The organism is Campylobacter sp. RM12647 (genome assembly GCF_020138135.1).
Taxonomy (GTDB): Bacteria; Campylobacterota; Campylobacteria; order Campylobacterales; family Campylobacteraceae; genus Campylobacter_E.
The window spans coordinates 1-57671 of sequence record NZ_JACGAS010000010.1 but is presented as its reverse complement, the minus strand read 5'-3'; the positions used below and the strand labels follow the sequence as shown (position 1 = coordinate 57671).

Sequence of the window (57671 nt, the reverse complement as noted above, 5' to 3'; positions counted from 1 at the left end):
AATTGTATTGTTTAATAATTCAGGTTGTAAGCCAAGTTTTAAGTCATTTTCCCAGAAAAACAACGCATCGCTAAGCCTTGCTCTTAACACCTTTTCATTACCTTTTTTTATAGTTTCTAAATCAGGATTGAATGAATTTGTAATTGTTATAAAATTATTGCTTAAAGAATTATCCTTATATACTGCAAAATAGCGTTGATTTTCTTTCATTGAAGTAATTATTACTTCAGGTGCAACCTGTAAAAATTCTTTATCAAAACTACCTAAAAGCGCTGATGGATATTCAGTAATTGCTACAACTTCTGCTAATAATTCTTCATCAATTTCAGCTTTTAAATTCCATAATTTTTCAATATTTCTTATCTCACTTAAAATGATTTCTAATCTATCTTTAGGATTTAAGATAACTTTGCCTTCTTTTAAAGTCTTAAAATACTCATCTTGGGTATTAAAAGAGATTTTATCCATACTAATATTTCTATGAACGAAAGTACTTTTACTTGAGTTTATATTAAACAAACTTGCATTAATTAATTCATCATCCATCATAACGCATAGTCCAGTAATTGGGCGAATAAAACTAAAAGTATTTGCACCCCAACGCATACTTTTACCAAAATTAAGACTTGTAATAAAGCTTTCTAAAATATCATTTATTAATTCGCTAAATAATTTACCTTTTTCTATTTTTTCTACATATAAACAAACTTTTCCTTTAATTTCTTTAAAGCTAAGTTCGTTTTCGCTAATATCTGCTTTTGCTAAAAAACTCTCACCAGCTTTACTTAATTTCCCATCTTTATAGGCTACTTCTTTAGGAGCTCCGATTAATTCTATAACGCTATCGTTTGCTCTTTCGTTTGCTTTAAATGTAAAAACAAATCTTCTAGGAGTGTATAAAAACTCTAAATTACTAAATTCAATATTATTTGCTTTTAAAACCACTTCTAATTTATCTTTTATATTTGGTTCTTCTTTTAAAAAAGGAATTGCAGGTAATTCTTCTGTAGTTATTTCTATTAAAAACTTTCTCATTTTATCTCCTTAAATGTAAAACCTTGCTCTTTAAGAATTTTTCCAACTTCTTCTTGATGAGCTTTGCCTTTAGTCTCAAGTGTGATTGTAATATTTGCATCACCAAAATCAGTGCCTAATCTATCATAATCAACTTTTATTATGTTTGCTTGTGCGTCTTTTAAAGCCTTAGTTAAATCAAGTAATGCCCCTGCTTTATCAATTAAAGTTACGCATATTTGCATTTTTCTATAACTTTTAATAAGACCTTTTTCAATAATATTATTTAGCATTGTAATATCTATATTTCCACCACTTAAAATACAAACTACATTGCCGCTTAGATTAGGAATTTTGCCGTGCATTACAGCAGCTACACTTGCTGCTCCTGCACCTTCAACTACTTGTTTATGTTGCTCTAATAAAAATAAAACCGCATTAGCTATTTCTTCATCGCTAACCATAACCATATCATCTACATTATTTTTAATTATATTAAAGCTATCTTCATTAACATCTCTTACAGCTATACCATCAGCTATTGTTTTTACCTTGTTTGAGTTTATGATTTTACCTTCATTAAAGCTATTTAGCATAGCACTAGCACCCTTGCTTTGCACTCCTATTACTTTAATATTTGGATTAATTTGTTTTGCTGCACTAACAATACCGCTAATTAAACCGCCACCGCCTACTGGAACGATGATATAAGAAATATTGTTTAATTCTTCAATTAGTTCTAAAAATATAGTCCCTTGTCCTGCCATTACAAACGGGTCAGCAAATGGGTGAATAAAGGTTAGATTTTTAGTCTTTTCTAACTCTTTTGCGTAAGCATAAGCTTCATCAAAATTATCGCCTTTAAGTATTACATTAGCACCTAAATTAGCTGTGCTGCTTACTTTATTTACTGGTGTTGATTCTGGCATTACGATATGAGCTGTTATACCAAACTTTGAAGCAGAAAAAGCTACTCCTTGAGCGTGATTTCCTGCACTTGCTGCAACTACTCCTAGTTTTTTTTGCTCTTCATTTAAACTTGCAATCTTATTATAAGCGCCCCTTATCTTATAAGCTCCAATTGTTTGAAGATTTTCACATTTTAAATATATATTATATTTATCATTTGATAAAAATCTTGAATAATTAAAAGGCGTTTTAATTGCCACATCATATACTTTTTCTTTAGCCGCATATATTTTGCTAAGCTCTATCATCTTTCTTCCTTTCTAGGTAAAATCCACACTCTAAATGCTCTGAATTTATAAATTGGTCAAACAAAACAAATCTTTTTAACTCGTGAGTTTTGCATAATTTTTCTAAATCTATTTTAGCCGTTAATGGATTGCATGAAATATAAATTATATTATCATAGTTTTTTACTAAATTAACACATTCGCCTAAACCGCATCTTGGAGGGTCTATTAAAATATGTGAAAAACAAAAATCATCTAAATTTAAATCTTTTAGCCTATTAAAAGCTCTTACCTTATTAAAAGCGTCTTTTACTTCACTATCTTTTAGCCTTGCTGTAAAAATATTATTTACATTATTTAATTTGCAATTTTTATTTAAAAATGCCACATTTTTTTTACTAAGTTCTGTTGCAAAAACTTTTTTAAAAAATGGTGCAAGTGCTAAGGTAAAATTACCATATCCACAATAAAGCTCTAATAAATCATCGCATTTTTTATCTTTAAGACAAGATTTTGCAAACTCAAGCATATTTTCATTCATACTTAAGCTAGGTTGGATAAAACACTCATCATTAAACTCATACTTAATACCATTGCTAAAATGCTCTAAAATATCGCTTGGATATGATATTCTTTGTTTTCTTGATTGCATTATTAAATTAAGCTTTAAATTGGTTAATTTGCTTAATTTTTCGTAATAATTTTCTATTTTAAATTCTTTTATGTCTTTATGATATAAAAGCAAAACATTTAAAGTATAAAAGCTCTTAAAAAATCTAATCTCAAATAATTTATCTTTTAAAACTTCATCTAAAGCCTTAAGTAATTTAGGCATAAATTCTCTTATCTCATCACATATAAAAGAAGTATCAAAATCAGTTATTTTTACCTTATCTTTAAACATAGCATAAGATATTTCGCCGTTATTTTTGTATAAAGCAAAATTAACCCTAGTTCTTAAGCCATCTTTATAAATCTTCTCGCAAGGAATTTGAAATTCCTTGCAAACTAAGTCAAATTTATTCAACTTTTTTTCCTATTAAGCGAAGTGCTAAGCTCATCATAACAACACCTAAAATAATTGTTAAATACACATTTAAGCCAAGACTTACAGGAATATATCCAAAAATTACGCTAATAGCACACACTAAAAGAGCATAAGGCATTTGAGTTTTAACATGCGCACTTAATTCGCATTTTGCACTCATTGCACTTAAAATTACGGTATCAGCTATCGGAGAACAATGGTTTCCAAAAATAGCACCTGTTAAAACACAAGAAATATTTATAACCATATATTCATGAAGTTCATTTCCACTCATACCTGCTTCAAGACCAACTGCGTGTGCAAGTGGGATTGCTAAAGGCATTAAAATACCCATAGTTCCATAACTTGTGCCTATTGCAAAACTCATAGCCGAGCCGATTAAGAAAATTAAACTAGGAAGTAATACATGCGGAGTTGAGCCTGATAGTAATTGAACTATGTATTTATGAGTGCCTAATTCTTTTACAATTGCAGCTAAGCTCCAAGCAAAAAGTAGCATTGCAATAGTAAATATCATACTCTTCCAGCCATGTAGCCAAGTCTCTACTGCTTCTTTGTGATTGATTTTTTTGCGAACTAGACCTAAAATAACTGCTACAACACTAGCAAATAATGCAGCTTGAAATAATGCTAAGCTTGAGTTTGCTTCACCTAAAGTAGTTCTTATCGCATAAAAACTTAAATAATTTTCTTCAATCTTGCTTAAAATGTCTGCTTTATCAGGGTCATCTATAATTGCATTTAAACCACTAAAATAAAAACTTGCTAAAGCTGTAATAATAAGAGTTAAAATAGGAATTAAAGCATCACTAATTTTATGCTCTACTCCATCATTTGGTTTTAATTCACGCTCAAGTTCAGCTCCAACATCAAGTGCAGCTTCACTTACTATTCCTGCACGAGCATTTTTTTCAGCTATATACATTGAGCCAAATTCTCTTTGCTGAATAGCTGTTAAAACAACGAAAATTAGCATAAAGATATTATAAAATCTATAAGGAATTGTTTGCATAAATACTCCAAAAGCATTTACATCGCTAATTCCTACTAAAGAATAAGCAGTTTTAATAAGTCCAACTTCAATACCTATCCAAGTAGAAATTATCGCAATTCCTGCAACAGGTGCAGCGGTGCTATCAAGTATGAAGCTTAATTTCTCACGAGAGATTTTAAACTTATCAGCAATTGGTCTCATAATAGGACCAACGGTTAAACTATTTGCATAATCATCAAAGAAAATACAAAGCCCTATAAGCCAAGTGCTAACTTGAGCTGAAACAGGACCTTTTACAAAGCGAGTAAGCGCAAGTGCAACTGCGTTTATTCCACCCATTTTAGTAATTAATGCAACCACACCACCTATACAAAATACTTGCAAGATTACTCCTGCATCATCGCTATCTATCATAGCATCTAGCAAATGTTTTACTATATTTGAAAATGACGCTAAAAATAAATTTACCCAATCCATAAAAGATGGATTATTATAAGTAAATGTATAAGTATCATTTACAATATTTGCTGTGTAAAAATTAGCAAAAGCTAGAAGAAAAGTCCCCGTAAAAACACCTATAAATAAAGATAAAATTACTTCACGAGTAATAAAAGCTAAAATAATAGCCATTAAAGGCGGTAAAAGTGTTAAAACGCCATACAATTGCATATTGCTAACGCTTGTATCAGCTGCGTTTGCAAATATACTAAAAAACATTAAAAACAAAAATCTCATTTTAAATTCCTATTTTAAATTCTACATTCTTTTTGATACTAAACAAGCCGTAATAAAGGCAACAAATGCTACTAAAACTATATAAGCTCCACCACCGATTTGATATAAAAATGGTGGATTTTCACCAATTGCAACTTTGTTTAAAAACGGCAATAATATAGGAGTTATAAATCCTGCTATTGCGTAAGCTAGGTTGTAGCTAAAGCTAATTCCACTATAACGAATTTTTGCAGGGAAAATCTCAACCATAATTAAAGGCGTAAAGTTCATAAGTCCTGCACTAAGAGTTGCTAATAAATAAAAACTCACAAGTAAATTAATATCCTTGCCTATATACAACTCATAAAAATACAACGCACCAAAAACACCCCAAAGAATGGCAAAAATCTTATAAATCCTACTAATTCCAAATTTATCACTTAAAAATCCTGTTAAAACACAACCAATCATCATAGCAAGTATTCCATACATTTGAAAAAGGGTATTATCAACAGGGTCTAATTTCATAACAGCTTTTACGAAATTTGGAGCAATTAATAAAAATACAACCACACAAGCAGTTAAAACCCAAGTAACTAAAATAGAAATAAATATCCCAAATCTATGATTTTCTATAACATCTTTTATAGGAAGTTTTACTAAAGAATCGCTTTCTTTCATCTTTTTAAATACAGGAGTTTCATTTAAATAGCGTCTAAGATATAAAGAGATTATTCCAAAAACACCGCCTAAAGCAAATGGAATTCTCCAACCCCAATCCTTTAGCTCTTCAGTCGTAAAATTAAGCTGCATAATAAGTGCAACCAAACAACCAAGTAAAATTCCACCAACAACGCTTGAAGTTAATAAGCCTATAAATAGACCTTTTTTGTTATCTTCACTATGTTCTCTTACAAATACCCAAGCACCAGGTAGCTCTCCACCTATTGCCATACCTTGAAAAATACGAACAAATAAAAGTGCAATAGGGGCTGCATATCCAATTGTCTCATAAGTTGGAATAATAGCAAGTGCAAAAGTAGGAATTACCATAAGTAAAATACTTAGCATAAACATATTTTTTCTACCAAATTTATCTCCAAAATGTGCCATCACAACGCCGCCTAAAGGACGAGCTAGATAAGCTGCTGCAAATGCTCCATAAGTATTTAGCTCTTGCCAAAACGGACTAAGCGTATTTGGGAAAAAATGATGTGCAAAATAAGATGAAAAAAATACAAATATAATAAAGTCATAAAACTCAAGAGTTCCACCAAGTGAGCTTAAGGCTAGAGTTTTTACTTCTTCTTTGTTTAATTTTTTTGTCATATATCTCCTTTTTCGTAATTTAATTTATCTCTATTAATAGCCAATTCTTCATAAGCTTCGCTAATAAATTTATTTATTTGATAATCAAATGATGAAGTATGAGATAAACCTACAATTACTTGAACTTTAGCACCTTTTACTCCAAAACGATTTTTCATAGCTTCTTGCCTAACTTCATCTATATAACTCTTAACTACAACCTCATCTTCATTAATAATAAAAACTAAAAACTCATTTCCACTCCAACGAGATATGTATTTTTCATAGTTTTCACTATTTTTTCTTAATATATATGCAAATTCTTTTAAGACTTCGTTGCCTAATTCTGTTGTGTATTCTTCGTTAATTTTTCTTAAGTTATTAATCTCTATTACTATTACACTAGCTTGAGTAATTACATCTTCATCAGCATTATGCTCAAGTTTTGCATTCATAATTTCTAAGAAAGAATATTTATGATAAGTTTCAGTTAAGGTGTCAAAACTAGTAAGTCTTTTTAAATGGCTCTTTCTGTTTTCATCATTAACAAATCTAATAACCTGACCTAATTCCATAATAATTTGGGTAAAAAATATAGCACTAACTACGCAAATTATATTGATAATATATATAAATACTTGTCCTGGCTCTTGATACGCCTTGTCGCAATAGAAAAATAAAAATAAATATAACAAGAAATAAACAAAAGGAAATATAAAAATTAAAGCAGAATATTTTCTTAAATTAAGATAATAATAAGATGTAAGCATAATTAAATATAAATCAAATCCATATCCCCAACCAATACTTAAAGAAAAATAAGTAGCTGTAAAAATTGATTCTAATTGAAATAAATACCAAGCATAATGCCTAACGCTTATAAAATTTACTCTTATAATTTTTTTAAACAATGATGATTTAAAAGATTTTTTACCATTTAAAATCTTTCTATATCTATTATAAAAATAATTTTTTTCTCCAAAACTCTTATAAAGTTTTCTACCAACAAACAATAAGAATAAAAAAGCTAAATAATATAAAGATGTTGCAAAAATTTCATAAGAAGTAATTATAAAACCATTGTAATAAAAAATCAAACCAGTAAAAAATCTAGCAAAAAATAAAAATAGACTATTTACTAATATCAAAACTTCATATTTAACCACTTTAAACCTTTTAATTTATATCGTCATATCCACTTTTATACAATATATACTCACGACCCATTGTTTTTGTTTCATATTTTAATTTTACGGTTTCATTTATTTTTTCTAATAAAACTTTAGGTCTTTTTTGAGTATCTATATGCTTGTGGTATTTTGCAACAATTTTTAAATAAATATCAAAATTATCTTTTTTCTTTCTAATCATCTTATCAAAATCTTTGCTTATTGATTCAAGTAAGAAATAAAACTTAGAGCTTTCTTCTTCTAAAATTAATACAAAAGTATTTAAATCCCATTTAATTATAATTTCATCATTAGGATAATAAACTCTTAAAAGACTTAAGAATTCATTCATTACTTTATTTTGGTAGTAGTAATCTATCTTAAAATATGAATCTTGGTCTTTTTGAACAAAAGCTATCTCAAATATACAAACATTAAGATTATTGTATTGATTTTGTTGTCTTTGTAAAAGCAATTGTGTGAAATCTTTTTTATCAATTAGATTGAATTTAGTATGTATTTTTTTAGTTATTTTTATATGACTTTTATTTACAGATAATTTTTCTATATCTTCTATTGATTTTAGACCTACTACATGGTTGCTAAATACTATGCTAGAAAAAACTACAAAAACAGAAATTATAAATAATAAATTAGAAAAAAAACTCTCCTTATAATAAGGATGCCAAAAATAATAATCAATTAAAAATAAAGATATAAATATAGTTAATAGCACTAAATAAGTAATATTTGCTATCAATAATCTTTTTTTAGAATCATTTATAAACATTATATAAATCAAAGTGGCTAGCAAAATAATATATAAATGAGCCCCACCTGCCATAGAATATAAATATATATTACAACAAATAGCAATGATTATACATGCCCCACCACCCATAAAGCTAAACCAGTCAAGATACCTTGCTACTGATTTTTTCTTTCTATTTAAAAGTAAGGCATAAAATAAACAAGCACAAACAATATATAAACTTGATATAAAAAATTCTTTAGCAAAAAGCATAGTAATACCTAAAAAACCAAATGTAATAATTATGGTTAATATTAAAATTACATAAATTCTTTTTAAGGTAATATTATGATTTCTTATATCTTCATAGGTATCATAAAGCTCTTGTATAAATTCTACTCTTTGACTATCGTATTCTCGCATTATGCCTCGTCATAACTATAATCATCGTCATCATACATATCTTCATCATATATGTTATATTCATCAAGACTGCTTAATTCATCATCAAAATCTTGCTCAAATTCGTCATCAAACTCATCTAACTCATCGTCAAATTCGTCTAATTCATCATCAAAGTCATCATATTCACTAAAGCCATCTAACTCGTCATCTTCATAATCTAAAAACTCATCATCATCGTAAGCCATATAATTTTCCTTAATAAAATTAAAAATGCTAATATACCATTTTATTTATATTATTTGTTAAAATCTAAGCAAAAATAAAGGAAAAAAATGCAACTTACACACATAAACGAGCAAAATAATCCTACTATGGTTGATGTTAGTGATAAACAAATTACTAAAAGAAGAGCTTTAGCAAGTGGCAAAATCACAATGAACGAAGAAGCTTTTAAAGCAGTTTTAAACGGAAATGCTAAAAAAGGAGCGGTAATAAATACAGCTATTGTTGCAGCTGTTATGGGAGCTAAACAAACATCAAATCTAATCCCAATGTGCCATCCACTACCAATTAGTAAAGTTGAAGTAGATATTGAGCCAATTGAGAATGAATTTGCTTTTAGACTAAATGCAGTGGTAATCACCGAAGGAAAAACAGGTGTAGAAATGGAAGCTTTAAATGCTGTTAGTGTAGGCTTATTAACGATTTATGATATGGTTAAAGCAATTGATAAAACAATGGTTATTGATGATATAAAATTATTAGAAAAAGACGGAGGCAAAAGTGGTCAATTTAGAAGAAATTAAAGCTGATTTAAAGATAGAATATCCTTGCAACTGGAGCTATAAAGTAATACTTGATAAAGATGATGATATAAATGAATTAGTAAAAAAGCTAGATATTAAAAATGCAAAAATTGAAAGTTCAAAATCTACAAGTAATTATAAAAGCTATAACCTAAGCCTAGAAGTGCCAAATGAAGCTTATAGATTAGAATTATTTTCTACTCTTAAAAAACATTCTAAATTTGTTTTATAAGGAAAAACTATGAAGAATATATTATTTAATGAAATACAAGAAAAAGCAAAAAAAGAATTTATTAATTCAAACGATGATGGATTAATCGCTAGATTATATACCAAGTATTGTGAAGAGCTAGAGAATTTAGAAGCGCTTACAAATGAGAATAAAAATATAGTTTTAAAAGCCCTTTTAAGAGCAAAAATGTCTATAAAAGAGCAAGAGATTTATACTCTTACAAATGAGCTTGAGATGATTAGAAAAGAGATAAAGTCAAAAGAATTAGAGCTTTATAATATTACAAAATCAAGTTTTAATGAGCTAAGTAAGGTAGTTCAAAATGATATTCAAAAAGAATACCTTGAAGAACTTATGTTAAATGAAGCAAACTCATTACAAATTCTTTACGAAACTTCTCAAAATGCTTTTATAAATGTTCTTGAAACAAATGCGATGATAGAAGAAAGATGCTTTTTAATAAGTAATTTTATGCTAATTAACGCACTTGAATATGCTAAGTTTAATAAGGATAAAATAATTAATGCAGCTGAACTTATCTTAAAAGCAGCACTTGAACTAGCAAATGAATGGCAAAGCTATGCTGAAGAGCTTTTGACTGGAGTATTAAATGGACTTTTAGAAGGTATATTTGCTATCTTAGAAAGGCTTAAAAAGGATTTAGAAGTTAGCTTAAGTGATAATGAACTTGATAATATGAAACTATCTCTTCTAAGTCTTGAGCGTGATTTTATAGCTATGATTAAGACAAATCTAAATAACGATGCTTCAGGTAAGGCACTTGAAAATATTTTAAATAATAAACTTGATAATAATTTTGCTAAATTTGCAAGATTAGTAAGAGAAAACAAGCAACTACTAAATATAAAATTAATCAAATTTCAAAATAGCGAACTAAATGAAAAAATCAAAAAAGAATTAAATACTTTAGAAAAAGCTTATAATGAATTTGATGTAAAAAAATTAGCTTCAAATATTTTCACAAAATTTAAGAAGAACTAAAAAAAGAATTTGAAACTCTCGTTTCAAATTCTAAAAATTATTTAACTTTTATATTACTAAAAATTGCTGGAGTATAATTTACACCCATATTAAATACTTTTTCATCAACCTTTTTAGCATATTCATTTTTTCTATCTTGGTCAATTTTTTTGTATTCAACACCATCTTGATAATATTTTCTTAATATTGCGATTTTTTCTTCATCAGTTTTAGCTGTTTTGATTTCATCAAAAATATTAAGCGATTTATCTAAAGCATTCTCGTGCATTGGAAGTGGAGTTAAAACAAATTTAATATTAGTTTTTTTCAAATCTTCTTCTATATTTTTTAAATGTTCTCTACAATAAGGACAATCAGGGTCGCTAAATACTACCATTGCAGTATTGCTATTTTGCTTTCCTAGATTAATAATCATATCAGGATTTTCTTTAACAAAATCTGTTAATAATAAGCTTAATTTCTCTTGTTTTTCTTTTTCTTTTTTAGCCATAAAACTAGCTTTTAAATCTATACTTTCTTTCATATTAAGCATAGTTGGTGTTCCATAAACTCCATCACTAAAGAAAACATCAGAGCCAACTACAACTCCATCTTTTAATAAATTAAACTCTACCATTTCAAATTTTGAATCAGGAACTTTATCAACTTTTACTAATTCTACTTGAATATTTTCTGGTGTAATTGTTTTTACAAATTCTATAACTTTATCACTAATTTTACTAGCACTTAAAGCGCTTACAACCGACATTGCTAATATTATTTTTTTCATACTAATCTCCTTAAAAAAATAAAAGTTTAATTTTGCATTAAATAGCGTTTATTGTCAATATTTTTTACACCCTTTAAAGTGTCTAAATACTCAAGTAAAGCAATGGCATATTTTCTACTTAAGTCATATTCATTTTTAAGTTCTTGCACTCCTACACCTATTTTTAAAATAGGGCTTATGTTTTTTACAAATTCTTCAAGTGCTTGTGTGCTAATAAAATAATTATGTGCTAATCTTTTTACCTTATTTTGAGAACATAATTTCTTCATAATATCATCGCCACTTTTTCTATCTAAATTAAGCTCATCATAGATATTATAAGGAGCTTTTGGGGTTAGGCAATTTAATTCATCATATATTTTTTCTTCATTATTTTCTAATAATTTTTCTAATTTTTCGCCTTTTTTATAAAAAAGACCATTATTAAATTCTAAAAAATCTAAATCTTTTAAAGCCAAATCACACAAAAACTCATCAATTCCTAATGATTTTTCTAAGCTTTTTGCACTTTGTAATGAATAAGGGTTTTTAGTAAAAAGCTCTTTTATATTATTTTTTGTATCTTCTAGGGCTTTTTTTGCATATACACAAGCACCATTTAAATCTACTATCTCGCCTACTTCTTGAGCATATTCTAAGGCTTTTTGAGTGCTTAGATTAAATCTTTGCGGCGCACAAAAAAGCCCAAAACCTGAACTATGATTTTGATTTAATAAAGCAAAAGCACTTTTAAAATCTTTTTGCTCTAAAGCGTTTAATAATTCAATCATTTTTGATTTTTTAAGCGGCTCTGTAAGTGGATTTAACACCACTCCACCAGCAACAGCACGAGCATTTTTTAAGATTATAAAAGGCTCATTAAAACTTAGAGCAATTGGTTTTTTTAATACAAATTTTGCAAATCTATCGTATTGTAAAAATTTCGCTTCAATTTGCTTATTAGCAGCACAAAACAATACATTTTCATCATGCTTTAATTCACCTTCTAAAGTAGTATAAATCTCATTTGCACTTCTTAAATAACCCTTAGAATAAATGATATTTCCTACTTTTAAATTCCCTTTAAAGACAAAAGCAACCCTAGCAGGTGCTACTACGCTTTCTACATTTTTATGCTGAACTTCAATTGATTTTATTTGAATATTTTCTAATTCATCGCTTAAATAAGTTTTGCATTCTAATTTGCCACTTTTTAAAATACCCGTTGCTACAAGACCAATGCCTTTTACATTAAATACTCTATCAACATTGATTTTTAAAGCAAAATCTTCATAATTTGGAACTTTTAAACTCAATAAATATTTTTTAAGCTCATCTATGCCTAATTTGTTTTTAGCACTTACTAAAAATACTCTAATAGGCGTAAAATCAAGTTGCTTTAAAATCTCTTGCTTTTTAGCATCAATATCTTGGCATAAATCAATTTTATTTAAAACTAAAATTATATTTTTTACACCCATAATTTTTAAGATAAAAATATGCTCTAAGGTCTGTGCTTTTAGCCCTTCGTTAATATCTACAACAAGCATTGCGTATTCACTTTGAATACCACCTATCATTGTCTTAACCAAGCTTTCATGACCTGGCACATCAACAAATGAGATATGCTCTAAATGTGAAAAGCTCAAATCAATAGTAATCCCACGCTTTTGCTCTTCAGGTGTATTATCTCCATCAAAATCATTTAAAGCTTTAATTAATGAAGTTTTGCCGTGGTCAATATGACCTGCGGTTGAAATTATTAACATTTATAAAGTCCTTCCTTTCTCCATAGTGCGAAATTTTTTTCATATCCTATGCCGTAATCTTCGTAAAATTTAGGGCAATTAATAGCCATTTCTTGAGTTTTGTTTGGCTCATCGTGTGGATAAATATAGTATTTTTCTTTATCAGGATGATTATTATCTAAATATGTTGGTATTTGCAAGGCTTCATTGTTATTTACAAATTCTAAGGCTTTATTGATTGCTTTATAAGATGAATTTGATTTTTTAGAATTAGCTAGAAAAACTACACATTGAGAAAGTGTAATCCTTGCTTCAGGTAAGCCAATGTCCTTACATATTTGCAAACACGAATTAGCCATTACTAAAGCATTTGGATTTGCATTGCCTACATCTTCACTAGCAAATATACAAAGCCTTCTAGCAATGTATAAAATATCAATACCTGCATTTATCATTCTAGCAAGATATAAGATTGCTGCATTTACTTCACTTGCTCTTAAGCTTTTAATAAGAGCTGAAGTTAGTAAAAACTCATCTTCTTTATTGCTAATATAATTTGGTCTTAGTGTCTTTAGCTTTTCTAGGCTAATATTTTTAAAAACATTTGCGTATCTTAAAAGATTTAGCATTGCTCTTGCATCGTTTGAGCTTGATTTGATTAAATAATCTTTTATTTCTGTGCTTAAATTAGGTTGAGCTTGTTCTAAAATCTCTTTTAATTCATCATAACTTAATGGCATAAACTCAAAAAACAATAACCTAGAGCATAAAGCCTTATTTAGTGAATACAAAGGATTATGAGTGCTTGCAGCTAAAAAATAAAAATTATTTTCTTCTAAAGGTTTTAATAACACATCTTGAACGCCTTTATTTAAGCGATGAATTTCATCAATAAATACAACAGGCTTAAAAAGGCTATCTTTTTTAATAACTTTTCTAAGTTCTTCAACGCTAAAACTAGCACCATCAAACTCATAAAAATTAGTTTTTAATTCTTTTGCTATAAATCTTGCAAAAGTGGTCTTACCTACCCCGCTTGGACCATAGAAAACACTATGCGGAATTTCTTTTGCTTTTATAAACTCATCAAAAATTTCTCTTACTTTATCCTGCCCTACCATTACTATCCTTTAAGGGCATTGTAATGATTTATTTTAAAAACTTAGCAAAGCTTAAAGCAAAATTAATATATTTTCCAAATCCAAATTCTTTTAAAATAAACAATGATATTTCTTTTAAAATATCAGGTTTTACTTCTTTAACTTCTACTTCTTTTTTAGGCATAAATTTATTCACTAATTCACTTGCCTTGCTTACAATTACTTGAGTTTTTGTAGCTTTTCTAGGTTTTTTAAAAAGTGCAAAAATTGATTTTGCAAGTTTTTTAATAAACGAAAACATTTTCCAACCTTTATTGATAATAATTTTACAAATTATAATTATTTTTGATTAATAAAGTGATATTATTTTTCATAATCTTTATTGAAATTATTTTTAAATTCATTTTTAACTTTAATTTACTAAAATAAGCGTTTTTTTAATTAAGGAAAGTATATGCAAAATAAACTAAAAGAATATGCAAAATTAGTTGGCAACACGCCTTTAGTTGAAGTTGAATATTTATATAAAAATAAAAAATCAAAAAGCTATTTTAAACTAGAATATTTTAATCCAAGTGGCTCTATTAAAGATAGAATGGCATTAGAAATTATGCAAAATGCTGTTAAAAATAATGAATTTAAAGCTGGTATGAGTATAGCCGAAGCAACTAGTGGAAATACAGGTATAGCTTTTTCTGCTTTAGGTGCTTTTATAGGTGCTAGTGTTGAGATTTTTATGCCTTGCTGGATGAGTGAAGAGCGTAAGAAAATAATTAGAAGTTACGGAGCAAAATTAAGAGAAGTTAGTGCTTGTGAGGGTGGATTTAGTGGTAGTGTAAGACTTGCTGATGAGAGTGCAAAAAATGGCAATGTATTTTTACCTCATCAATTTGAAAACGAAAGCAATGTAAAAGCCCATGAAAAAACTGCAAATGAAATTCTAAACACTCTAAAAAAACACAACCTAAAGCCAGATTGCTTTGTAGCAGGAGTTGGAACAGGTGGGACTATAATGGGAATTGGCAAGGTATTAAGACCACTTGGAGTAAAAATATGCCCATTAGAGCCTGAAGGTTGCGCTAGTATGAGTAATCCTGGAGAAAATTCAGAGCATAGAATTCAAGGCATAGGAGATGGTTTTGTGCCTGATATTGTAAAGCTAAATGAATTAGATGATATCATCATAGTAAATGATATAGATAGCGTTATAATGGCACAAAAACTAGCTAAAATCGGACTTGGAGTTGGAATTTCTAGTGGAGCTAATTTCTTAGGTTGTATTAAGGCTAAGGAGCTTTTTGGAGATTGCGTAAGCGTTAGTGTATTTGCTGATGATAATAAAAAATATCTAAGCACTGATTTAATGCTAAATATGCAAGATGAAGAAAGATTTTTAAGCAATAAAATTGAATTAATCGGATTTAAAGTATTATAAGGAGAAGATATGAAAAAATTAATTTTACTAAGCATAATTTCAAGTATTGCAATGGCAGATTGCTCTTATAAAATCAATAAATTAGAGCGTGAATTAAGCTATGCAAAACAATATGGCAATTTTAATAGAGTTAGAGGTCTAGAAAACGCTTTAGCAAATGTAAGAGCACATTGTGGTGGCGGTAGTGTTTATAATAATGATTATTACACTAGAAAAAATGAGATTAAAGACACTATTGAAAGATTAGAAGATGAAGCTGAACGTAAGATTGATAGGATTGAAGACAAGCTTGATGAATTAAATGATATGAAAAATAGTATGAGTAAAGACGAATACAAAAGAAGAAAAGCAGAATTAAAAGCTGAAAAAAATCGTATAAAAGACGAATATAAAAGACAAAAACAAGCTTTAAAAAACTCTTATAAATATTAAAAAAGCCTAATTTTTTAGGCTTTAATTCTTCAATAATTGCTTAATCGCTAAAGATGATAATAAAAGCCCCATAGAAGCAGTCATTCCCATAAAAGACCCTAGCCCAACACACATTGGCTCTTCTTCACTATAAGCCATTTTAAATTTACCCTTAAATCTGCGTTTTTTAAGCTCAAGTCTAACGGCTTTTGCTAAAGCACACATTTTGGTCTTATCCCAATTTGCAACCTTTAATTTTAAAGGGTCAATTCTTTTTGCAGCCCCACCACTGCTAATAAAACTAATGCCTTTTTCATAAGCAATTTCAGCTATATCGCATTTAGCTTTAACATCATCAATACAATCAATTATTAAATCAAATTCTTTATCTTTTAAAAACTCTAAAAAGCTTTCTTTAGTGATTAATAACTCATAGCAATTTGCCTTATAAAATTCAGCAAAAACGCTAGCCTTACTAAGTCCAATATTTTCAGAATGTAATTGTCTATTTTGATTACTAGCTTCAAAATAATCCTTATCAATTCCACTTACATTAATACCAACTCTAGCAAGTGAGCTAAAGCACATACCACCAACTCCGCCAAGCCCACAAATTAGCACTTTTTTTGAACTCAATTTATCATAATTATCTTGAAATAATAATCTAGCTCTTGCAAATCTCTCACTCATTTTCTAACCATTTCTTTACTTTTTTTAATTCTTTTTTAGCCGTTAGATTTAGCTTAATTGGAGTAATACTTGCATAACCTTGTCTTACATAATCAATATCATCATCTTTTGCTTTTACCTTGCTTAAATCATACAAGCTATCTAGCCAATAATACTCTAATCCTCTAGGGTTTTTACATATTTTACTTGAGAATTCATATCTCATTTTACCCATCTTACAAACTTTATAACCTTTATAATCACTCTCACAACTTGGATAATTTACATTTAAAAATCTTCTTTTTTTAAGTGGATTAAGCTTAAGTAATTTTAAGATTAATTTAACAGCAAGTTTACTTGAACGCTTAAAATCTATATCTTTTTCATAAAGTTGAGAAAAAGCAATCGCATTCACTCCACAAAGCACACTCTCCATACAAGCAGCCGCCGTGCCTGAATAGGTTATATCTTCAGCTAAGTTTGCTCCATTATTAATCCCACTTACTACCAAATCAGGTAATTTATCCTTAAAAATAGTGCAAAATGCAAGATTTACGCAATCACTTGGTGTGCCATCTTTTAAGGCATAATAATTTTTCTTAATTTTTACAAAACTTAGTGGATGATTTAGTGTAAGCGAATGCGCACAAGCACTCTTATTGCTCCAAGGAGCAACTACAAAAACCTCTAAATCTTTAATCTTTTTAAGTCTTTTTCTAAGTGCTAGAAGACCTGGTGCATCATATCCATCATCATTGGTTAATAATATTCTCATTTTTACCTTTTCATATCAAAATCTATAAATAATTTTATTTTTTTATCATTATTAAATAATTCTAATCTATATCTCATAGTGCTTAATAAACAAGTGCTTACTACAAACTCACTTACATAATCTCCGTTATCAAGTCTAATAAGCTCGGCATTTATAACACCCATATCCATATTAAGCCCATATAATTTAAGATTTAGATTATCGTATTTAGGTAAGCCTTTAATTATTAATTTAGTTTCTTCCATAAATCTTATCGGACGATTAATAATTTCAAAACTAATTTTTCTACCTTCGAAATCTTTTTCGCATATATCTTTATTAATAGAGCATTTAAGTGGAGTGTTTAAATAATTTTCATCAATTTTTTCATCATCACAAGCTATGAAAAATAAAGCTAAAAATATTAACACAACTCTCATTTTAAATTCCTTCTAATAGCAACTAAACTAAAAATTATTAGGATAATTACGCTAATTATTAGCCATAATGGACTTTCAAAATTGCTCTTTTCTCCTGCGTAAGAATGCTTACCTACTAAATAATAATTCACTCCAAAATAAGTCATCAAAATAACGCCAAATCCCCACATACTAAGCAGTGCATATAATAGTTTTGATTTTAATTTTAAATGCACTAAAATTGCATATATTAATATACTTATTAAAGACCAAGTCTCTTTGCTATCCCAGCCCCAGTATCTTCCCCAAGACTCATTAGCCCAAATTCCGCCTAAGAAATTCCCACAAATTAATAATAATAAGCCTAAATGATTTGCTAAATATATTTGAATATTTGCCTTATCGTAAGGTTTTTTAAATATTACGCACGATAAATAAGAAAAGCTAATTAAAGCACTTAAGCCAAAAAATCCATAAGAAGCAGCAATTAAGCTTACATGAATACTAAGATAAGGAGAATTTAAAACAGGCATTAGATTTGTAATTTGTGGATTAATATCATTAAGATGTGCTGTAAATAATGTAGCAACGCTAAACAATAAACACAAGCTAAGTAATAGATTTTTTCTAAAAACAAGTCCAGCAAAAACGGAGCTTAAAGCAATATAAATTAAACTCTCATAAGTATTAGTAAGCGGAGTAAATCCTGCTACAAAACCCCTTAATCCAATGAGAATTAAATGGATTAAAAATAGTATTAAAGTAAGATAAAAAATAATTTTAGTATTTTTATTTATCACAAATAAAGAAAGTATAAAAAGCACTAAATAAGCAAAACACAAACTATAAAAAGCATCATATTTGCTTAAAAATATTTGAGTTTTAATCTGTGCTTGGCTAGGTAAAAAATCAAACTGATTTTGCAAGTTTTTAATCTTAGATAAAATCTCATTAGCCTTGCTATAATCATTAGTTTTTTTAGCAATTACTAAAGAGCTTAAATATTCATTAATTAGCTTTTGATTATCCAAGCTTATATTATTTGCAAATGGGCTTTGCAAGTGGTTTTCATCAGGAATTATCTTAAATAATTCTGCTGTAAAAATTAAATATAAAATATTCACACTCTCATCAACTCTAATCAAATCCTTATCATAATCATTAAAATTCGCTTCTCCTTTAGCATAGGTTTTTTTAATTTCATCTTTTAATTTATAACTTGAACCATCGTAAAAATCACTAAATTTTGCTTGTTTTTCACAATTTAAAAATTCTCTTAATTTAGGATTTTTGACCCTAATTAATCTAGCTTCATTTACATAAGTTACATCAGTAATTAATCTAAATATTTCTTCACTTGCAGCGTTTTTATTAGGACAACCAATTTTATTGCATAGCTCTAGTGAAAAAGTATAAAATGGCAAAAATCTATCATTTAAATCTTGAATAATTAAAGAATTTAATTCATTTATATGAGAGTTAAAATCATTTGCTTTTAAATTTGGACTAAGAATTATTATAAAAACAACACTTAAAGCCTTAAAATATTTTCTAGTTTTTAGACTAAATAAATTTAAAAAACACCCAATAAATAATAAAGCATAGCCAATATAAGTAGGAGTTTTGCCTAAATCTTTATTAGCACTTAAAATCGTGCCTTTTAAATCTTCATCGTAAGAATGCTGAAAATACCTAATACCTTTATAATCAAGCACTTTATTCATAGCTATTTTTACATCTATTTTTTGATTATTATCTAAGATTAATAACTCACTTTCATAATCTTTTGCACTCTTGCTACCTGCATAAGTTATTAAATTAAATCGTTTTAGATAAATATCAAAATCAAGCTTTAAGCTCTCTTGCTTCCAAGAAATATCATAATCATTTATCTTAATATTATCGTTTAATGCAAGGATTAGTTTTTCTTTTGAAATTCCTGATTTAAATTCCACTCTAATCGCTTGTAAATTACCCCCACTCATACTAAGTGCGTCTTTTGAATGAACTAAATAATTTAAAGCCGAAAAAGAAAACTCATCTAGCAAATATATACCATCTTTTAATTTAAAATCACTGCTTAGAATTTGATTTAAGAATTTCATTTCTTGATTAGTATTTATATAAAACTCATTATCTTTTATATAAAAATTAACATAATTAGTGCTTGTTTTGTTAAAGCAAAAATCAATATTAGCAACACTAACGCATTCATTATAATTAATCTCAACATCACTATATCCACTATCAAAATTAAATCTTAATTTTAAATAACTAGGGTCGTTTAAATCATCACTTTTTACCTTAGTAATCCCTGCTTCATTGCTAAAATCAACAAACCTTAAACTTGCATTATCAAGTTTTATAATCTCATTTAAATTACTAGTTTTACTGATTTTATCATTGTGTTTTAAGACTAATTCAGTTTTTGTGCTTTTTATCTCATTTGCTTTATTATCAACCCTTAAATGAATAATGCCTTCAAAACCAAAAAAATGAGTTAAAACAGCACCAATAAATATAAAAATAAAAGAAATGTGAATTAAAAATAATGAAATATTTTTATAAAGTTTGTATTTAAAAATCGCATAAATCACACTTAAAAACAATAAAACCATAATCAAGTGAAAATACCAAGCATTATAAACTAAACTCATAGCATAACTTGTGCCTTTTGCACTCTCAATAAATGTAGCAACCCCACAAAAAATAGCAAAAATTAGCATATAAACTAAAGAAATCTTTAAATTTAAAAATTTATTTAAAAACATTATTATTAAAACTACTTTCTTTTAAAATCATTCTTAATTGATAAAATTTATTATCTAAACTTAAAGCTATATTTTATAATAAAAGCCTTAAAAAATAAGAAAATTAATTAAAATTATTTAATACATTTTTTCTCCTTTTTGAATTATTTAAATTATATTTTATTTTTTATATTTTTTTAAGAAAGCTTTAAATGAAATTGGATTACACTTCATTGTTGTAATTTTAATTTTAAGGAGAAAGCTATGAAACGCTTGTTAGCACTAGGTAGTGCCTGTATTATGTTATATGCTAATAATATAACACCTCAAGCTGATGGTATCGAGCCTAGAACTCTACACGATTATGTAAATCAAGAAACTGATTTTATAGAGTTCTTAAAAGACCGCCATCCTATGTTTAAATACGAAAAGGAAGGAAGATTAGTAGGAAAATATTCTATTTCTAATCGCCAAGAAGAATTCGTAGAATTCGGTGGGCATGGAAATTATGAAAAAGACACAGGTCGTTCTGCGTCAATTACATATCGTCTAGGTATGGAAAGTATTTTAGATTATCCAAATAAATTCGTAGGACCTAAAAAATGTGGTGAATGTCACCCTGCTCAATATGAAGCTTGGAATCGCTCACGCCACTCAAAAGTTATTCGTTTTCCTGATGAATTAGAAGAAGCTGGAGGAGACCCTAAAAAGCCTATGTATGGAAGCAGCGAAGCTACAATTTTACCAAAAGGTGTTGAAGCTGATGATGTATTTGTAATCGTAGGAACTCCTAGAACAAAATATGGTTTTATTGATAAATGGTTAGTTCGTGGAACTTATCACATTGAAGATGGAAAATTAGCTGATGGAACAGGTAAAATGGTTGCTGGAGGTAATCAATTCTCACGCCTTTGGGTTGAATCACTTACACCTGAAGTTGCGAAAAAAATCGCTGAATTCTCACCTGGCTTTCCTACAAAATTAGAAGATTTTGGCAAACAAACTTCAAGCGTTTGGGGAATAAACTCTTATGGTTCTACTTATAAAGAAAAAATGATGTTTCAACCTGCATCTGCATATTGTGAAGTATGCCATAGCTTTAAATTTGACTTTAAATCTAAAGAAGAATTCTTAGCAGCAATTGGAAATAAAGACGAGCTTAGAAAACACGCAATTTCTAAAGGAATTAGCTGTGAAGAATGTCACGGAGCTGGAGCTCACCTTTATGGAGCAAGGGGTGCTGGTATGCCAAGTAATTGCGAAAGATGTCATCAAAGATTTGCTTATGATAGCGAAGATGCGAAGATTGACCCAAGAAAGCCATTTAATAGTTACTTTAAATCAGCGTGTCCATCTTGTGGAACTGAAGGCTCACAAATGTATAATACTATGCACTATGATAAAGGTATGAGATGTTCAACTTGCCACGACCCACACGAAGTTACTGCAAATGATTGGAAAGACCCTTATACAAAAGTAGGACTTAAAAAAACTTGTAGTGATTGTCACGAAACTCAAGCTGAAATGTTTAAATACGGCGGAGCACACGCTAAAGATAATTGCACAGGCTGTCATATGCCAAATATGATGAGTTGTGAAAACTTTGCGAGCGTTCAAAACCCTGATAAAGGTGGATTTGACAATGTTCGTGCAAGTCATATATGGAAAATCTATGTAGATAAAGACGCAAAAACTCTAAACCCACCAGAAGGAAAACCAAGAGACCCACAAACAACTAAAGGTTGGACAATTGCTAGAAAAGATGGCAAATTCTTTGTGGATTTAATGTGGAGTTGCGGAAGAACTAGCTGGAGTGATGTAAATCTAGTAGGACCTGGGGCAAGTGGATGCCATAGTGCTGTGCAATCAACTTTACCAAAAGAATTACACTTCACAGACCAAGAGCAAATCTATGATAAAGTTATGGAATGGCAATTACCTGTTAAAGAAGGCTTTAAAAAACTAGAACTTGCAATTCGCAAAATTGATAGAGAACAAGCAAAAATGGATAATCTAAGCACAAAAACTAAATCAGAAATTATCCTACTTACAAAAGAAGCAAGAGCAATTTATGAAAAAATTGAAAAAGATGGAAGCTGGGGCGTTCATGGTCCAAAATATGCTCTAAAACTAATAAATGAAGCATTAGTTTATGTAGCACAAGCTCAAGATTTATTAGATGGTAAGAAATAATAAAAGGTTAGGAAAAATCCTAACCTTAGTGAAAGGATAAAATATGTTGCTAAGACTTATTTTTGCCATCTTTTTAAGCTTTAACCTTTTTGCATCGGAAGGCGATTTTGCAGTAGTTGAAGGAGTAATTCCTATATCTATGGCTGATGTAGAAAAAGAATTAGGTAAAAAAGATGTATATATATTTGACGCAAATACAAAAGAAGAAAGAATAAAATACGGCTATTTAAAAGGCTCTATTTTTATTAATACACCTGAATGGGTAAGTTTATTACCTAGCAATAAAGACGCTAAGATTATTTTTTATTGCTTAAATAGAATGTGCTATGCAAGCTCTGATGCTGCATTAAAAGCACAAAAACTAGGATATACAAATGTTCGTGTAATGCTAGATGGAATTGAAAGCTGGATTCTTAGTGCAAGACCTATTGAAAAAGGCGGCATAAAACCACTTGTAAAAAGCCATGATATTAATAGTTGGCACGAAGGAAATGAAGTAAGTAGTTTTAAAGATGAATTACATAAGAATTTAAGATTTGGTAATCTTCCTGCTTGTAGAGATTGTCATGGTGCTAGCGGAATTATCAATGATTTAGCAAACGATAAAGACAATGTAAATGCAAACTGCACTAGTTGTCATAAAGAAGTTAAGGCTGAATTTAGCGGAAGTGTGCATGATAAATTCACAAATCCAAGAGAAAAATCTCCATCATGTTCGGATTGCCATAATGTGCATGATAAACAACAATTAACCTCTTTAGCTGTTAAAAAACTAAGCGATGTAAAATGTGGAAGTTGCCATGAAAAAGAGCAAAAACACTATCACGAAACTTTCCACGGAAAGGCTATGGTTTTAGCAAAAGATGGTGAAAGCAAAAAAATAGCTGCTTGTTTTGATTGTCACGGGGCTCATAACATTCATAAACCAAAAGATGAAAAATCAACTTTATATGGTGAAACTAGAATAAAAACTTGTGAAAAATGCCACGAAGGAGCTAATGATAACTTTAGTGATTTTATAGCTCATGCTGACCATACTGATAAAGAGAATTTCCCTTTACTTTATTGGGCTTATGTGTTTATGACAGGACTTGTAATATCAGTATTTGCATTCTTTGGCTTACACACATTCTTGTGGAGTATAAAACTAATTTATATGAGTATTAAATATAAAGATGAGTGGCGTGCAGCAAAAGAAAAAATGCATAATGACAAGGTAAATATTAAACGCTTTAGCACCTTGCATAGAATTCAGCATTTCTTTGTAGCTTCAAGCTTTTTAGGATTAAGTTTTTCTGGCTTACCGCAAAAATTCTATACCGCTCCTTGGGCTCAAACTATGATTGATTTAATGGGCGGAATTGTAATGGCTACTAAAATACACCATTTTAGTGCGTTTATTATGATTGCAGTATTCTTAAGCCACATTGCTGAAGTAGTTTATAATTCTTGGACTAAGCGTGATGCTATTCGTGATAATAATGGAAAGCTAAGCTTTAAATTATTCTTAGCAAAATTATTTGGACCTGATAGTTTAATGCCTAGAATGCAAGATTTAAGAGATGTTGTAGCTCATTTTAAATGGTTTATTGGAAAAGGCGAAAGACCTAAGTTTGATAGATTTACTTACTGGGAAAAATTTGATTATATAGCAGTATTTTGGGGTATGTTTATCATTGGCTTTAGTGGTTTAGTATTATGGTTTCCGGTTGAATTTACGAAGATTTTACCTGGCTTTATGCTAAATCTTGCAACGCTTGTGCATTCTGATGAAGCACTTTTAGCTACAGGATTTATTTTTGCGGTGCATTTTTTCAATACTCACTTTAGAGCTGATAGATTCCCTATGGATATGGTTATCTTTAGTGGAGAACTAACTGAAGAAGAATTAAAGCACGATAGACCTGAATGGTATGCAAGGCTTAAAGCTAGTGGAAAATTAGACGAACTTAAAAATGAGAGCAATTCTTTTGCTAAGTATTTTTATTTTGCAAGAGTTGTTGGATTTTTAATGCTATTTACTGGACTAATTTTTCTGTTCTTAATAATTTATGCCTTTGCTGATATGTTGATAGGATAAGAGTATGAAAAATAAAGATGCTAATATGATTTTAAGTTTTACGGCATCAAGTTTAATTGCTGCAGCACTAATTCTTAGTGCTTGCGGCAATGAAGCTAAAGAGCCTGAAGCTGTGGTTAAAGACTTTGTGCTTTTATGTGAAGCTGGGAAAATGAGTGATGCTGCTAAATTACTTGCTAGTAAAAATAATGTGGATTATTTTAAGAAGTTTCAAGATAAAGGTAAGGATATGATTTTTATAGATTATGATTATAAAGGTAATGATGATACTATAGAAATGAACTTTACTAAAAAGAACAAAAGTAGCGAAATAGCAATAGTTCAAGTAGATACAAACTACAAAATCCAGCAACATAAATTCAGTAAAGATGTGATTTTACACAACGAAAATGGCGAGTGGAAAATCTATGAATACCCAAGCTTATATCCTGTAAAGGTCAAATAAGTCTAGTTAACTAGACTTATTTAAATTCTTTTTAATTGCTTTTAAAATTACTTGAAAAAATGAAAATATCAAAATAAAAATATCAAAAAAACAATCATTTATATTATCAATGCCTAAGATAAAAGATATTGCTAAAGATAGCAAAAATAAAATTGATAGAATTTGATTTAGCAAATACGAAATTATAAAAATTACAAAAATTATTAAATAATTTAAAAAACCATTTTCATAATAAATATCAAAAGCAATAATATTTAAAAATGATAGAAAAAATAAAAGATTGATAACAAAAATATAAACATAAGCCCTAAAATCAAGCAATTTGCCTTGATTAAAAATTATTAATAGCAAAATTAAAACACTAAAAATACTAAGATTAGAAAATATACTATAAGTATAATCATTCAAACTCAAACCATTAAATATAGATATATTTGTCAAAAAAATTATCGCTAAATATATAAAAATTTTCTTCTTAATTGTAAGTTTTTGAAAAATACTTGCAAAAATTGATAAATAAAGTAAAGTATAAATAAAGTGCATTTTTAATCCTTTTTGTTAAATAAAAATTGTTTGTATTGAATAAAATCACGATTATGTGTGTATGTAATATGAGCTTTATTATCGCTAATAAATAAACTTGCGTAGCTCATTTCTTTACCTTTATCAATATCTAAAATCCTATGAAAATCATTATAATCTTTCATAATAGCAAGGCTTAAAGTATTTCTTGAGCCATCTTTATCACTATTAAAAAGCAAGAAAATATCATTATTTACTTTGAATAAATTAATAGAATTATCATAATTTTTTAGATTTGTTTTTGTTAAATCATTGCAATTTAAAAGATTATCACAAGTCATAGTATAAAAATCATAATTAGCACTTTTGCTAGACCTAAAAGCAAATAAAGCTAGTTTATCATTAATAGCAACGACACTTGGCTGAAATAAATCTTTAGCATTAGTGAGTTTTTTGATTTTTAAAAGTTCGCCTGAATTATTAAATACTAAAGCTAAAGGATATTTATTGGCTAATTCGTGATAAATCGGGAGTAAAAAGCCAAATTCTTTACCTAAATTAATATAAATAGCATTAGCTCTTACAAGATTACTAATATTTGCAAAAGGGCTTAAATGAAGGACTTTTTGGAATTTAAAATCAATAGTATCAATACTGCTAATATAATGATATATTTTGCTATTTGCCCAGCCGCCAAAACTAACTCCTACAACAAATAAATGGATTTTATTATCTGTTTTGACTAAGGTTGGATTTCCGATTTTTTTAATATATTCTTTGCTATCTTTCATAAGCTTTTCTCTAGTAATTAATGCAAAAGGCTCTAAATAATTTGTGCCTTGATAAATACTCGCATAAATTGCTACATCTTTTGCACCTTCTTTAGAACCTGCAAAAAATACGCTAAGCAAATAATCATTATTAAGAGATATTGTGCTTGAAGAATGTGCTGATAATACACCTTGTTTCATTGGTATAGAAATGCTTTTTAGTTCTTGGATTGTTTGGGTTTTGTGGTTGGTTGATTTGGTTAAATAAGTAAAATTTATATCTTTGTTATTTAATAAATACCCCCCCCCATAAAAATAAACTAAATAAAAATAATGTGAGTTTTTTCATCTTTGTCCTTTGTGGTTTTTTAAATCATAACTAACATTTATAAATTAATAATTTTGAAGTTTTATTTTTTCTGAAATTAAATCATTGAACCATTCAATATTTTTTTGTATATCTACTTTTCCATTTGTTATTTTTGCAATTAATTCATAATTTTTAGTGTTATCATAAACCAAAATCTCATCACACAACGGCATAATTTTTAAAAGATTTTGCATACTTTCGTAATATCTTTTATCTATTAAATGTGGTTCTATATCATGTCCACCTTTACTAACTCGTATTTTTACACGCTCTTTTGCTGTTTGTGGGCTATCAAGCCCTACAAAGCGTAAATTTATTTTGTAATTATTCTCTTTTAATTCATCAAATAGATTTAATATAGATTTTCCACAAAGTGTAGTTTCTTGATTGAAATTAAGTTTATCATCTATATAAACTTTACGCATTGTTATAGCTATTCTTGAAGCACGAACTTGAGTTTGTCTATCTCTATAGTCTCCAATACTTTGAGCTATTTCATCTACATTTATACGATAGCCTAAATTTATTCCTTTTTCTAGTGTTAAAAAATATAAAGTGGTTTTTCCTGCACCATTTACACCAGCAAAAATAGTAACTATAGGTTGATTTATCATAAATTTTCCTTATATAGATTTTAAGTAATTATAATAAAAATTAAATAATTTTATTAATATAAAAAACTAAAAATATTTTATATTTATTTATATCTTTTTATAAATTTTTAAAAACAATTGCTAACCCAAATACTTAGAATTTAAAAAAAATCAAATTAAATTCCAAATCCAAAAAAATATCAAAAATAATAATTTATACCTATTTTAAATGTTTCGTTTTTGTGAAAATATTTTTGAAATTCAGCAAAAATCGCAGTGTTTTTATAAATCTTAAAATGAGTTTTGATACTTAAAATATCTTCTAATAAGCCGTGCTTATAAAAATTCTTATGATAACTTAAACTAAGCTTATTTGCTTTATAAGATAGGCTTGTAATTATTTGATTATTAAAGCTCAAACCGTCTTTATAAGCTCTAAAACCACTTAAAAATGATAATAAAAAATACTCATTAACAAAACTAATCCCACCTAAAAGCTCCATATTTGCTAATTTATCATCTAATACATCATCATAAGCTAGTTTAAACAAAAAACTTGGCTTATGATTTATATAGTTAAAATCACTTAAACTTGCAAGTCTTAGCAGGACAAACTCATCTAATTTAGGCTTTTTATCATAATTAATAGTAGTGCTTAAAAATTCTATCCCGATACCTTTATCAAAACCCAAATCATCTTCATAAATATCGTGCAAGGCTGGTCTAATTGATAATAAAGCTTTCTTTTTTGTATCATAAGCAAATGATATTTTGCTAGGATAATTAGCCTTAATTATGCTTTCTTTTGGAGTTTTTAAAGGAAGCTTTGCTATTTTGCTTTGAGATAAATTACTAGATATTTTATGAGTTATTTTTTTGTATTCATCTACACTAAGCTCATTTTTACTAGCATAATACTGACTAAGCTCGTTCGCTAAGGCTAAAATAGAATAATCATAATTTGGCTCAATTTTACCTAAAGCTATATTTTTTGCTAGATTTATCTCATCAAAACTCAAATCTTTTGCTTGATTTAAAATGGTATTTAACTTTGATGCTCTATAGTGATAATCGCTAATTAGATTAATATCGTTGATTTTTTGTATAGTATTGCTTGGGATTACGCTATAAATAAATTTATTTCTTAATTTAATATCAGGATTTGCATTCTCAAGTAACCACAAAATATTATAAGAGCAATTTTTATCAAAAAACAAATAAACCGAACTACTATCCTTAATCTCCCATAAATGCAAAATCAGTCTATTTACTTCTTCTTCATTTAATTTTAAATCATACTCGTAAAGGTCTCTATTTTCGCTATCTTTGTATGTTTTTAACATATCATAATAAGGCTTTAAAGAATACTTGCCAATGTATCCGCCAAACAAACCTTTAAAGGCAAACATTAAGCCATTTTCATCTTTTTCATCAACATCAGCAGCATAATTAATAGCGTAAGATAAAAGCCTTGAATTGTAATTAGAATTAATTAGCAAAAATGTATGCCCAAACATTGAAGCTGGGGAATTTAAATAAGCAGCTGGAAAAACTATGCTAATTGATTTAGGGCTAATATATTCTAAGAAATTATTCAAATCAGAACAATTTAAATCCTGATTTTTAGTAAGTTTTAGAGATTTTTCTATGTATTTTGCCCTTAAAGGAAACTTGCAAATAAAGTGCAAATTATCATTATCATTGCTAAAAGTTATAGCAGAATCTTTTTGATTTAACTCTTCTTTTTTGCCTAAATATATTTCTTTTTTTAAAAAATACATATATAAATTAAGCTCAAATTCTGATTTTAAATTCCTTTGATTTGAATAAAAAAATTCTTTATTAATTATCTCGCTTTTGTTGTTTGTAAAGTGAAGGAGATTTTTCCATTCTATTGTGTTAAAAACTTGTTTTTGATTAGCTTGTTGAATAATTTCTAAAAACTCATCTTTAGAAATACTTAATTTAGAAAAATCAAGATTTAATAATTCATTATCTTGTGCCTTTGCAAAAATACAAAAGCACAATAAAAATAAAAACTTTTTCAATTATAAAGCAGAAGCTCTATCTAAAACTTGAGCACCTACAACATTGCTTGAATTGTAAATAGCTAAGTAATTTGCTCTTAAATTAGCTTTAAATAAATCAGCGTCTTTTACTTCTAAAAGTTCAGCTAAAGTATCTAAATGCTCGCCCATTCCTAAAGCAGCTTCATTTGATAAAGCGTCAAGATTTGCATTTACGAAATTAATTGCTTTTTCATTATGAACTAATCTTGTTTCTTGGCAATTTAGTGTTCCTGTAGTAATACCAAAAGTTTGATTACCTGAAGTTCCGTTTGTAGTAGCTTGTAAAGCATACATAATTGCTGAATCAGGGTTTTTAATAATTATAGTTCCAAGTCCGCAACCTGTTTGAGTATTTGCACCTGCAAATAAAGAAGTGCTAATCGCACCAACAACTACCAATGAAGAAAGTAATTTTCTCATTATAACTCCTTTTAAAGTATTAAAAAAACAAATTATAAAACTATATATTAACAATGAGTATGAATGGTGCGCCCGAAGGAATTCGAATCCCTGACCTTTTGAACCGCAATCAAATGCTCTATCCAGCTGAGCTACGAGCGCATAAAATAAGTTTTTGAAATAAAGTGGCGGACAGAGAGGGATTTGAACCCTCGAGCCCCGATTAAGAGCTGCACCCTTAGCAGGGGTGTGGTTTCAGCCACTCACCCATCTGTCCAATAAGTAAAACGCATATTATATATTTTAAAAATTAGATTTAGCTTAAATTATTCCAAAAGTTGTAATTTTTCATCACATAAATTTTTCCAATCACCACTTTTGCATTCTTTTAAAGTTTCTTTTGCTTTTTCAAATTCTTTATTTTTAATTAGCATACTAGCTTCTAAATATTTTGCATTGCTGTATTCTTCTTCGCTTAATTTTAATTTATATAAATCTATAAATATTTCTTTAGCTTCTTTTATATTATTTTTATTAATTAAAGCATTTAAAGTAATTAACTCTATCTTAGGACTATATAAATTAATACCTAAATAATTTTGTATATTAATTGCTTTTTTACCATAAGTAATAGCTGAAATATCAAGATTATTGTTTTTAAAGTAATTCAAAAATTCGTCATAAACTTCAACCAATCTTAATCCATTACCGTATTTTTCAAGCTGTTTTAATGAAAAAATAGCATCGTTGTATTTGTTTTGCTTAATTAATGATAATGATAAATAATAATATATCTCAAAATATTCTGGTTTTTTAATATTAAATCGTTTATTTAAAATAGATTTGATTATATTTTCTACATCTTTATACTGCTTATTTAAATATAAAAGTTTTGCTTGTTTAATTTTATAAAACACCAAATCTTCATTTTCAAACTTAATTGCAAAATCTAAAGCTAATTTATTTTCTTTTTTTCTCTCTAGGCACTCTAAATATTTCATTTTATTAATGACTTTTTCATCACTTATAAAATTATTATTTTTTATGTATCCTAAAACTTCATCGCAATCATCATCATCTAATGCAATATTTAATAAATTAATCAAGCTACTATCATATAAAGAAATTAGCTCTTCATTTTCACTATCTTTTATTTTCTTTTCTAGTTTTAAAATCTTTTCATAATCTTTTTCTTTATACAATAATTTAACTTCTTCATAAAGAGCTCTTTTTGATATGTTATTATCATATTTAGCCATTAAAAAATTATAATATTCGTGCAATTTAAAGCTATCTTGTTCATCTTTTTCAAAATATAAACTATCAATAGTTTCATCAATAATATTCATATATTCGCCATTAGGAAATAGCTTTTTATATTCATTTAAATATTCATCAGCCTTTTTATAATCATTATTTTTAGCTAAAGAAACCCCTAAATTTTTTAATACCCTTTCATAATAAGGGTCTAATTTATTTGAATTTTTAAATAAAAACTCATAAATAGGAGCACTAATATCATACATTTTTTCCTTGAAAAAATCATCAGCTAAACCCAATGTTTTATCCTTATCTTCTAATAAATATTGCTCATTTGCATTAAAGACTTTTAATACAAATTCCTTAGCTTCCTTTGCTTTATTATGACTAATATTGATTTTTGCTAAAGATATTGCAGCTTTACTAGCCAAAATCGCATCATCTGAACTAAATAAAATATTATTATAAATAATAGTAGCAGCATCTCTTTTGCCATGAGATAGTAAAAAATCAGCATAGTTTAAACTTGCCAATTTTGTGTAATAAGAATTTGGGTGCTCGTTATTTAAAATATCTATAAAATATTCAGCATCACTTCTTTGTTCTAATTTTAAATAAGTTTTTACCATCATTTGCAATATTTCAGTGTAATTCTCATCACTTGGAAAAACCCTTACATAATCTTTTGCACTTGAAATAATTTCTTCACTTAAAGTGGTATTTTCATTTAGCAAATTAAACATAGCTCTAATTCTATACAAATAAAACTCGCTTATAAAAATACTATTTTTATATTTTTCTAAAGACATATTGCATAAATCTAATAGCTCTTTATATTGCTTATTATCGTAATATTTTTTAATACTCAAATAAGAATTAATATCACTATTATCGCTAATATTTACAGGATTTTGGTCTAAATCAAGTCCTTCTATAAAAGGAGTTTGTAAATCAGGAAAAATCACATCAAAATCAAGTCCATTAGGACTTAACACTCCTTGAGTATATGGAAAAAATATAAAAGTAAAATTTTTAGAAACTTTTTTGCTAGATGCAAAAACCACATTAGTATCATATAATTTTTGCTCGCTATCAACAATACTAACATTTGTTTTAGGGTAAATATATATATCTAAAGTATCTTTTGAATTTTTAAATTCTAATTTGAATAAGGTTAAATCTTGATTTGATAATAACCTTGATTTACCCTTCACACTACATTTAAAATAAGGTTTTAAATTCTCATCTTGTAATTTATCACAAGTTATATCAGTATTGTTTTTAATATGTAAAACTGATATATTTTTATTTATTTCCTTGCCAGAGTTTATATATAGTTCAAAAGAATATAAATAAACGCAAAAGCAAAGAAATAATATTTTTTTCATTATTTAATATAATCTAATCCAACGCTTGCAACAAAAGAAGCAATAACTGCTAAAATTAAAACTATTTTTTGAGCGTTATTAAAATATAAAAATCCTATTTCTTTATCTGCAAAAATTGCTTTTATAAATCTTAAATAAGCAAATAGCATAATAATTGAGCTAAGTGCCATACAAATTGCTGCATAAGTATTAACATTTAAAGCTATATTAATTACACCAACCTTAGCAAAAAACACACCAAATGGTGGCAATGCTGCAAGATTTAACAATAATACAACAATACAAATTCCTAATAAAGGATATTTCTTAAACACCCCTTTTAAATTCTCATAATTTGTGTCTTTAAACGCACCTAAAAACATAAATAATGCGATATTTACAAATGCAAATGTTAAAAAATAATATAAAAACATTTGGCTTGATAAATGAAAAAATGCAAGGGTTGAATAAGCAAACGATGAATGTGAAACAGAGCTATATACTAACATTGATTTTGCATTATCTTGCTTTAATGACATAACACTAGCAAAAAGCATAGAAGCACAAGCAATAATTAAAATAATCTCACTTACATTGAAGAAATTTTCAAATGAAATCATAAATCTATATGCAAATACCATCATAGCTATTTTTGGAACTATTGAAATAAATCCAGCTAAACTTGAATCAGCCTTTAAATACACATCTTTAAGCCACATATGAAGCGGTGCTACTGATAATTTAAATAATATTGTAATTCCTATCATAACAAAGGCTAAAATACTAGCCGTGCTAATTGTAGCTAATGAGTTTAGTTCTAAACTTGCACTATCAAAATAATACATTGCAGAACCCATAGCAAAAAATGCTGAGCCTAGCATTCCGTAATTAAAGTATTTAATAGCACCTTCAATTGCTTTTTTCTTAAACGCTATTAAGCTATAAAGTGCTAAAGAAGAGCCTTCAAGAGTTATAAAAGCTACTATTAAATTATTAGTGCTTACCATAAAATTTAAACAAGCTATCATCATTAAAAATAATGCAAAAAACTCACCTTCATCAGCTCTTTTATTAGCAAGTAGAAAATAAATAGCTGATAGATTGATTAATATACTTGAATATTTTGCTAAATTATCAAATATAAATAAATCAAAAAAACTCTCATCATAAGGGCAATTAAATTGGCAAATAATAGCAATTATTAAAGCCACAATACTAAGCCCTTTTAAAGCTTTTAAATCAAATTTATAAAATAAATTAGCAACCAATATAAAACAAGCAAAAACTATCAAAGCAAGTTCAGGTAAAATAAGTAATACATTTAAATCAAGTTGCATTCTATCTCCTTATACCGCAAAGTTGATATAATCTAAAATTATATTAGGATTTACTCCAAATACAATTATAATCAAAGCTATGAAAGATAAAATTATTATCTTAGATAAACTAACCTTTATGTCTTTAGCTTCATTTTCTTTACTTAAAAAGCTATTTCTAAACATATTTAACATATAAACAGCTCCAAGTATCACAACTAAAGTAGCAAAAACTCCAGCCATCTTACTAGCTGCAAATACTCCATAAAGAACCAAAAACTCACCTGCAAAGCTTATAGTAAGTGGTAAAGAAATTGATGAAAATAATAAAACTCCAAAAATAAATGTCAAATAAGGCATATGTTTAGCTAAGCCCTTTAACTCACTTAGATTATAAGTTTTGTAATTATCTTTTAAAATTTCAGCGTAAAAAAACATTGCCCCACTTACAATAGCATGAGCTACCATATAAACAACAGCTCCACTTAAAGCAATTGGATGCATAGAAAAAATACCTAAACAAATAATTCCTAAGTGTGATATTGAACTCATTGCACTTAATTCTTTATAATTTTTCGCATTGCTTGCTAGAAGTGCTGCATAAATTGCTGAAATTATACATAATGTATAAATTATCCCACTAAATTCATTAATGCTAACAGCAAATAAAGGAAGGCAAAACTTAATCATTCCAAAAGGCGCCATTTTAAAACTTGCAAGCATTACAGAAACAAAATTAGGTGCTTTTGAATAAGTTTTAATAGCCCAACTATGAAATGGAAAAATAGGAGCTTTTATAGCAAATGCTAAGAAAAATCCTATAAATAATAAAGTATTTTCAATAGGACTTAAATTTGTAGTTGAGAAATAACTAATATCAAAATTTAAAATCGCATCATTAACTCTTGCATTATAAGCTAGATAAATCATAGCAAGTAGCATAAAAATTGAGCCTAAAAATGCAAATACAAAAAATGACCTAGCTAGTTTTGCTTCATTGTTTTTAACCATTAAATATAAAAGTGGAAATAATGAAACTTCCCAAAAAATATAAAATAATAAAGCATCATTTGCTAAAAATAAACCATTCATACAAGCACTTAAAATCATAGCACTTATTAAAAAGTCTTTTGTTTGTTTAGAAAAAAAGCACATTGACAAAAATAGCATTAAATTTGCAACAAAAGCTAAAGTAAATGCTATCTCATCAGCTTTTAAATTAATCCCAAAATTAAAAGCTTTTATTAAAGTATAATTAAATGTATGAATTTCATCAATTATCACATAATAATTAAGGCATAAAATTATAAAAGAAAATAAAATTCCGCTAATTTTAGAAGCCTTATCATTTATAAAATATGCACTAACCCCAAAAATTAAAGGTAAAAATATCAATAAACTAAGCATATATCACCACCATTGTTAAAAGTAAAAACACACAAAATGCACAAATAAACACAATGTGAAGAGTTAAGTTATTGTTTTTGTTCTCACAAGAAACAAGACTTAAAAGCTTTTTAGGACATTCAAAAATAAATGAATATAGACCTTCTTCAAATCCTGTTAATACTTTAGCTAAACATTTATAAGGTTGTATGAAAATAATCTCATATAATTTAGGTATGTAATATTCATTTTCTAAAAGCTTTTTATATTTACAATTGCAAGTTTCTTTTGCACCATTTTTATAAACTACTATAGCTAAAACAATTCCTACTATAGCAACCACTAAAGAAATAGCAATTAATACATAATTATGGTGTAATTCTTGCATAGGAATTCTGATAAATTCAAAGAATTTACTATCCCAAAAACCTGCAATAATTGCTAATATTGCTAAAGGTAGCATTGCAATTAATGCTATAGGTTTTGCTTCGTGTGGATGGATTGTGTGATTTTTTGGAGCAAAAAATACCATCATTAATAGTCTAAAACTATAAAACGCTGTTAAAAACGCTGTAAATAATAAAACAGAATATAAGCCAAAATGCTCTGTTACAAATGCAAAATCTAAAATCTTATCTTTTGAGAAAAATCCTGCGAATGGATAAATACCACTTAAAGCTAAACTTGCAATTATCATTAAAACTGCTGTAACTTTCATAGGTTTATATAATTTACCCATTTTATAAATGTTTAATTCATCGTGCATTGCGTGCATAATATTTCCAGCACCTAAGAATAATAATGCTTTAAAAAATGCGTGAGTTACTAAATGAAATAATGCTATTTTATAAGCTCCTAAACCACAAGCTACGAACATATATCCAAGTTGAGAAAGTGTAGAAAATGCCACAATTCTTTTTAAATCTTTTGCAGCAATTGCCATTGAAGCAGCAAATAAAGCTACAAAAGCACCTAAACAAGCTATAAAATAACTTACATTTGGAACTTGCGAAAATAAATCGTGAGAGCGAATTACCAAATAAACACCAGCAGTTACCATCGTAGCAGCGTGGATTAATGCTGAAACTGGTGTTGGACCTGCCATCGCATTTGCTAGCCAAGTATGGAATGGAAATTGAGCTGATTTACCCATAGCACCAACAAATAATAAAGCAGCAATTAAAGTTAATAAATTAGGATTTAACATTTCGTGAAAGCTTAATATAGCAAATACTTCTTTATAACTTAAAGTTCCGAAATTAAAATATATTAAAAATATTCCTAAAAGCATTGCAAAATCGCTTATTCTATTCATAATAAAAGCTTCATTTGCTGCTAATGAGAATTTTTCATTTTGATACCAAAAGCCGATTAATAACCAAGAGCATAGACCAACGCCTTCCCATCCAACAAATAATAATAAGAAATTATCGCTCATTACTAAAATTAACATACAAAATACGAATAAACCTAAAAATGCAAAGAATTTATTAAAACCTTCATCGTGTTCCATATAATAAATACTATAAAAATGCACACAAGTAGCAACTAATGTTACAACGCACATCATAGTAAGGCTAACAGAATCTATTAAAAAGCCGAAATTAACATTTAAAATTCCTATCCAATGACCCAAACTAATATACAAATTCTTATCTGCTAAATAATATAAAGATATAAAAGCAAAAATACAAGCTAAAAGCATTAAATAAGAACAAAAATAACCTATTACTTTATTTTTTGGAGAAAAAGAATAAATTCCTGCAAAAATTGCACTTAATAATGGTAAAAATAAAACACATAATAAACTCATTTGCACTCTCCAAAATCTAGACTTTTATCGCGTCTATATTTAATCACACAAAAGCTAAGCCCAATAGCTACTTCGCAAGCTGCTATTGCCATAATAAAAATAGCAAAAACTTGCCCATCTAAAGCATTGTGCATTTTTGAAATTGCTACAAAAGCTAAATTTGCAGCATTTAACATTATTTCAGTAGATATAAAAAACATTATTAAATTCTGTCTTTTTAATACTCCTACTAAACCAATCAAAAACAATACAATTGATAATAATAAATAATTCATTGTTCTTCCTTTATCTTCTTTGCTACTAGCACAATAGCTGCTATTATTACCATTAGTAAAACCACTGCAACTATCTCAAAAGCTAAAAGGTATTTTGTAAATAAAATAATCCCTAAACTACGAGTATTTTCAAGCTCTTCGCTAACCAATAAACTTGATTGAGATAAATTTAACTTAAATCCTAAAGTCATAATTATCATAAGAACACTCGCTAAAATACTTAAACTAAAAAAAGTTTTTTTATGTTTTAGCTTTTCTTTTAATTCTTTGCTTAAATCAAAAAACATCATAGCAAAACTATAAAGCCCTAAAACAGCCCCACTATATACTATAATTTGAGCAGCACCCAAAAACTCTGCTCCTAATAAAAAATAATGAGCGCTTAAAAATACCATTCCACAAGCAAGAGAGCTAAGAGAATATAAAATATTTTTAGAACTTACCGCAATTATAAAAAATCCCGCAACTAAAGCAGCGAAAATATAAAATATAATTAACTCAAACATCTTTTGCCTCTTTATTCGTTTTATCTTCTTTTGTATCGCTAGAATTTGAAATTGAAGCTTCACTTTCTCTTGCTTTCATTACATCATAATAATTTGGTGTAACTTTTACAAAATCATCAGCATCAGCTCTTAAACTTCCAGCACCTTCAAATTCAACTTGATTAATTAGATTATCAATTGGAGTTAATATATCTTTTTTATGTGCAAAATATGACCTTTGCTCTGCTGCATTTTCATATTCAACACCATGCACGATAGCAAGTTCAGGACAAACTTCAGCACAAAATCCACAATAAATACAACGACCAAGATTAATAGAATAATTACTTACTAATTTTCTACCATCATCGCCTAATTTTGTCTCCATTCTAATACAATTTGAAATACAAATTTTTTCACACAACCCACAACCAATACAGCGTTCATTTTCGCTTTCAATAAATCTTTGCAATCTATGCACAGCACGATAACGATTATCTAATTTGATTTTTTCCATTGGATATTTAATAGTTGCTGAATTACCCCTTTTTAAGGTTTCATTAATTATAAATGCTAAACCGCTGATTAAATCAGTATTTAAACATCTTTTAACACTTCTTATAAATTTTTCATAAGGAGTAAGAATTAATTTTCTTTTTTCATCTACTACATAATACTTTTTCATATATTCTCCTTATAAAGCCAATAACGCAGTTATGATTAAATTCGCACCCGCAACAGGTAATAATATCAAATAGCTCATTCTCATAACTTGATCAGCCCTTAAATGTGGGAAAGTCCCCCTAGCCCAAAAATACCAAGAAAATACAAAGCATATTTTTAAAATCATAGCAATAGCGCCTGGTATGAAATAAAAATCGTTATATCCACCTAAAAATAATAAAGTAATCAAAATTGAGCCTAAAATCATACTAGCATATTCACCTATAAAAAACATTCCCCAGCGAAGACCACTATATTCAGTGCCATAACCTGCAACTAATTCAGGGTCGTTTTCTGCTAGACATAAAGGAGTTCTGTTTGTTTCAATAAAAATTGCTATTGTAAATAAAACAAATGCAATTGGTTGTTTAAATACTAACCAAGATAAAATTCCACCTTCTTGATAAGCGTTAATATCAACTAAGCTCATAGAACCAGTTAATAAAACAACAGCTAATAAGCAAAGACCACTAACGCCTTCATAAGATATGATAGTAACAAGCCCCCTAGCACCACCTATTAAAGGATATTTACTAGAACTTGACATACCACCTAAAAATATAGCATAAGCACAAAGTGATGAGCATCCAGCAATGTATAAAACCGCTATATTTACATCAGCAATAATTGGTTTTATCGTATGCCCAAATAATGTAAATTCAGGAAAAATCGGCACAGCAGCAAAAGCCATAAAAGCACAAATTGCTGATACTAAAGGAGCTACTTTAAATACTTTACTATTTGTCATATATGGGATTAAATCTTCTTTTGTAAATAATTTAATCATATCAGGCACGATTTGTAAAACACCAGCAGGTCCTACCATATCAGGCCCAAGTCTTCTATGAACATAACCTAAAACCTTTCTTTCTAAATAAGTTGCAAATCCAGCTAATGAAGCAAAAATTGCAATTACTAAAAGACATTTAATCAGCGTAACGATTATAAAAAACATAGTCTCACTCATAGCTAATTTCCTTTATATTTAACGCATAGTAGCGTCTTGTTTTAAAGAATTTATAAGGATTAATCTTATCATCAAAAGTAGGTAAATAAGCACCATTTTCAATATTCTTATCTAAAACTACTTTTATAATAATTTCATCTTTATCATCATAAATCTTAACCATAGAATTTTCTTTTAAATTATGTTTAGCTAGATAATCTTTACTTGCGTAAAGTGAAGCACATTCGTTAAAAAAGCTTGATTTATTAGTATATTTTGATAGATTTCCAATTGGGTTTGCAAGTATTACAATATCATCTTTTTTACATTCGCAAGTTGATTTTATATTTTGTGGAATTTGATTATCTTGTTTTAAATTCTTTACAAACTCACAAGTATCAATTAAATACCCACGATGATTATTTCCTGCATTATCATAATGATTTGTCAAATCATCAAAAGCAATATTTAAAAAGCCTTTATCTTTAGGTAATTGCTCTGTATATTCAATCGTATAAAGTGCATCTAATCCAAGAGCATTTGCTAAATCATTTAAATAATATCCTTTAAATTTAAGTGCAGCATTCGTAGGAACAAGCCTTTTATCATAATTTACAAATGTTCCTTCTTGCTCAAGTAGATTTGAACTAGCAAGATTATTATGCTCATCATTTGAAAATGAGAAATCTCCACGCTCATTATATCCTAGAGTAAAACCATCACTAGCTTTACTTAATTTACACAATAAACTTACACCTAAAGTATTAGTGCGTGGTGGGATTAACATAACTTTAAAATCAGTTAATTTTTGAATATTTGCAAGTAAATACGCTAAATATTTTGCATTTTCATGGTAAAAATAATCATTTCCGATAATTAAAGTAAAATTAGCTTTTTTAAGTAATAAATCTTTTAATTTATCTTCATCAAATCCTAATTCTTTAGCTAGGCTTGATTTTTTGATTGTTTCTTGCTTTTTCTCTTTAATCTCATTGCCTTCAGCATCTTTACTTTTAACTTCTACTTCAATTTGTTCTTCATAAAAAGCGTCTTTGATATATGCTAAATCCTGCGGCAAGTCTTTTGCAAAATATTGTAAAATAAATTCTAAAACTTGAGCTTCTTTACCATAATCACAATTTACACTTACGAAATTCTTAGCAATTTTTGAAAATTTTGTATCTTTAATAGGATGAAAATAAAGCCCAGCACCCTTATTCATAACAATTGCATTATTTACCTTATAAGATAAAGTAGGATTATCGTGTCTTAAAAAACTTCCTGCAATTACGATAAAATCAGATTTTTTAACATCATCACTACTTGCATTATAAAAACTACCTGAATGAGCGCAAAAAGTCTTTAAGAAATCTTGAAAACATAAAGCTTCATTATTTACTAAATTAAAGCCATATTTTTGTCTAAGTAATTCTAAAATATATGCTTCTTCATTTGTTATATAGCTGTTAAATTTCACATTTTTAATTTTATTATCTTTAAACAACGATACTAAGCGATTAAACTCTACTTCATCTTTACCTTTACAATCACTTGCTATATCATAAGCAAATCTTGCAGCCTTATTTAAAGTAGTAAAATGAAAATCATTTGAAACTCTATAAACCATCTTAGTATTATCTTTAATACTTTTTTGTTTAACATCATAATACATAAGCTCACAATCACTACTATGTGGATTACTAGCAGGTATGCGAGTAAGTTCCCAAGCATTTGAGCGATATTGAAAATTCTTATTAATAATTGCACCAGTCGGACAAACACTAACACACTCAGCACATTCTTGACAATCTAAAGTTGTTCCATTTTGTGGAGCTATTAGTGATTTTTGAAATTTTGTCCAAACTGCATAAGCATCTTTACTCATAGTATCTTTAAAATCTTTATCAGGTGCATCTCCACCACGAGCTATAGTTTTTAACTCACTATCTCCGATTTTGTCCTTACATACGGTAATACATCTTTCACAAACTATACAAAGACTTGGGTCATATTGTAAAGCACCCCAATCTTGATGTCTTCTATCTATTTCTTTTATCCAATGATTTTGAGTATCTACTTGTGCTTTATGCGTGAAATTCTGTAATTCACATTCTCCACTTTTATCACAAACTCCGCATTGTAATGGGTGATTTATGCAATAAGTTTGCATAATAGCATTTCTTTCGTCCCATAATTCTTTAGTATTGCTTAATACTTGCATTCCATCTTTTACTTTAGTATTACAAGCGTATGAGCGTTTGCCATCAATTTCAACCATACACATTCTGCAAGCTAAAGTTGGACTGCAATCATTTAAATAGCAAATTGCAGGTATGAAAATATCATTAGCACGAGCAACTTGTAAAACATAATCGCCATCATTAGCTAAGCATTCTTTACCATTAATGTTAATTTTCATTGCTTACTCCTTTAACCACACAAGGACTAAACGCATAAGCATTATCTTTTTTACTTAATGCAAATAATCCTTTTAAACTATTATCAATTTTTACTTTCTTTTTTAATGTTTTAGTTTTTGTTTTAATTTCTACTAAATCAAATTCTTTAATTTTTGCAAGATTTGCAAAAGCTGGACTTACTATAAAATCATCATTATCTAAACATTCATATAAAATAAGCCCATTATTATCATCTAATTCAACCAACTCAACATCTTTTAATTCATAATCAAACATAAGTTTTAAATCAAAATGTTTAGCCAATTTACTTGCAAAATAATATATATTTTTGTCTTTATGATAAAGCAAATTACTATCTAATAAAATTAAATCAGCACTCTTTAAAAATTCTAAAATCTCACTAGCTTCTTCTTCTCCAAAACAACTCTCAGCACTAAGTTCGCCTATATCAAATTCGCTTAAATTAAGCATAGTGCAAAACAATGCTAAAACATAGCTTTCGGTTCCTAGTTCGCATTTATAAAATTTTTGTTTTAATCTCTCATCGTAAAAACTACCGATATTTACTATTTTATCTTGGCTAAAATGACTTAAGACTTCTTTACTTGCATAATTTAAGAAGCTTAATATTTTCATTTTGCCTCCTTTTTAATAACTATAGTCCAATCACTTTGATTAAACTTAAGTGAGTTCATCATCTTACAATTATTATTAGCTACAAATTCATAAGATTTATCAATATTAGAAAAATCTCCGATTTCAAATAAAACAACCAAAACTTCATTAGCTTTAGCATTATCAATATGAGTTTTTAAATCAGCAAATAAATCTTTACTTTTTCTAAGGTCAATTCTTCTCATCTATCAATCTCCCCTAAAACAATATTTGTTGAACCCATAATAGCCACAACATCAGCCACATAAGTTCCAACCAAAAGCTCTTCATAAAACGAACAATGCCAAAAACTAGGAGTTCTAGCTTTAAGACGATAAGGTCTAGTTGAACCATCACTTTTAATAAAATATCCAAGCTCTCCTTTAGGACTTTCTGTTGGCACATATACATCTCCAACAGGTGGGCGAAGACCTTGAGTAACTAATACGAAATGCTGCATTAAAGAATAATTTTGAGTCATAATTTGTTCTTTACTTGCACTTACAAATTCTTTATTGTTGCAAATTAATTCAGGAGAACTCTCTCTATACATAGGCACTAATTGTCTAAGTATTTTTACACTCTCACGAAACTCTTGCATATAGCATTTATATCTTGCGTAAGTATCTCCTTGGTTTGCAACCGGAACACCAAATTGAACTTCATTATAAAGTAAATATGGCTCTTCTTTTCTAATATCCCATTCAATTCCACTTCCACGAAGCATTACGCCACTACAACCCCAGCTTAATGCTTGTTCTTTTGTAACAACCCCAACGCCTTCTGTTCTAAGACGCCAAATTCTATTATCATCAAGTAAGGTTTCATAATCTTTTACATCGTTTAAGAATTTATCACAAAATGCTAATAATTCTTGAGTAAAATTGGCAGGTAAATCAAGCATTGCACCACCTATTCTCATAGATGAATGTGTAAGTCTTGCACCACAATATTTTTCTATTAAATCCATAACATATTCACGCTCTCTAAAGCAATATAAAAATACAGTCATTGCTCCAATATCAAGTGCGTGAGTTGCAAGCCATAATAAATGACTAGCAAGTCTATTTAATTCTAATAACATCATTCTAATGATTTGAGCTCTTCTAGGAATTTCTAAACCACAAAGCTTCTCAACAGCTGCTACATAAGCATAGTTATTTGCACTTGCTGCTACATAATCCATTCTATCAGTAGTTGGAATAAATTCTTGATAAATCATATTTTCAGCCATTTTTTCCATACCACGATGCATATAACCAATCATTGGAGTGCATTTAACTACTTTTTCCCCATCAAGCTCTAACACTAATCTTAAGTTTCCGTGTGAGCTTGGGTGCTGAGGACCAAGATTTATAATCATTCTGCCATCTTCTTTACTAAAGGCTACATTTTCATAATAAGGTTTTAACTTTGATGGTATTTGCATTATCTTCTTCCTTCTATGAATTTTGAATCAGCACGCTTAACTTTCTTAACAAACATTACGCCTTCATCTTCTTGATATTCTTGTTTATAAGCAATACTAATAGGCTCAGCTCCTTTTGGAACTTCATGATAAATTCTAGAAAAATTATTTGTATCATTACAATCAACTCTTCCTGAATCACGATTTTCAGGCCCTACAACTTCACGATATTCCTTACCAAAAATTCTATCTATTTCATACCATTTGGCAAATTCATCTCCTTCTAAAGGATAAGATTTTTTAAGTGGATAATCAAACCAATCATCAGGCATTAATAGTCTTTTTAAATTAGGGTGATTAATAAAATTTACACCTAACATATCATAAGCTTCTCTTTCAGACCAATTTAAACCCTTAAATACACAAACTCCACTTTCAATAGCTTCATCTGCCTTACAGGTTGTAACTATTCTAAGCCTTTGTTTTTTATTCATATTTAATAAAAGATATTGAACTTCATAAGAATTATCTTTAGCCAAATAATCAGAACAAATCAATTCAGTAAAAGTTGTAAAACCTAAATCTTTAGCCTTTCTTAAAGCCTTTAAATTATCTTCTTTATTGATTATAAAAACTGCAATATCAAGCTCAATAAAAGAATTTAAAACAGAAAAATTATTATTAAACTCATCAAATAAATATTCAAATTCACTACCTTTTATATCAATTTTAGTAGTTTGTGGTGCGTGATAAAATCTATCTTTGTAGTAGTCTTGCTTTTGCGCATTAATCTTGTCTTTATATTCTCTCATTACACCAACCTTTTTGCTGCTATTTTTTTAGATATTTTTTCTTTTCTAATTTTCTTTTGAAGTATCATTAAAGCAAACTGAAAACTTTCAGGGCGTGGAGCACAACCAGGAACATAAATATCAACAGGAACTATCCTATCAACACCTTGAACCGTTGAATAAGTATTAAACATACCACCAGTGTTTGCGCAACTACCAACAGATATAACCCACTTTGGATCAGGCATCATATCGTATAATCTTCTTGTAAATTCTGCATGTTTTTTACTAAGAGTTCCAGCTACAAGCATTACATCGCTATGTCTTGGACTTGCTCTAAAAATAGTTCCAAATCTATCAAAATCATACCTTGAACCACCACCAGCCATCATCTCAATAGCACAACAAGCAAGACCATAAGAAAATGCCCATAAAGAGTTACTTTGACCCCAACCAACTAACTTATCTACCGAAGTTAAAGCTATTGGCATTCCATTTGTGTTTAATTGATGCTCTGCCATTGTAACGCTCCTTTTTTATACGCATAGATAAAACCAACTAAAAGTAAAACAAAAAAACAAACCATTTCAATCAATGCAAAAAGTCCTAATTGCTTATACATTAAAGCCCAAGGATACATAAAAACAACTTCTATATCAAACAAGATAAAAATTAAAGCAAAAATAAAAAATTGTGAATTTATTTTAACTGCTTGTTTTTGCGGTAAAGGTCCGCACTCATAAGGTCCTAAGCCTAATTTTTTTCTATTTTTTCTAGCTAAAGAATTTCCTATTGTTTTTGCTAAAAAAACTAGTCCAAAAAATAAGCCTGTAGCAATAACTAACATTGCTAAAATGCCGAAATACTGAATATCCACATCTGAACTAGACATTTTAATTCCTTTCAAAATTTTTTTGGATTTACTAAAAAATAATTCGTAAATGATAGTGAAAAAAACTTAATTATTTCTTGTTCTCAATTAAGGTTAAAAGTATTAAAACTTTTTTAAGAAAAATATTATATAATCACGACTTTTTAATAAATTTTTTGAAAGGATGAAACGTGCCTACCATAAATCAATTGGTTAGAAAAGAACGCAAAAAAGTGATTGTTAAATCAAAATCACCAGCGTTAAAAGATTGCCCACAAAGACGTGGCGTTTGTACAAGAGTTTATACTACAACTCCTAAAAAACCTAACTCAGCGTTAAGAAAAGTTGCAAAAGTTAGATTAACAACAGGATTTGAAGTTATTAGTTATATTGGTGGTGAAGGACACAACCTACAAGAACACAGCATCGTTTTAGTGCGTGGCGGAAGGGTTAAAGACTTACCAGGTGTTAAGTATCACATCGTTCGTGGTGCTTTAGATACTGCAGGTGTTGCAAAGAGAACAGTTTCAAGATCAAAATATGGAACAAAAAGACCAAAGCCAGGTCAAGCAGCAGCTCCTACAAAAGGCAAAAAATAAAAACGAGTTTCACAGATTTGCAGCTTAGATATGCGGCATAATTTGAGTAAATTATAATTTAAAGTTGAAGAGGAAAAAATGAGAAGAAGAAGAGCACAAGTTAGAGAAGTTCTAGCTGATCCTATTTATGGTAGTAAAGTAATTACAAAATTTATTAATTCATTAATGTATGATGGTAAAAAATCTGTTGCTACTGAAATTTTATATGGTGCGATTGATTTAATATCGTCTAAAAATAGCGAAGTTAAAGGTATAGATGTATTTAATGATGCTATTGAAAATGTAAAACCTGTTTTAGAAATTAAAGCACGCCGTGTTGGTGGTGCAACTTATCAAGTTCCTGTTGAAGTTCGCCCTGTTCGCCAACAAGCACTAGCAATTCGCTGGATTATTCTAAACGCTAGAAAAAGAAGCGGAAGAACAATGATTGAAAAATTAGCAGGTGAGTTAATGGATGCAGCAAATAGCAAAGGTGCAGCATTCAAGAAAAAAGAAGATACTTACAAAATGGCAGAAGCGAACAAAGCATTTGCACATTATAGATGGTAAAAAGGAGTTAAAATGGCAAGACAAACTCCTTTATCTCGTGTTAGAAATATTGGTATTGCTGCGCACATTGACGCAGGAAAAACTACAACATCAGAAAGAATTTTATTCTTTACTGGTATGAGTCATAAAATTGGTGAAACTCACGAAGGTACAGCTACAATGGACTGGATGGAGCAAGAAAAAGAGCGTGGTATTACAATTACTTCAGCTGCTACAACTTGCTTTTGGAAAGACCACCAAATCAACCTAATTGACACCCCAGGCCACGTTGACTTTACTATTGAAGTTGAGCGTTCAATGAGGGTTTTAGATGGTGCTGTATCAGTATTTTGCTCTGTTGGTGGAGTTCAACCACAAAGTGAAACCGTATGGAGACAAGCAAATAAATATCATGTTCCAAGAATAGTATTCGTAAATAAAATGGATAGGGTTGGAGCAAATTTTTATAATGTTGAAGCACAAATTAAAAATCGTTTAAAAGCTAATCCAGTTCCAATTCAAATTCCAATTGGTGCTGAAGACACATTCCGTGGTGTAGTTGATTTAGTAAAAATGGTTGCTTATGTTTGGGATGATGATAAAAAACCAACAGATTATACAGAAATTGAAATTCCAGCTGACTTAAAAGAAAAAGCTGAAGAATATAGAACAAAATTAGTAGAAGCAGTTGCTGAAACTAGTGAAGAACTAATGGATAAATACCTAGGTGGAGAAGAATTAACAAACGATGAAATCTACAAAGGTATCAAAAAAGGTTGCCTTGATTTATCAATTATTCCTATGTGCTGTGGAACTGCATTCAAAAACAAAGGTGTTCAACCACTACTAGATGCTGTTGTAAAATATTTACCAGCTCCTGATGAAGTTGCAGATATTCGTGGTCAATATGAAGACGGCACAGAAACAAGTGTTAAATCAACTGATGATGGCGAATTTGCAGGATTAGCATTCAAAATTATGACTGACCCATTCGTTGGACAACTTACTTTCGTTCGTGTTTATCGTGGAAAACTTGAAAGTGGTAGTTATGCTTACAATGCAACAAAAGATAAAAAAGAAAGAATTGGTCGTTTATTAAAAATGCACTCAAACAAGCGTGAGGAAATTAAAGAACTTTATGCTGGAGAAATTGGTGCTATCGTAGGTCTAAAAGATACACTAACAGGTGATACTTTAGCAAGTGAAAAAGATAAAGTAATTTTAGAAAAAATGGATTTCCCTGATCCTGTTATTAGTGTTGCAGTTGAGCCAAAAACTAAAGCTGACCAAGAAAAAATGGGTATCGCACTTAATAAACTTGCACAAGAAGACCCAAGCTTTAGAGTTTCAACTGATGAAGAAAGCGGACAAACTATTATTTCAGGTATGGGTGAATTACACCTTGAAATTATCGTAGATAGAATGCTTAGAGAATTTAAAGTTGATGCTGAAGTAGGTAAGCCACAAGTTGCTTATCGTGAAACAATCCGCCAAAGTGTTGAGCAAGAATATAAATATGCAAAACAATCTGGTGGTCGTGGTCAATATGGACATGTATTCTTACGCCTTGAGCCACTTGAGCCAGGTAAAGGATACGAATTCGTTAATGATATTAAAGGTGGGGTTGTTCCAAAAGAATATATTCCTGCAGTTGATAAAGGTATTCAAGAAGCATTACAAAATGGTGTTTTAGCTGGATATCCTGTAGAAGACGTAAAAGTTACACTATTTGATGGAAGTTATCACGAAGTTGACTCAAGCGAAATGGCATTTAAATTAGCTGCTTCAATGGGCTTTAAAGAAGGTGCTAGAAAAGCTGGTGCTGTAATACTTGAACCTATTATGAAAGTTGAAGTTGAAACACCTGAAGATTATATGGGTGATGTAATTGGAGATTTAAATAAACGCCGTGGTCAAGTAAATAGTATGGATGAGCGTGGTGGAAATAAAATCATCGCAGCATTCTGCCCACTTGCTGAAATGTTTGGATATTCAACTGACTTAAGAAGCCAAACACAAGGTCGTGCTACATATTCAATGGAATTTGACCACTATAGTGAAGTTCCAAGAAATGTTTCTGAAGAAATCATCAAAAAAAGAAATATGTAATATCTAAACTAGGGATTAAAATCCCTAGTTCTTCAAAAAATAATAATCAAATCTTTTAGTCCTCATAGCTCAGCTGGATAGAGCGTAGAATTCCTAATTCTAAGGCCACAGGTTCAAATCCTGTTGGGGACACCACTTAATATTGATTTTAAAATATATATTTAAGCTTCTAAAGTATTTTTTATAATTATTTTATATTTTATCTTTACTTATAAAAACATATAATAAGACTTAAAATATTTAAAAAATTACTAAGAAACAATCATAAATAAATAGCGAGTGATAAAGCATAAAACCTAAAAGGCACAAAGAAAGCGTTTCTACTATATTTATGTGAGATATAACCAATCTAATAATTTAACTAAATGTATAAGTGATTTTGCATTCTCTTTATTAATTACTATTAAAAAATACTCTTAATATTTTAAAATATTAATTCTAATATATTTAATCGTATTTAAGCACTAATTTTAAGCTTAATATATTGATTTGTATACTAAAATTGCAAATGCCAATGCAGTATAATTTATGTATTTGAATTCTAAAATGTTTAAATATATTATTTCCAATTAACTAAACTAGCAATTATCAAAAATCTTAAATATTCACGGATAAGACTATGATTATTAAATGTAACCAATATAGAGAAAATAATATTGTAATTATTAGCATATAAATTATAGCTTTATACCATAAGTTTAAATAAATATAAGAGCAGTTGCAATACTTGAAATAAAAAAAGCTTTTATTACAAATAAAAAACATATATTATAAATTAAATACTACAAACCTTATCTTTATTTTATAAATACTATCGCTATACTTTTCTAATTTATAACATATACTTAAAATAATCATCTATATATTATTTATAAATAATTTAAAATAATACTTTTAAAATTTTATAAAATAATATATAAAAAATATATATTTGTTTAAATTAATAGTATGAAAAACTATATTAATTTATTTTAATAAAATTAATAATTTAGGTAATTAATTAATAAATATTATTAAAAGATAATATATTTTATTTAATTATTAATATTAGTTAGTATAATTCAGTTTTAATTTATTTTTAAGGAGATTTTATGACTTTTACAAAACCTAGCGATAGGCGTTTGACTTTATCTTTTTGGATTGGAATTCTAGCTGGTATATTCGGTGCTATTGTTAAATGGGGCTGGGAAGTGCCATTTCCACCAAGAAATCCTAATTTTGTTTGGCCTCTTGATGCATTAGAAAGAACCACTCCACCTAAAATATTTTTAGAACAAATTGGTATGCCTACTGATTTTACTTATATGTTTTCAGGTATGGATATGCCTTTATCAATTTTCATTGTTCATGTTGGATTTTCAATCGTATTTGGTGTTATGTATTGTATGATTGCAGAAATTTGGCCTCGTATTAAAATGTGGCAAGGTGCTGTATTTGGATTCTTCGTATATTTATTCGCGCATGTAATTGTAATGCCTTTAATAGCACAAGTTCCACCTTTATCACAAATTCCATTTGATGAACATTTATCAGAAATATTTGGACATATTGTATGGCTATGGGGAATGGAAATAGTAAGAAGAGATATAAGAAATAGAATTACAAAATCACCTGATATTGAATAAGCTTTACACACCTTTTATAGGTGTGTAAATTAATTTTTATTTGCACTAGCTTTTATAGCTTTTATAAAAGCACTTCTAACAGCTTCATCTTCTAAAACATTAACACCTTTTATACTAACTCCAGCAGGAGAACATACGCCTTCTTTAATTAATGCTGGATGATTATTAGCAATTAAACTCTCAAAACTAGCAAATAATGATTTTACCAACTCATAAGATTTATCGTTTTTAAGCCCTATACTAACTCCACCATTAGCTAAAGCTTCAGCAACTAATGCTAAAAACGCAGGGGCACAACCATTAATAGCCATAGCTAAATTGAGCTCATTTTCATTCTCACATTCTATTGCCACCCCAAAACCTTTAATAATATTTAAAGCTAAATCAAAATATTTATGAGTTTTATCTCCTACATAAGTAGTGCAAGATTTATTGTATTCAGCAGCAATATTTGGCATAATTTTTAAATAATATTCAGCTGAAATTACTTTTAAACTATCAATACTAATTCCTGCTAAAGGACTAATGATAATTTTTGCAGTTTTACCTAAAAATTTTTTACTAACTTCATCTAAATTATATGGCTTAAAGCATAAAATACAAATCTTATTAGTAATATCAAATTCTTCATAAGAAATACAATTTTTAACACCTACATTTAATTTATTTCTTACTACAAAAACCACATTAAAATTTGAATTTTCTAATCCTTTAGCAATAGCTTTCGCCATTTTGCCATTGCCAAGGATATAAATATTTTCATTCATTGCTTTAGTTCATTCATATTTTGTTGTAAGAAATTTTTAATCTTTTCTGTTGGATGATAGAATGGATATTGAGTTGGGTCTAAAATAATTTGTGCCATAGTGTTATTATCGTGGTTTAAAATCACCGGAGCTAACATATTTATAGTAGATTCTTCAACGCTTTTATTTAAAATCAAAATATTATAAATTTCAATATTTGAACTAGCTGTAACTTCAAGTAAAGCTTTGTAAGAAAGTGGCATATCAAATTCGTATTCTTTACAAATAGCATAAGGATTTAGCATAGTAAATGTAAAACCTCTACCATCAACACTCTTTAATCTCGCGAAACAATCATACATTTTTTCTAACTCTACTTTTGTAGTATCTTCAAAACCTAATATAGGAAACTTAACTTCAAATATCATTATTTCTCCTTTAAAAAAAATATCCTAAGTATATAATAAATATTTAACATTAGAACTTATAATCGCCTTTTTAAAGGAAAATAAATGAAAAAACTTAATATTTTTTTACTAATTTTAACGATATTTTTTAGCGCTTGTGCTAGCAATAAAAAAGATATGTTTGATGATTATAATTTAAGCGATAGTGCTTGGTTAGAAAAAATCATTGAAAGTGTAAAAAAGAATGATTTAGAAAAAGCAGATAGTGATTATATATCTTTGTATAGCGAGCATATAAATAGCCCACTTTTAGCAAGTGCTATGCTAATTTTATCACAAGCACACGCAAATGAGCACGAGTATTTATTAGCAAATTATTACATAGATGAATATATAAAGCTATATGGTAATAGCCAAAATTACGAATGGCTAAATTATCTTAAAATTAGAAATAATTTTTATGCTTTTTCATTGCCTAATAGAAATCAATATTTGCTTTTAGACTCAATTAAAGATGCTGATATTTTCTTATCTACTTATAAAAATTCAAAATATACGCCTTTAGTAAATAGCATTAAGACTAAATTAAATCTTACTCAAATTATGCTAGATACTGATATTAGGAATTTATATAGAAGAATGGGACATGATATAAGCGAAGAAATCTATGATAAAAAGATTAAAGATAGTGATTTAAACGATATTAAATATATAAAACCAAGACTTCCTTGGTATAGAAGATTATTTGAAAGCAGCTATGCACTTTGATTTAGGAATTTAATTCCTAAATTTTATTTAATTAAAATTCCTTAACACAAAATCATCATTAAGTCTATTAAAATCAATCGTTTTAATGCTTTGCTTTAGATTAGCAATATTTAGCACTTCTAGGAATTTTTGCAAATAATATTTATTTTTATAACCTTTTTTTCTTAAATACTCATTCATCTTAAGCACTTCATCAACACTAAGCAAATCAAAATGCCAAGTAGTTCTTATTTCAAATTCTGCTTTAAAATCTAGCAAAATATCTAAAGTCTTATCAAACTTATCAAAATAATCAAGCCCCGTAAGAGCTTTTAGTTTCTCTTTAGGGGCTTTAAAGTCAATAGCAAAATAATTTGCTAAATCATTTTCTAAAATATTTTTAATTACATTAGGATTTGAGCCATTGCTATCAATTTTAATTAAATAGCCTAAGCTTTTTGCTAATTTTATATAATCTAATAAATTAGCAGAATTAGTACATTCTCCACCACTAAAAACAACCCCATCAACCAAACCTACCCTACTTTCTAAAAAGCTTTTTAATTGATTTTTACTTACATTAGAAAAACCATTTATAATATGCTCGTTATAGCAATATTTACACCTTAAATTACAACCTGCAATCCACACTATGCAAGAGATATAATTAGGATAATCAATCACGCTAAAAGGGGTAATATCATAAATCATTTGATAACAAACATTTTCCTTTCTTTATGTTCGCCTTTTTTGCCTAGATTAAAGCTTTCTACGGGTCTGTGATAACCCATTACTCTAGTATAAACCATACATTTTGTTCTTTTTTCATTATTTTTCATTCTTTCTCCTTTAATAATTCATCACATTTAGGGCAATACTCATGCTCTCCTGCAATATATCCATGTATTGGACATACGCTAAAAACAGGCGTTATCGTAAAATATGGTAAACGATAATTATTCGCTATTTTTTGAACCAATCTTTTACAAATTTCTTTGTTTTCTAATCTTTCTTTCATATAAAGATGAAGAACGGTTCCACCCGTATAAGCACACTGCAAATCATCTTGCATATTGAGTGCAAAAAATGGATCATCAGTGTAATTTACAGGTAGTTGAGTGCTATTTGTATAATAAATCTCATCACCATTTCCTGCTTGGATAATATCTTTAAATCTTTTTTTATCTTCTTTAGCAAAACGATAGGTCGTCCCTTCTGCTGGAGTGGCTTCAAGATTATATAAATTACCTGTTTCTTCTTGAAATTGCTTAATTTTTTCTCTAATATAATTTACTAATTTAATGCAAAAATCTTTTCCTATTTCTGAACTTATATCATAAGAATCATTACTAAAATTTCTAAGCATTTCATTAGCCCCATTTATCCCTATAGTTGAAAAATGATTATTAAAACTTGGCAAATACCTTTTAGTATAAGGATAAAGCCCCCTATCATACATTTTTTGAATGAAAGCCCTTTTTAATTCAAGACTATCACGGGCTAAAACTAATAACTCATCTAAGCGTTTATAAAGACCCTTTTCATCTGCTTTATACAAATACCCCAAACGAGCTAGATTAATAGTAACTACGCCAATACTTCCTGTCATTTCAGCACTTCCAAAAAGCCCACCGCCACGCTTTAACAATTCTCTTAAATCAAGCTGAAGCCTACAACACATAGAGCGAACCGCATTTGGTTTATAAGCATTTTCATCTTCTACTTTATTGCCAAACTCATCTAATTTATATTGTGAACCTAAGAAATTTTGAAAATATGATGAGCCCATTTTTGCTGTATTTTCAAAAATCGCATCGGCTACTTCGCTATTCCAATCAAATTCTTCAGTAAGATTTATAGTAGGTATTGGAAAGGTAAAGGGCTGATGGTTTTTATCGCCTTCGCTTAAAACTTCATAAAATATCCTAACAATTCTTTGCATTTCTTCTTCAAAATCACCATAAGTTAGCTCTTCTAGTGAGTTTTTGCCACGCATTTTTGCCTTTTGTTCTAACTCATCATCTTTTATGCCCTTAAAAAAATGAATATCATTAGTGGTTGGAAATTGATTTTTTAAATCTTGTGGACAAACTATGTCTAAAGTAATATTAGTAAATGGACTTTGTCCCCAACGAGCAGGAACATTTAGGTTATAAACAAAACTTATTAAAGCCTTTTTAATCTCTAAATCACTCAATTTATCTTTAAAAACATAAGGAGCAAGATAAGTATCAAAGCTTGAAAACGCTTGAGCCCCAGCCCATTCGCTTTGTAAAATACCCAAAAAATTAGCCATTTGCCCTAAAGCTTCTTTAAAATGCCTAGGAGCTTTGCTTTCAACCCTACTTCTTACCCCATTAAATCCTTCATTTAATAATACTCTTAAACTCCAACCTGCACAATATCCACTAAGACAATCTAAATCGTGTATATGAAAATCAGCATTCCTATGTGCTAAGCCCATTTCATCACTATAGACATTATCTAGCCAATAATTTGCAATAACTTTTCCTGCAGTATTATTTATAAGTCCTGCGTGAGAATAGCCTGTGTTTGAATTAGCATTAATTCTCCAATCGCTTTTGTTTATATATTCGCTTATTGTATTTGAGCAGTTAATATAAGTGCCATATTCTAGGTCTTTTTCACGACGAAGTTTTCTAGTGTGTCTATAAAGCATAAAGTTTTTCAATACTTCAAATTCTTTTTCATTAAATAGTGTTTTTTCAATTTTGTCTTGTATTTCTTCAACGCTTACTAAGTCTTTGTTTTCACACTCTTTAATAACTAAAGATATTAAAGAATTTGAAGCTTCTTTATTGCAACTTGCATAAGCTTTTTTGATAGCATTTTCTATCTTATAAGGTTTAAAAACTTCTTTTAATCCATTTCTTTTAAGTATCATTTTGATTGTCCTTTTTATAATGAATATTTTCATTTTATTTTTAAAAGTTAAAGAAAAGTTGCTACTAAGTTAAGCCAAAATCAAACTGAAACTTTAAAGTAATTAATAATAATTTTAAAATATTTAAAACATTTATCGTATCGGACTTTGTTTGATTTTGATAAAAAGAATTTAAAATAAGAATTTTTTAAAAATTTTAATTATTTGACTATTTTAATAATAATTATTATAAATAGTCAAATATGTTACATATTGTAATGATTTTAATTAATTTTTTACTTTATCTGGGTAATTTTGACACATTGCAATAATACCACCTGATAAATTAAGAGCGATTTTTTCTTTTTGATTTAAAAACTCACATAAAAACGCACTTCTTGCTCCACTTCTACACATAATTACTAATGTTTTAGAATTATTTTTAATAATCTCATCAAAGTCTTTTTTGATAATTTCTTCATCAGCTGAATTAAAATCTATAGGATAAAGTAAAGTATCTTCTAAACTAAATTCATCAATTTCTTCTTGAGTTCTAATATCTACTATTAAATGTTTGTCAAAATCTATATCTTTTGCATTGATATTTATATTCATATTTTATCCTTTGTGTAAATTCGTAACATTTTTTATCTAATTTATTATTAAAAATTATCAAAAAAATATTTTTTTGGTTATTATGAGTGAATATTATCTAAAAAAGGAAAAAAAAATGAGCAGGTATTTTAAAAGCCTTATTTTTTGGGTTATTGTAGGATTAATCCTAGGAATTGTTGTTGGAGCCATGCCTCCTATTAAAATAGAAGCACTTGGAATAGAAAATCTAGCTATTTGGTCTAAAGTGTTTATTGATATGTTTATTAAAGCATTAAAGCTTTTAATTGGACCTATCATTTTTGTAATGATTATTCTAGGAATAGTTGGGCTAGGAGATATTAAAAAAATCGGCGGAATTGGTGTTAAGGCTGTAATTTACTTTGAAGTAGTAAGCACACTTGCTCTAATAGTGGGTATATTTATGGCAAGAATTATGCAACCAGGAGTTGGTATGAATCTTGATATCAATGCTTTAGATGCGTCAAGTGTTGATAAATATGTAAAAGCTTCTCAAGGTAGTGAAAGTAGTTTTTGGGGAGTTTTAAAAGGAGCAATTCCACAAGATTTAGTAAGCCCATTTACAGATGGAAAAACATTGCAAGTTTTATTTATAGCATTATTTACAGCATTTATTGTAATAACTTTAAAAGAACAAGATAGAGAATATATCAAAAAAGCTTTAGAAGTGTTCCAATCATTTGTATTTAAAATTCTTACTTTAATTATGTATTTTAGCCCACTTGCTACATTTGGTGCTATGGCTTATCTAATATCAAAATTTGGCTTAAGCTCACTTGTAAATATGGGATATTTATTATTTGTTATGCTTGCTGCTTGTTGTGTATTTATATTTGGAGTTTTAGGAATAATTTGTTATGTAGCTAAAGTAAATATATTTAAATTCATTAGATTTATAGCTAAAGAATTATTAATCGTATTTACAACGAGCTCAAGCGAGAGTGCATTATTACCACTTATGAAAAAATTAGAAAAAGCAGGAATTGATAAAAGCTGTGTTGGTTTAGTTTTACCTACTGGATATAGCTTTAACTTAGATTGTACAAATATTTATCTAGCTATGGCTGTAATATTTTTAGCACAAGCATTTAATATAGATATTAGCTTATGGCAAGAAATTACAATTTTACTTATATTAATGGTTACTAGTAAAGGTGCTGTTGGAGTAACAGGAAGCGGCTTTATCGTTTTAGCAGGAACTCTTAGCTCATTAGGAGATAATTTAATCCCTGTTGCAACAATCACCGTTTTATTAGGAGTTGATAAGTTTATGAGTGAGATGAGAGCGTGTGGAAACTTATGCGGTAACTCTGTTGCTTGCTTAATAGTTGCTATATGGAATAAACAAATAGATATGGAAAAATTCCGCTACGCACTAGACCACCCTAATGATTTTAAAATACAAGATTAGGAATACTTTTTGCTTTTGATATCCTGCAATATGAAAGGATATCAAATGCAAGTGTTAGAACAAGCTTTTTCTTTATTTGCTGTGCTAGTTTGCATAGCAACAATTTTTATTAAAAAAAATAATGAAAACCAAGAAAAATAAGGTTTTACCTGA

Annotated in this window: 56 protein-coding genes and 3 tRNA genes (1 of these 59 running past the window's edge); 15 read left to right on the top strand and 44 right to left on the bottom strand. The window is 28.4% G+C overall.

Features of this window, described 5'->3' with window-relative positions; translation table 11 throughout:
• The 8 genes in view from glyS to AVBRAN12647_RS05215 are tightly spaced (at most 21 nt apart) and all read right to left on the bottom strand, a layout consistent with a single transcriptional unit that may run on beyond the window.
• On the bottom strand, nucleotides 1-1035 hold the 5' portion of the coding sequence (glyS, locus tag AVBRAN12647_RS05250) for a glycine--tRNA ligase subunit beta (protein WP_214117443.1). 963 nt of this gene lie to the left of the window's left edge; 1035 of the gene's 1998 nt are visible here — the first part of the coding sequence; the start codon lies at nucleotides 1033-1035; its stop codon lies beyond the left edge, outside the window.
• On the bottom strand, nucleotides 1032-2231 hold the full coding sequence (gene ilvA / locus AVBRAN12647_RS05245; protein WP_214120479.1) for a threonine ammonia-lyase: 1200 nt from the start codon (nucleotides 2229-2231) through the stop codon (nucleotides 1032-1034). Before ilvA ends, glyS begins: the two co-directional genes overlap by 4 nt.
• A complete protein-coding gene (locus tag AVBRAN12647_RS05240) occupies nucleotides 2218-3237 on the bottom strand; it encodes a tRNA (uridine(54)-C5)-methyltransferase TrmA (RefSeq protein WP_336607159.1) in 1020 nt (339 codons plus the stop codon). Before AVBRAN12647_RS05240 ends, ilvA begins: the two co-directional genes overlap by 14 nt.
• Entirely contained in the window at nucleotides 3230-4987 is a 1758-nt protein-coding gene (locus AVBRAN12647_RS05235; RefSeq protein WP_214117446.1) for a Na+/H+ antiporter NhaC family protein, read from the bottom strand. The genes AVBRAN12647_RS05240 and AVBRAN12647_RS05235 overlap by 8 nt, the downstream gene beginning before the upstream one ends.
• A gap of 21 nt (nucleotides 4988-5008) precedes the next feature.
• Nucleotides 5009-6295, bottom strand: coding sequence for an MFS transporter (locus AVBRAN12647_RS05230; RefSeq protein ID WP_336609441.1), 1287 nt, complete (start codon nucleotides 6293-6295; stop codon nucleotides 5009-5011).
• Complete coding sequence (locus AVBRAN12647_RS05225; protein ID WP_214117448.1) at nucleotides 6292-7440, bottom strand: GGDEF domain-containing protein; 1149 nt, start codon at nucleotides 7438-7440, stop codon at nucleotides 6292-6294. Before AVBRAN12647_RS05225 ends, AVBRAN12647_RS05230 begins: the two co-directional genes overlap by 4 nt.
• A 10-nt stretch (nucleotides 7441-7450) precedes the next feature.
• On the bottom strand, nucleotides 7451-8617 hold the full coding sequence (locus tag AVBRAN12647_RS05220; protein WP_214117449.1) for a hypothetical protein: 1167 nt from the start codon (nucleotides 8615-8617) through the stop codon (nucleotides 7451-7453).
• The gene (locus AVBRAN12647_RS05215; RefSeq protein WP_214117450.1) at nucleotides 8617-8844 is read right to left on the bottom strand and encodes a hypothetical protein; all 228 of its coding nucleotides are present in this window, start codon (nucleotides 8842-8844) and stop codon (nucleotides 8617-8619) included. Before AVBRAN12647_RS05215 ends, AVBRAN12647_RS05220 begins: the two co-directional genes overlap by 1 nt.
• A gap of 87 nt (nucleotides 8845-8931) precedes the next feature.
• Here AVBRAN12647_RS05215 and moaC point away from each other — a divergent pair, with 87 nt between their 5' ends.
• Genes moaC through AVBRAN12647_RS05200 form a run of 3 tightly spaced genes read left to right on the top strand, consistent with a single transcriptional unit; the run spans nucleotide 8932 to nucleotide 10639 of the window.
• Nucleotides 8932-9405, top strand: a complete 474-nt coding sequence (gene moaC / locus AVBRAN12647_RS05210) for a cyclic pyranopterin monophosphate synthase MoaC (RefSeq protein WP_214117451.1) — start codon at nucleotides 8932-8934, stop codon at nucleotides 9403-9405.
• Nucleotides 9383-9637, top strand: coding sequence for an HP0495 family protein (locus tag AVBRAN12647_RS05205; RefSeq protein WP_214117452.1), 255 nt, complete (start codon nucleotides 9383-9385; stop codon nucleotides 9635-9637). Before moaC ends, AVBRAN12647_RS05205 begins: the two co-directional genes overlap by 23 nt.
• A 9-nt stretch (nucleotides 9638-9646) precedes the next feature.
• Nucleotides 9647-10639 carry a hypothetical protein gene (locus AVBRAN12647_RS05200; protein WP_214119763.1) on the top strand — a complete coding sequence of 331 codons (993 nt, stop codon included), beginning with the start codon at nucleotides 9647-9649 and terminating at the stop codon, nucleotides 10637-10639.
• 37 nt (nucleotides 10640-10676) lie between these two features.
• On the opposite strand, the gene AVBRAN12647_RS05195 is transcribed toward AVBRAN12647_RS05200, so the two are convergent.
• The 4 genes from AVBRAN12647_RS05195 to AVBRAN12647_RS05180 are packed head-to-tail and all read right to left on the bottom strand — an operon-like array spanning nucleotide 10677 to nucleotide 14536.
• Nucleotides 10677-11408 carry a thioredoxin fold domain-containing protein gene (locus AVBRAN12647_RS05195; protein WP_214117454.1) on the bottom strand — a complete coding sequence of 244 codons (732 nt, stop codon included), beginning with the start codon at nucleotides 11406-11408 and terminating at the stop codon, nucleotides 10677-10679.
• Between the two features lie 26 nt (nucleotides 11409-11434).
• Complete coding sequence (selB, locus tag AVBRAN12647_RS05190; RefSeq protein WP_214149662.1) at nucleotides 11435-13156, bottom strand: selenocysteine-specific translation elongation factor; 1722 nt, start codon at nucleotides 13154-13156, stop codon at nucleotides 11435-11437.
• Complete coding sequence (locus AVBRAN12647_RS05185) at nucleotides 13150-14256, bottom strand: AAA family ATPase (RefSeq protein ID WP_336609442.1); 1107 nt, start codon at nucleotides 14254-14256, stop codon at nucleotides 13150-13152. The genes selB and AVBRAN12647_RS05185 overlap by 7 nt, the downstream gene beginning before the upstream one ends.
• 28 nt (nucleotides 14257-14284) lie before the next feature.
• Nucleotides 14285-14536, bottom strand: a complete 252-nt coding sequence (locus AVBRAN12647_RS05180; protein ID WP_214117457.1) for a hypothetical protein — start codon at nucleotides 14534-14536, stop codon at nucleotides 14285-14287.
• 153 nt (nucleotides 14537-14689) lie between these two features.
• On the opposite strand from AVBRAN12647_RS05180, the gene AVBRAN12647_RS05175 reads away from it, so the two are divergent.
• Both AVBRAN12647_RS05175 and AVBRAN12647_RS05170 read left to right on the top strand, forming a co-directional pair.
• Entirely contained in the window at nucleotides 14690-15670 is a 981-nt protein-coding gene (locus AVBRAN12647_RS05175) for a PLP-dependent cysteine synthase family protein (protein WP_214119760.1), read from the top strand.
• Between the two features lie 9 nt (nucleotides 15671-15679).
• Nucleotides 15680-16102, top strand: a complete 423-nt coding sequence (locus AVBRAN12647_RS05170; protein WP_214117459.1) for a DUF1090 family protein — start codon at nucleotides 15680-15682, stop codon at nucleotides 16100-16102.
• Nucleotides 16103-16123: 21 nt separating this feature from the next.
• Here the strand turns inward: AVBRAN12647_RS05170 and AVBRAN12647_RS05165 are convergent, their stop codons facing one another.
• The 4 genes from AVBRAN12647_RS05165 to ccsA are packed head-to-tail and all read right to left on the bottom strand — an operon-like array spanning nucleotide 16124 to nucleotide 20694.
• The gene (locus AVBRAN12647_RS05165; RefSeq protein WP_214117460.1) at nucleotides 16124-16771 is read right to left on the bottom strand and encodes a tRNA threonylcarbamoyladenosine dehydratase; all 648 of its coding nucleotides are present in this window, start codon (nucleotides 16769-16771) and stop codon (nucleotides 16124-16126) included.
• Complete coding sequence (surE, locus tag AVBRAN12647_RS05160) at nucleotides 16764-17525, bottom strand: 5'/3'-nucleotidase SurE (RefSeq protein WP_214117461.1); 762 nt, start codon at nucleotides 17523-17525, stop codon at nucleotides 16764-16766. Before surE ends, AVBRAN12647_RS05165 begins: the two co-directional genes overlap by 8 nt.
• Before the next feature lie 2 nt (nucleotides 17526-17527).
• Nucleotides 17528-17944, bottom strand: coding sequence for a hypothetical protein (locus tag AVBRAN12647_RS05155; protein WP_336614792.1), 417 nt, complete (start codon nucleotides 17942-17944; stop codon nucleotides 17528-17530).
• Nucleotides 17941-20694: a cytochrome c biogenesis protein gene (gene ccsA / locus AVBRAN12647_RS05150; RefSeq protein WP_336614791.1), complete on the bottom strand. Its 2754-nt coding sequence runs from the start codon at nucleotides 20692-20694 to the stop codon at nucleotides 17941-17943. Before ccsA ends, AVBRAN12647_RS05155 begins: the two co-directional genes overlap by 4 nt.
• A gap of 243 nt (nucleotides 20695-20937) precedes the next feature.
• Between ccsA and AVBRAN12647_RS05145 the strand changes: the two genes are divergently transcribed.
• The 3 genes from AVBRAN12647_RS05145 to AVBRAN12647_RS05135 are packed head-to-tail and all read left to right on the top strand — an operon-like array spanning nucleotide 20938 to nucleotide 25391.
• Nucleotides 20938-22866 (top strand): multiheme c-type cytochrome, encoded by a 1929-nt coding sequence (locus AVBRAN12647_RS05145; RefSeq protein ID WP_442862275.1) that lies wholly within the window; start codon nucleotides 20938-20940, stop codon nucleotides 22864-22866.
• A 43-nt stretch (nucleotides 22867-22909) separates the two neighbouring features.
• Nucleotides 22910-24946 (top strand): rhodanese-like domain-containing protein, encoded by a 2037-nt coding sequence (locus tag AVBRAN12647_RS05140; protein ID WP_214117465.1) that lies wholly within the window; start codon nucleotides 22910-22912, stop codon nucleotides 24944-24946.
• 4 nt (nucleotides 24947-24950) lie between these two features.
• Entirely contained in the window at nucleotides 24951-25391 is a 441-nt protein-coding gene (locus AVBRAN12647_RS05135; protein ID WP_214117466.1) for a DUF4878 domain-containing protein, read from the top strand.
• Nucleotides 25392-25397: 6 nt separating this feature from the next.
• Here AVBRAN12647_RS05135 and AVBRAN12647_RS05130 read toward each other — a convergent pair whose 3' ends face one another.
• The 22 genes from AVBRAN12647_RS05130 to AVBRAN12647_RS05025 form a co-directional block, all read right to left on the bottom strand.
• Nucleotides 25398-25934, bottom strand: a complete 537-nt coding sequence (locus AVBRAN12647_RS05130) for a hypothetical protein (protein WP_239803324.1) — start codon at nucleotides 25932-25934, stop codon at nucleotides 25398-25400.
• A gap of 2 nt (nucleotides 25935-25936) precedes the next feature.
• A complete protein-coding gene (locus AVBRAN12647_RS05125) occupies nucleotides 25937-26884 on the bottom strand; it encodes a sialidase family protein (RefSeq protein WP_336614790.1) in 948 nt (315 codons plus the stop codon).
• Between the two features lie 192 nt (nucleotides 26885-27076).
• Nucleotides 27077-27667, bottom strand: a complete 591-nt coding sequence (locus AVBRAN12647_RS05120) for a zeta toxin family protein (protein WP_214117469.1) — start codon at nucleotides 27665-27667, stop codon at nucleotides 27077-27079.
• 179 nt (nucleotides 27668-27846) lie between these two features.
• Entirely contained in the window at nucleotides 27847-29694 is a 1848-nt protein-coding gene (locus AVBRAN12647_RS05115; RefSeq protein WP_336614789.1) for an Lnb N-terminal periplasmic domain-containing protein, read from the bottom strand.
• Nucleotides 29695-30135 carry a DUF3015 family protein gene (locus AVBRAN12647_RS05110; RefSeq protein ID WP_214119749.1) on the bottom strand — a complete coding sequence of 147 codons (441 nt, stop codon included), beginning with the start codon at nucleotides 30133-30135 and terminating at the stop codon, nucleotides 29695-29697.
• 64 nt (nucleotides 30136-30199) lie between these two features.
• Nucleotides 30200-30276: transfer RNA gene (locus tag AVBRAN12647_RS05105), tRNA-Arg, on the bottom strand.
• Nucleotides 30277-30300: 24 nt separating this feature from the next.
• Nucleotides 30301-30391 (bottom strand) — tRNA-Ser (locus AVBRAN12647_RS05100).
• Between the two features lie 49 nt (nucleotides 30392-30440).
• On the bottom strand, nucleotides 30441-32762 hold the full coding sequence (locus tag AVBRAN12647_RS05095; RefSeq protein WP_336608514.1) for a tetratricopeptide repeat protein: 2322 nt from the start codon (nucleotides 32760-32762) through the stop codon (nucleotides 30441-30443).
• Complete coding sequence (locus tag AVBRAN12647_RS05090; RefSeq protein ID WP_336614788.1) at nucleotides 32762-34078, bottom strand: NADH-quinone oxidoreductase subunit N; 1317 nt, start codon at nucleotides 34076-34078, stop codon at nucleotides 32762-32764. The genes AVBRAN12647_RS05095 and AVBRAN12647_RS05090 overlap by 1 nt, the downstream gene beginning before the upstream one ends.
• 9 nt (nucleotides 34079-34087) lie before the next feature.
• Nucleotides 34088-35464, bottom strand: a complete 1377-nt coding sequence (locus tag AVBRAN12647_RS05085; RefSeq protein ID WP_214117474.1) for a complex I subunit 4 family protein — start codon at nucleotides 35462-35464, stop codon at nucleotides 34088-34090.
• Nucleotides 35457-37262, bottom strand: coding sequence for an NADH-quinone oxidoreductase subunit L (gene nuoL / locus AVBRAN12647_RS05080; RefSeq protein WP_442862226.1), 1806 nt, complete (start codon nucleotides 37260-37262; stop codon nucleotides 35457-35459). The genes AVBRAN12647_RS05085 and nuoL overlap by 8 nt, the downstream gene beginning before the upstream one ends.
• Nucleotides 37253-37531 (bottom strand): NADH-quinone oxidoreductase subunit NuoK, encoded by a 279-nt coding sequence (gene nuoK, locus AVBRAN12647_RS05075; RefSeq protein WP_214117476.1) that lies wholly within the window; start codon nucleotides 37529-37531, stop codon nucleotides 37253-37255. Before nuoK ends, nuoL begins: the two co-directional genes overlap by 10 nt.
• Entirely contained in the window at nucleotides 37528-38037 is a 510-nt protein-coding gene (locus AVBRAN12647_RS05070) for an NADH-quinone oxidoreductase subunit J (RefSeq protein ID WP_214117477.1), read from the bottom strand. The genes nuoK and AVBRAN12647_RS05070 overlap by 4 nt, the downstream gene beginning before the upstream one ends.
• Entirely contained in the window at nucleotides 38030-38701 is a 672-nt protein-coding gene (nuoI, locus tag AVBRAN12647_RS05065; protein WP_214117478.1) for an NADH-quinone oxidoreductase subunit NuoI, read from the bottom strand. The genes AVBRAN12647_RS05070 and nuoI overlap by 8 nt, the downstream gene beginning before the upstream one ends.
• A 9-nt stretch (nucleotides 38702-38710) precedes the next feature.
• Complete coding sequence (nuoH, locus tag AVBRAN12647_RS05060) at nucleotides 38711-39706, bottom strand: NADH-quinone oxidoreductase subunit NuoH (RefSeq protein ID WP_214117479.1); 996 nt, start codon at nucleotides 39704-39706, stop codon at nucleotides 38711-38713.
• On the bottom strand, nucleotides 39699-42104 hold the full coding sequence (locus AVBRAN12647_RS05055) for an NADH-quinone oxidoreductase subunit G (protein WP_214117480.1): 2406 nt from the start codon (nucleotides 42102-42104) through the stop codon (nucleotides 39699-39701). The genes nuoH and AVBRAN12647_RS05055 overlap by 8 nt, the downstream gene beginning before the upstream one ends.
• A complete protein-coding gene (locus AVBRAN12647_RS05050; RefSeq protein ID WP_214117481.1) occupies nucleotides 42094-42741 on the bottom strand; it encodes a hypothetical protein in 648 nt (215 codons plus the stop codon). Before AVBRAN12647_RS05050 ends, AVBRAN12647_RS05055 begins: the two co-directional genes overlap by 11 nt.
• Nucleotides 42738-42965 (bottom strand): NADH-ubiquinone oxidoreductase subunit E family protein, encoded by a 228-nt coding sequence (locus tag AVBRAN12647_RS05045; RefSeq protein ID WP_214117482.1) that lies wholly within the window; start codon nucleotides 42963-42965, stop codon nucleotides 42738-42740. Before AVBRAN12647_RS05045 ends, AVBRAN12647_RS05050 begins: the two co-directional genes overlap by 4 nt.
• Nucleotides 42962-44188, bottom strand: a complete 1227-nt coding sequence (gene nuoD, locus AVBRAN12647_RS05040) for an NADH dehydrogenase (quinone) subunit D (RefSeq protein ID WP_214149680.1) — start codon at nucleotides 44186-44188, stop codon at nucleotides 42962-42964. Before nuoD ends, AVBRAN12647_RS05045 begins: the two co-directional genes overlap by 4 nt.
• Nucleotides 44188-44979: an NADH-quinone oxidoreductase subunit C gene (locus tag AVBRAN12647_RS05035; RefSeq protein ID WP_239803316.1), complete on the bottom strand. Its 792-nt coding sequence runs from the start codon at nucleotides 44977-44979 to the stop codon at nucleotides 44188-44190. Before AVBRAN12647_RS05035 ends, nuoD begins: the two co-directional genes overlap by 1 nt.
• On the bottom strand, nucleotides 44979-45479 hold the full coding sequence (locus tag AVBRAN12647_RS05030; protein WP_214117485.1) for a NuoB/complex I 20 kDa subunit family protein: 501 nt from the start codon (nucleotides 45477-45479) through the stop codon (nucleotides 44979-44981). The genes AVBRAN12647_RS05035 and AVBRAN12647_RS05030 overlap by 1 nt, the downstream gene beginning before the upstream one ends.
• Nucleotides 45461-45850, bottom strand: a complete 390-nt coding sequence (locus AVBRAN12647_RS05025; protein WP_214117486.1) for an NAD(P)H-quinone oxidoreductase subunit 3 — start codon at nucleotides 45848-45850, stop codon at nucleotides 45461-45463. Before AVBRAN12647_RS05025 ends, AVBRAN12647_RS05030 begins: the two co-directional genes overlap by 19 nt.
• Nucleotides 45851-46020: 170 nt before the next feature.
• Here AVBRAN12647_RS05025 and rpsL point away from each other — a divergent pair, with 170 nt between their 5' ends.
• From rpsL to AVBRAN12647_RS05000, 5 genes are all read left to right on the top strand, one after another.
• Nucleotides 46021-46428 (top strand): 30S ribosomal protein S12, encoded by a 408-nt coding sequence (gene rpsL / locus AVBRAN12647_RS05020; protein ID WP_214117487.1) that lies wholly within the window; start codon nucleotides 46021-46023, stop codon nucleotides 46426-46428.
• A gap of 78 nt (nucleotides 46429-46506) precedes the next feature.
• Nucleotides 46507-46977: a 30S ribosomal protein S7 gene (rpsG, locus tag AVBRAN12647_RS05015; RefSeq protein ID WP_336614787.1), complete on the top strand. Its 471-nt coding sequence runs from the start codon at nucleotides 46507-46509 to the stop codon at nucleotides 46975-46977.
• Nucleotides 46978-46989: 12 nt separating this feature from the next.
• Entirely contained in the window at nucleotides 46990-49065 is a 2076-nt protein-coding gene (gene fusA, locus AVBRAN12647_RS05010; RefSeq protein WP_214117489.1) for an elongation factor G, read from the top strand.
• A 58-nt stretch (nucleotides 49066-49123) separates the two neighbouring features.
• Nucleotides 49124-49200, top strand: a tRNA-Arg gene (locus AVBRAN12647_RS05005).
• Between the two features lie 956 nt (nucleotides 49201-50156).
• On the top strand, nucleotides 50157-50690 hold the full coding sequence (locus AVBRAN12647_RS05000) for a YagU family protein (RefSeq protein WP_336607175.1): 534 nt from the start codon (nucleotides 50157-50159) through the stop codon (nucleotides 50688-50690).
• A 29-nt stretch (nucleotides 50691-50719) separates the two neighbouring features.
• On the opposite strand, the gene AVBRAN12647_RS04995 is transcribed toward AVBRAN12647_RS05000, so the two are convergent.
• Nucleotides 50720-51457, bottom strand: a complete 738-nt coding sequence (locus AVBRAN12647_RS04995) for a pyrroline-5-carboxylate reductase (RefSeq protein WP_336614786.1) — start codon at nucleotides 51455-51457, stop codon at nucleotides 50720-50722.
• Entirely contained in the window at nucleotides 51454-51864 is a 411-nt protein-coding gene (gene fliW, locus AVBRAN12647_RS04990) for a flagellar assembly protein FliW (protein WP_214117492.1), read from the bottom strand. Before fliW ends, AVBRAN12647_RS04995 begins: the two co-directional genes overlap by 4 nt.
• 84 nt (nucleotides 51865-51948) lie before the next feature.
• Here fliW and bamD point away from each other — a divergent pair, with 84 nt between their 5' ends.
• On the top strand, nucleotides 51949-52611 hold the full coding sequence (gene bamD, locus AVBRAN12647_RS04985) for an outer membrane protein assembly factor BamD (RefSeq protein WP_214117493.1): 663 nt from the start codon (nucleotides 51949-51951) through the stop codon (nucleotides 52609-52611).
• 27 nt (nucleotides 52612-52638) lie between these two features.
• Here the strand turns inward: bamD and AVBRAN12647_RS04980 are convergent, their stop codons facing one another.
• From AVBRAN12647_RS04980 to AVBRAN12647_RS04965, 4 genes are all read right to left on the bottom strand, one after another.
• Complete coding sequence (locus tag AVBRAN12647_RS04980; RefSeq protein WP_336614785.1) at nucleotides 52639-53301, bottom strand: anaerobic ribonucleoside-triphosphate reductase activating protein; 663 nt, start codon at nucleotides 53299-53301, stop codon at nucleotides 52639-52641.
• Nucleotides 53298-53429, bottom strand: coding sequence for an anaerobic ribonucleoside-triphosphate reductase (gene nrdD / locus AVBRAN12647_RS04975; RefSeq protein ID WP_214117495.1), 132 nt, complete (start codon nucleotides 53427-53429; stop codon nucleotides 53298-53300). The genes AVBRAN12647_RS04980 and nrdD overlap by 4 nt, the downstream gene beginning before the upstream one ends.
• The gene (locus tag AVBRAN12647_RS04970) at nucleotides 53426-55495 is read right to left on the bottom strand and encodes a ribonucleoside triphosphate reductase (RefSeq protein WP_442862274.1); all 2070 of its coding nucleotides are present in this window, start codon (nucleotides 55493-55495) and stop codon (nucleotides 53426-53428) included. Before AVBRAN12647_RS04970 ends, nrdD begins: the two co-directional genes overlap by 4 nt.
• A gap of 267 nt (nucleotides 55496-55762) precedes the next feature.
• A complete protein-coding gene (locus tag AVBRAN12647_RS04965) occupies nucleotides 55763-56089 on the bottom strand; it encodes a rhodanese-like domain-containing protein (protein ID WP_214117496.1) in 327 nt (108 codons plus the stop codon).
• An 82-nt stretch (nucleotides 56090-56171) separates the two neighbouring features.
• Between AVBRAN12647_RS04965 and AVBRAN12647_RS04960 the strand changes: the two genes are divergently transcribed.
• Nucleotides 56172-57518, top strand: a complete 1347-nt coding sequence (locus AVBRAN12647_RS04960; protein ID WP_336614784.1) for a cation:dicarboxylate symporter family transporter — start codon at nucleotides 56172-56174, stop codon at nucleotides 57516-57518.
• Nucleotides 57519-57671: the final 153 nt, after the last annotated feature.

Bases quoted from the DNA above. Each gene is read 5' to 3' on its own strand.
- AVBRAN12647_RS05140 (WP_214117465.1), top strand. From the start codon at position 22,910: ATGTTGCTAAGACTTATTTTTGCCATCTTTTTAAGCTTTAACCTTTTT.
- fusA (WP_214117489.1), top strand. From the start codon at position 46,990: ATGGCAAGACAAACTCCTTTATCTCGTGTTAGAAATATTGGTATTGCT.
- AVBRAN12647_RS05090 (WP_336614788.1), bottom strand. From the start codon at position 34,078: ATGCAACTTGATTTAAATGTATTACTTATTTTACCTGAACTTGCTTTG.
- bamD (WP_214117493.1), top strand. From the start codon at position 51,949: ATGAAAAAACTTAATATTTTTTTACTAATTTTAACGATATTTTTTAGC.
- AVBRAN12647_RS05180 (WP_214117457.1), bottom strand. From the start codon at position 14,536: ATGTTTTCGTTTATTAAAAAACTTGCAAAATCAATTTTTGCACTTTTT.
- AVBRAN12647_RS05130 (WP_239803324.1), bottom strand. From the start codon at position 25,934: ATGCACTTTATTTATACTTTACTTTATTTATCAATTTTTGCAAGTATT.
- AVBRAN12647_RS05185 (WP_336609442.1), bottom strand. From the start codon at position 14,256: ATGGTAGGGCAGGATAAAGTAAGAGAAATTTTTGATGAGTTTATAAAA.
- AVBRAN12647_RS05055 (WP_214117480.1), bottom strand. From the start codon at position 42,104: ATGAAAATTAACATTAATGGTAAAGAATGCTTAGCTAATGATGGCGAT.
- fliW (WP_214117492.1), bottom strand. From the start codon at position 51,864: ATGATATTTGAAGTTAAGTTTCCTATATTAGGTTTTGAAGATACTACA.
- AVBRAN12647_RS04995 (WP_336614786.1), bottom strand. From the start codon at position 51,457: ATGAATGAAAATATTTATATCCTTGGCAATGGCAAAATGGCGAAAGCT.
- moaC (WP_214117451.1), top strand. From the start codon at position 8,932: ATGCAACTTACACACATAAACGAGCAAAATAATCCTACTATGGTTGAT.
- AVBRAN12647_RS05025 (WP_214117486.1), bottom strand. From the start codon at position 45,850: ATGTCTAGTTCAGATGTGGATATTCAGTATTTCGGCATTTTAGCAATG.
- nuoI (WP_214117478.1), bottom strand. From the start codon at position 38,701: ATGAAAAAGTATTATGTAGTAGATGAAAAAAGAAAATTAATTCTTACT.
- AVBRAN12647_RS05110 (WP_214119749.1), bottom strand. From the start codon at position 30,135: ATGAGAAAATTACTTTCTTCATTGGTAGTTGTTGGTGCGATTAGCACT.
- AVBRAN12647_RS05165 (WP_214117460.1), bottom strand. From the start codon at position 16,771: ATGAGTGAGAGATTTGCAAGAGCTAGATTATTATTTCAAGATAATTAT.
- AVBRAN12647_RS05125 (WP_336614790.1), bottom strand. From the start codon at position 26,884: ATGAAACAAGGTGTATTATCAGCACATTCTTCAAGCACAATATCTCTT.
- AVBRAN12647_RS05235 (WP_214117446.1), bottom strand. From the start codon at position 4,987: ATGAGATTTTTGTTTTTAATGTTTTTTAGTATATTTGCAAACGCAGCT.
- AVBRAN12647_RS04960 (WP_336614784.1), top strand. From the start codon at position 56,172: ATGAGTGAATATTATCTAAAAAAGGAAAAAAAAATGAGCAGGTATTTT.
- nuoH (WP_214117479.1), bottom strand. From the start codon at position 39,706: ATGAGTGAGACTATGTTTTTTATAATCGTTACGCTGATTAAATGTCTT.
- AVBRAN12647_RS05135 (WP_214117466.1), top strand. From the start codon at position 24,951: ATGAAAAATAAAGATGCTAATATGATTTTAAGTTTTACGGCATCAAGT.
- AVBRAN12647_RS05145 (WP_442862275.1), top strand. From the start codon at position 20,938: ATGAAACGCTTGTTAGCACTAGGTAGTGCCTGTATTATGTTATATGCT.
- AVBRAN12647_RS05070 (WP_214117477.1), bottom strand. From the start codon at position 38,037: ATGTTTGAGTTAATTATATTTTATATTTTCGCTGCTTTAGTTGCGGGA.
- nrdD (WP_214117495.1), bottom strand. From the start codon at position 53,429: ATGAAAAATAATGAAAAAAGAACAAAATGTATGGTTTATACTAGAGTA.
- AVBRAN12647_RS05120 (WP_214117469.1), bottom strand. From the start codon at position 27,667: ATGATAAATCAACCTATAGTTACTATTTTTGCTGGTGTAAATGGTGCA.
- ccsA (WP_336614791.1), bottom strand. From the start codon at position 20,694: ATGTTTTTAAATAAATTTTTAAATTTAAAGATTTCTTTAGTTTATATG.
- rpsG (WP_336614787.1), top strand. From the start codon at position 46,507: ATGAGAAGAAGAAGAGCACAAGTTAGAGAAGTTCTAGCTGATCCTATT.
- AVBRAN12647_RS05155 (WP_336614792.1), bottom strand. From the start codon at position 17,944: ATGAGAGTTGTGTTAATATTTTTAGCTTTATTTTTCATAGCTTGTGAT.
- AVBRAN12647_RS05095 (WP_336608514.1), bottom strand. From the start codon at position 32,762: ATGAAAAAAATATTATTTCTTTGCTTTTGCGTTTATTTATATTCTTTT.
- selB (WP_214149662.1), bottom strand. From the start codon at position 13,156: ATGTTAATAATTTCAACCGCAGGTCATATTGACCACGGCAAAACTTCA.
- AVBRAN12647_RS05195 (WP_214117454.1), bottom strand. From the start codon at position 11,408: ATGAAAAAAATAATATTAGCAATGTCGGTTGTAAGCGCTTTAAGTGCT.
- AVBRAN12647_RS05175 (WP_214119760.1), top strand. From the start codon at position 14,690: ATGCAAAATAAACTAAAAGAATATGCAAAATTAGTTGGCAACACGCCT.
- AVBRAN12647_RS05000 (WP_336607175.1), top strand. From the start codon at position 50,157: ATGACTTTTACAAAACCTAGCGATAGGCGTTTGACTTTATCTTTTTGG.
- nuoK (WP_214117476.1), bottom strand. From the start codon at position 37,531: ATGAATTATTTATTATTATCAATTGTATTGTTTTTGATTGGTTTAGTA.
- AVBRAN12647_RS05045 (WP_214117482.1), bottom strand. From the start codon at position 42,965: ATGAGAAGAATTGACCTTAGAAAAAGTAAAGATTTATTTGCTGATTTA.
- AVBRAN12647_RS05200 (WP_214119763.1), top strand. From the start codon at position 9,647: ATGAAGAATATATTATTTAATGAAATACAAGAAAAAGCAAAAAAAGAA.
- AVBRAN12647_RS05035 (WP_239803316.1), bottom strand. From the start codon at position 44,979: ATGAGAGAATATAAAGACAAGATTAATGCGCAAAAGCAAGACTACTAC.
- nuoD (WP_214149680.1), bottom strand. From the start codon at position 44,188: ATGCAAATACCATCAAAGTTAAAACCTTATTATGAAAATGTAGCCTTT.
- AVBRAN12647_RS05030 (WP_214117485.1), bottom strand. From the start codon at position 45,479: ATGGCAGAGCATCAATTAAACACAAATGGAATGCCAATAGCTTTAACT.
- AVBRAN12647_RS05215 (WP_214117450.1), bottom strand. From the start codon at position 8,844: ATGGCTTACGATGATGATGAGTTTTTAGATTATGAAGATGACGAGTTA.
- AVBRAN12647_RS04980 (WP_336614785.1), bottom strand. From the start codon at position 53,301: ATGATTTATGATATTACCCCTTTTAGCGTGATTGATTATCCTAATTAT.
- ilvA (WP_214120479.1), bottom strand. From the start codon at position 2,231: ATGATAGAGCTTAGCAAAATATATGCGGCTAAAGAAAAAGTATATGAT.
- AVBRAN12647_RS05230 (WP_336609441.1), bottom strand. From the start codon at position 6,295: ATGACAAAAAAATTAAACAAAGAAGAAGTAAAAACTCTAGCCTTAAGC.
- AVBRAN12647_RS05170 (WP_214117459.1), top strand. From the start codon at position 15,680: ATGAAAAAATTAATTTTACTAAGCATAATTTCAAGTATTGCAATGGCA.
- AVBRAN12647_RS05085 (WP_214117474.1), bottom strand. From the start codon at position 35,464: ATGCTTAGTTTATTGATATTTTTACCTTTAATTTTTGGGGTTAGTGCA.
- AVBRAN12647_RS05220 (WP_214117449.1), bottom strand. From the start codon at position 8,617: ATGCGAGAATACGATAGTCAAAGAGTAGAATTTATACAAGAGCTTTAT.
- surE (WP_214117461.1), bottom strand. From the start codon at position 17,525: ATGAGAATATTATTAACCAATGATGATGGATATGATGCACCAGGTCTT.
- AVBRAN12647_RS05050 (WP_214117481.1), bottom strand. From the start codon at position 42,741: ATGAAAATATTAAGCTTCTTAAATTATGCAAGTAAAGAAGTCTTAAGT.
- AVBRAN12647_RS04970 (WP_442862274.1), bottom strand. From the start codon at position 55,495: ATGATACTTAAAAGAAATGGATTAAAAGAAGTTTTTAAACCTTATAAG.
- AVBRAN12647_RS04965 (WP_214117496.1), bottom strand. From the start codon at position 56,089: ATGAATATAAATATCAATGCAAAAGATATAGATTTTGACAAACATTTA.